Genomic DNA, 55,087 nt, shown 5'->3' on the forward strand with positions numbered 1-55,087 from the left:
GGCGACGATGTCGACCCGGTCGAGAAACACGGCCTTTACCGCAGTCTGCCATGGCCAGACGCTGAGCGGATAATAGCTCAACGGCGTATAGTCCGCGTTGAGCACCAGCGCGGGACAGCCATCGGGATGGCGGAGGCGATCGGGATGGTACATGAAGTCCCCCTCGCGTAAACGTCGCCGCCGATATGATCGGCAACGATGACGCGGACATGACAGCACGGGCGATGGCCCCAAGTCAAACCGGGGCGGTCGTGACCCGCTTCGCGCCCAGTCCCACCGGGGCACTCCATGCCGGCCATGCGCTGGCCGCGATCGAATCGCACGACCGCGCGCGGGCGGCGGGCGGGCGGTGGCTGCTCCGGATCGAGGATATCGATGGCGGGCGCAGCCGGCCCGAACATGTCGCGGGTATATTGGCCGATCTGAAATGGCTGGGGCTGTACTGGGACGGGGAGGTGGTGTTCCAGTCGGCGCGGATGGCGCTGTATCGCGCGGCGCTCGACGGCTTGCGGGAGCGGGGGCTGGTCTATCCGTGTTTCTGCACCCGCGCGGATATCGCGCGCGAGGTGGCGGCGAGTGCGTCGGCGCCGCATGGGGTGGACGGGGTCGTCTATCCGGGGACGTGCCGTGCGATCCCGGCGGACGTCGCCGCCGCGCGGCTGGGTGATCCGCATGCGTGGCGGATCGACATGGCGCGGGCGGTGGCGCTGGCGGGGCCGCTCGAGTGGGTCGACGAACTGGCGGGGCGGGTCCGCGCCGATCCGCTGGCACAGGGCGACGTGGTGCTGGCGCGCAAGGATGCGGGGACCAGCTATCATCTGGCGGTGACGGTCGACGACGCGGCGCAGGACGTAACGCATGTCGTGCGCGGAATCGACCTGTTCGCGGCGACGCATGTTCATCGGCTGTTGCAGGCGCTGCTCGACCTGCCGGTGCCGGTGTGGCGGCATCATCCGCTGTTGCTGGGGCCGGACGGGCGGCGGCTGGCCAAGCGCAACGGTGCGCCGACGCTGGCGGCGTTGCGGAAGGAAGGGGTGGACGGACAGAGGTTGGCCGACGATCTGCGGGCCGGGCGACTTCCCATTGGATTCGCGCTCGCAAATGCTTAGCTTCGCTCCATGAACACGTTCCTGGTCCTGTTGCTGATCGCGGCGATGATCGCGGTCGTCGTCGCGCTGGTGCGCGGCATCGTGTCCTTCCTGGCCGAAGGAACCGCCGCCGCGCGCGGCGAGGGGCCGAGCGAACAGGCGCTGAAATCGAACAAGATGATGCAGGCGCGCGTGCTGTTTCAGGCGATCGCGATCCTGATCGTCGTCGTGATCCTGTTCATGGCCGGGCGCACCTGACGCAGTGGTCAAGCTGAACAAGATCTACACGCGGACCGGCGATGCCGGCACCACCGGGCTGGTCGACGGATCGCGCGTCGCCAAGGATGCGGCGGTGATGCAGGCGATCGGCGATGTCGACGAGGCCAATTCGGCGCTGGGTGTCGCCGTGGTGGCGCTGGGCGATACCGCAGATACGACGCTGCTGCGGCGGGTGCAGAACGACCTGTTCGATTATGGCGCGGACCTTGCGACCCCGCCGACGATCGAGGGCGCGCTGCGGATCGTGCCGGCGCAGGTGACGGCGCTGGAGGAAGCGATCGACCGGATGAATGCCGATCTGTCGCCGCTGACCAGCTTCATCCTGCCGGGCGGGACGGCGGCGGGCGCGGCGCTGCATCTGGCGCGGGCGATCGTCCGCCGCGCCGAACGGTCGGTGGTGCACGCTTCGTACGAGGCGGACCTTAATCATAATTTATTAGCCTATATCAATCGGTTGTCCGATTTTCTGTTCGTATACGCCCGCTGGGTGAACCAAAGCGGCGGCGGAGACGTTTTGTGGGTGCCAGGCGGGGTTCGCCAGCCGGCATAGGAGCACCCCATGCGAGCGACACCGGTCAACCTGCCCGACCAGGCGCTCGCCACCCGATATGTCAAGGTTCGTGCGCTGACCGACGCGCTTGCCGCGCCGCTGTCCGATGCCGACGCGACCGTCCAATCGATGGACGATGCCTCCCCCGCCAAATGGCATCTGGCGCATACGACCTGGTTCTTCGAAACCTTCGTGCTGCGCGACCATGTCGCCGGCTATACGCTGCATGACGAACGCTTCCCGTTCCTGTTCAACAGCTATTACGAGGCTGAGGGCCGCCGCCATGCGCGCGGGCGGCGCGGCATGGTGACGCGACCCAGCCTCGACGAGGTGCGCGGCTATCGTGCGGCGGTCGATGCCGCGCTGCTGGCGGCGCTGCCCGACCTGTCCGACGACGTACAGCAACTGGTGTGGCTCGGCTGCAATCACGAGGAACAGCATCAGGAACTGCTGCTGACCGATATCCTCCATCATTTCAGTGAAAACCCGCTCGAACCGGCGATGTTCGCGCCCGAGCCGAAGCGCCCGGTGGCGGTGCCACCGCCGACCGGCTGGATCGAGCATGGCGGCGGCATCGTCCAGGTCGGCCATGCCGGCGACGGCTTTGCCTTCGACTGCGAGGGGCCGCGCCACGACGTGCTCCTCCACCCGCATGCCATCGCCGACCGCACCGTCACCAACGGCGAATGGGCGGCGTTCATCGCCGATGGCGGGTATCGCGAGGCCCGACTGTGGCTGGCCGATGGCTGGGCATGGGTGCAGGCCAACCGGATCGCGGCGCCGCTTTATTGGGAACGACAGGGCGAGGTGTGGACCCGCTTCGGGTTGGACGGGCGGCGCGCGATCGATCCCGCCGCGCCGGTCACCCATGTCAGCTTCTTCGAGGCCGATGCCTATGCTAGCTGGGCGGGCGCGCGGCTGCCGACCGAGTTCGAATGGGAGGCGGCCGCTGCGTCGCACGACCCGGCCGGCGGCAATCAGCTCGACCATGCCCATGCCGTCGAACCGCGTCCGTCGACCGGCGGTCCGGCCTTTTTCGGCGATGTGTGGCAATGGACCGGCAGCGCGTACCGCCCCTATCCGCGCTTCCGTGCCGTCGAGGGCGCGGTCGGCGAATATAATGGCAAGTTCATGAGCGGACAATTCGTGTTGCGTGGCAGTTCCTGCGCCACGCCGCGCGGCCATGCGCGCGCCTGCTACCGCAATTTCTTCTACCCCCATCAGCGCTGGCAATTCACCGGCGTCCGCCTTGCAAAGGACCTGTGATGCTGCGTAGCGACGACGTGCCGATGGCGACCCGTGCCGATCCCGCTTTCCGCGCCGATGTGTTGGCCGGACTGGCATTGCCGCAAAAGGCGATCCCGGCGCGCTGGTTCTATGACCGCAAGGGGTCGGAACTGTTCGAGGACATTACCCGGCTGCCCGAATATTATCCGACGCGGGCGGAAACGGCGATCCTGAAGACGATCTGCCCCGAACTGGTCGGCGCGGTCGGCGACGGCGTCGCGGTGGTCGAATTCGGATCGGGATCGTCGGTCAAGACGCCCATCCTGCTCAACTGCATCGAACCGGCCGCCTATGTGCCGATCGATATCTCGGGCGATTTCCTGCGGTCGTCGGCAGCGGCGCTGGCCGGGCAGTTTCCCGGCCTCCCGGTGCTGCCGGTTGAGGCCGACTTCATGCATCCAGTGCCGTTGCCGGACGAGGTCGCGGACCTGCCGAAGCTGGGGTTCTTTCCGGGGTCGACGATCGGCAACATGGAGCCGCTGGCGGCCGGCACGCTGCTGCGCGCGATGCGCGACTGGCTGGGCGAGGGGGCGATGCTGCTGATCGGCATCGACCGGATCAAGGACCGGGACACGCTGGTCGCCGCCTATGACGATGCGGCGGGGGTGACGGCGGCGTTCAACCTGAACCTGCTCGACCGGATCAACCGCGAACTGGCGGGCGACGTGCCGGTCGAGGCGTTCGCGCACGAGGCACGGTGGAACGACGATGCCGCACGGATCGAGATGCATTTGCGCGCGACGCGCGACGTGACCTTCTCGGTCGACGGGCGACCGTTCGCGATGCAGGCGGGCGAGACGATCCACACCGAAAACAGTCATAAATATGGCGACCGCGATGCACGGCTGCTGCTACGCAGCGGCGGATGGACGCCGAAACAACAATGGTGCGGGGACGATGGCGCGTTCTGCGTGATCCTCGCCGAAGCGCAGGGACTGCCGATCGCGCCGTGATCCGGCTGTTCGCTGGCATTTTGGCGCTGCTCGTGGTGGTTGCGCCGGCAACCGCGCGCGACCTGACGGTGATGAGCTTGAACATCCGCATGCCATCGCCCGACGACGGCGCAAATCTTTGGCAATTGCGGCGCGATCTGACCGTGGCGACGATCCGGCGGGCGAACCCTGACGTGATCGGCAGCCAGGAATTGTTCAAGCGACAGGGCGATGACGTGGTCGCGCGCCTGCCCAAATATCGCTGGATCGGGGTCGGGCGCAGCGGTGCCGAGCGTGCCGATGACGAGCATATGGGCATCTTCTACCGCAGCGATCGGCTGACGGTGGAGCGTTGGGGCAATTTCTGGCTGTCGGACACGCCCGAGGTTCCGGGCAGCATCAGTTGGGGCCACCCCCTGCCGCGCATGGTGACCTGGGCGGTGTTTCGTGAGCGGGACGGAAAGCGGTTCGCGATGTTCAACACGCATTTGCCCTATCGCGCAGAGGACGAGGCGGCGCGGGAGCAGGGGGCGGCACTGCTGGCGGCCAGGATCCCTGCGATCGCGGGCGAACTGCCGGTCGTGGTGACCGGGGATTTCAATACCGTGCCGGAGAGTCCGACCTATCGGCGGATGGCGCAGGGGTTGCGCGATGCGTGGGTTGTCGCACCGGTGCGGACCGGGCCGGAGGCGACGTTCCATGGCTTTACCGGCAAGCCCGATCGCCGGATCGACTGGGTGTTCGTGAAGGGGTTCGCGGTGCAGCGCGCGGCGACGGTCGATACGCGGCGGGGCGATGTGTTTCCCTCGGATCATTATCCGGTGGTGGTCAGGCTCCGCCGGTAATCAGCGAACCAGCCGCGCGGCCCAGGTTCGGATATAGTCGATATTGCCGCGGCATTCGGTCATGTCGCGCTGTTCGATCAGGCGAAAGCGTTTGCCGTCCCACGCATAGCGTTGGGTCGTGCCGCAATCGGCAAGGCCGCGACCGCGCGCGTCGGCGGTGAGAATGCCGTCGGCGAAACCGGCGTTGAACACCAGCGGCAGGTCGCCCGGCGCATCGCCGGCCGGGGGCGCATCGAAAGTTGCCGGGACCGCTTCGCCGCGTTCGATGACGAACAGGGCCGACAGGACGTTATAGGCGCCGACGGCGCAGGGTACGATCGCCAGGGTTCGGCTGCCGAGCGGCTTGGTGGTGACCTCGGGCAGGTCGTCGGTATCGCACGTCGCGGTTTCGCGCATCCGGGTGACGAGCAGCGGGTCGAGCAGCGCCGCCTCTCCGCGGATCACGGGCGCGCGGACGATGGGCAGGGCGGGCGCGGGGCGGGTGTCGGGGCGCTTGCCCAGCGCGACGAGCGCGCCGGTCGTGCCGTCGCGGCCCTGCTGCGCATCGATCCAGCGCAAGGCGGCGGCGGCGCCCTTGAGCGAAAGGGTGGTGACGGGGTTGCCGCCGGCGTCGGCGATGGTGATCGTCCGGCCGTTCGCGAGGCTGCGCGTGACGGCCAAAGCGGGTTCAGCCGAGAGTTCGGTCCAGTCGCCGTGCGGCTTGCCGCCGCGGGCGACGGCTTCGCCATCGACGGCGAAGGTCAGCGGCAGCGAGGGGGCTGGTCCACGCAGGTGGAGGGTAACGCCCGTGTCGGGGCCGGCGGCGCGTTCGATCGACAGGGTGAGCGCCGGCGGTTCGCCGTCGTCGGGGACCAGTGACCCGGCCTGACAGGTCGCGCCATTGTCACAGCCTGCCGCCCAGTCGCCGAAGGTCTTGAGCGGCAACGGCTTGGGCGGTGTCGCGCTGTCGGTGAGCGGTGCAGGCGATGTGGTGGCGGACGGCGTCGGTTCGGGTGCGGGCGCTTCGGCGTTGCAGGCGGGGAGCAGCAGCGGCAGGGCGAGGGGCAGGAAACGGCGCATGGGGGTGCGATACCGGCATGGACGGCTGACCGAAAGCCGCTATTCCCGCGTTCAGGCCGCGAAGGCGCAACGAGAGGACCTTTGGTATGAAGACGATTGGCGTGATCGGCGCGGGTCAGATGGGGGCGGGGATCGCCCAGGTATCGGCGCAGGCGGGCTATCGGGTGCTGCTGTCGGACGTGTCGGTCGAGCGGGCACAGGCGGGCAAGGACGGTATCGCCAAGCAGCTGGCGCGCGCGGTGAGCAAGGAGAAGATTGCGCAAGGTGATGCCGATGCCGCGCTGGGGCAGATCGAGCCGGTCGGCGACCTGGCGGCGATGGGGCCGTGCGATCTGGTGATCGAGGCGGCGACCGAGCGGGAGGCGGTCAAGCGGCAGATCTTCGAAAGCGTCGGCAAGGCGCTGTCGGATACGGCGATTTTGGCCAGCAATACCTCGTCGATCCCGATCACCCGGCTGGCGCAGGCCGCGCCCGATCCGGCGCGGTTCATGGGGGTGCATTTCTTCAACCCGGTGCCGGTGATGGGCCTGATCGAGCTGATCCGCGGGCTTGCCACCAGCGACGCGACGGTCGCGGCGGTCGAGGCGTTCGGGCAGAGTCTGAACAAGCGGATCGTCCATGCCAATGACGCGCCGGGGTTCATCGTCAACCGTGTGCTGATGCCGATGCTGAACGAGGCGTGCTTCGCGCTGGGCGAGGGCGTGGCGACGATCGCCGATATCGATGCGGCGTGTCAGCTGGGGCTGAACCACCCGATGGGGCCGTTTACGCTGGCCGACTTCATCGGGCTCGACACCTGTCTCGAAATCACGCGGGTGCTGTTCGAGGGGACGGGGGACCCCAAGTTCCGGCCGGCGCCGCTGCTGGTCAAATATGTCGAGGCCGGCTGGTACGGGCGCAAGGTCAAGCGCGGCTTCTACGACTATTCGGGCGAGGAGCCGGTGCCCACGCGGTAAAGGATGGGCGGGGGAGGCGGTGCGTCTCCCCCGGTTCGGACCTTAGATGAAGGTCGCGGCGGTCGCGCGGTAGATGGCGGGCAGGATAATGCTCTGCGTGATGCCGAGCAGGATCAGCACCACGAACGGCGCGAAATCGAGCGCACCGAAATCGGGCAGGATCCGCCGCACCGGCCGATAGATCGGTTCGGTCACCGTCATCAACGCGCGATAGAGCGAACGGACGAAGTCGTTATGGGTGTTGATGACGTTGAACGAGATCAGGATCGACAGGATCGCCTGCACGATGATGATCCACCACAGGACGTTCAGCAGCACCTGAATGATATCGAGCAGGACGTTCAACGCATGGGGCCTTTCGCGAATGGTTCTCGACTATAGGGACGCGCGGGTCCGGCTCCAAGCCTTTGCGGTCGGATCGCGTGTCAGGCGTGGACCAGCGTGCCTGCACCCTGTTCGGTAAAGATTTCGAGCAGCATCCCGTGCGGCACGCGGCCGTCGAGGATCACCGCCGCATCGACGCCCTGTGCGACCGCATTCACGCAGGTCTCAACCTTCGGGATCATGCCGCCCTTGATCGTGCCGTCGGCCTTCAGTTCGGCGATGCGCTCCGGATTGAGGTCGGTCAGCAACTCGCCGGTCTTGTCGAGTACGCCCGCGACGTCGGTCAGCAGGAAGAAGCGCGATGCGCCCATCGCCCCGGCGATCGACCCGGCCATGGTGTCGGCGTTGATGTTGTACGTCTCGCCATCTGCGCCCAGCGCGACGGGGGCCACGACCGGAATGAAGCCGTCGCGCGCGAGGCTGTGGAGGATGGTCGGGTCGACCGCGACCGGCGTGCCGACGAAGCCCAGATCGACATGGCGTTCGATCCCCTGGCTGCGGTCGGGTTCGCTGCGCCCGACCTTTTCGGCGGTGACGAGGCGCGCGTCCTTGCCCGAAATGCCGACCGCCTTGCCGCCCGCCGCTGCGATCCAGGCGACGATTTCCTTGTTGATCTTGCCCGCCAGCACCATTTCGGCGACCTCGGCCGTCGCGGCGTCGGTGACGCGCAGGCCATCGACGAAGCGCGATTCGACGCCGAGGCGCTTGAGCATCGCGCCGATCTGCGGACCGCCGCCATGGACGACGACCGGGTTGATGCCGACCTGTTTCAGCAGCACCACGTCCTCGGCAAAGTCGCGCGCCAGTTCGGGATCGCCCATCGCGTGGCCGCCATATTTCACCACGAAGGTGCGACCGGCATAGCGTTGCAGATAGGGCAGCGCCTCGGTCAGCGTTTCCGCCTTGGCGAGCATCTTCGGATCGGGAGCGTTGGTCATGACCGCGCCTTTAGCGTCAGGCACGCGGCGTGGGTAGAGTGCTGTTACCGCGTGCCGTCCAGCCGGCGACCCAGGCCGACGAAGGCATAGATCAGCGGCGGGACCAGCACGATCGACAGCACGACCTTGGCAAGCATCTGACCGACGACCAGCTGCCCGATCGGGAATACGCCGTAGAAGGCGACCGAGATGAAGATCAGCGTGTCGACGATCTGCGACAGGACGCTGGCGATCGCCGCGCGCAGCCACAGCAGCTTGCCCTGTCCACGCTTCAGCCAGCCGAAGATGGTGACGTTCAGCGTCTGCGACACGCCATAGGCGACGATGCCCGCCATCCAGATGCGCAGGTTGGAGCGCATGATGAGGTCGAAGGCGGCGAGCCGGTCGGCCTCCATGCTGGCGGCGGCGGGCAGTTCGAGGACGATCGCGACCAGCAGCATCGAGGCGAGCAGCGGCAGGAAGCCGAACCACACCAGATGCTTGGCGCGCCCCGCGCCGTAGAGTTCGGCGACCGCGCTCGACACCACGACCAGCAGCAGGAAGGCGAAGATGCCCGCTTCGACCGCCAGCGGGCCGATCGCCACCTGTTTGTTGCCGAGCACGCCGGCGATGCAGACCATGCCGCCATAGAAGATCGAGAAGATGAACAGCGCGCGCGGGATGGTGATCGTCGCGGGTGCAGGCTGGGCAGGTGTCGTCATGGCCCTTGCTAGTCCCGAAAACCGCCGATGGCAAAAGCGTTTGTCGCCGCTGGCCCCCGCGCCCCCGCCATGGCATATCGCGACGGTTTGGGGCCGTCCGGGCGGGCGGCGGGGCAGGGTAGTTCGCTTAACAATGACACGTTTCCTCATCGGCATCGCCGGCATCGTCGTGATTCTCGGCATCGCCTTTGCGTTATCGACCAACCGCCGCGCGATCCGGCCGCGCGTCGTCGGTGCGGCCTTCGCGTTGCAGGCGGGGATCGCGGTGCTGGTGCTCTACACGCCATGGGGGAAGGGCGTGCTGGGCTTCCTGTCGGGCGGGGTCGCGAACCTCCTGTCCTATGCCAACGCCGGCACGTCGTTCCTGTTCGGGCCGCTGGCCCGGCCGGAGATCGGCGGGACCAGCTTCGCCATCGCCGCGCTGCCGGTCATCATCTTCTTCGCGTCGCTGGTGTCGATCCTCTATTATCTGGGCATCATGCAGCTGGTGGTGCGCTGGATCGGCGGCGGCATCGAAAAGGTGATCGGCGTCAGCAAGGTCGAATCGCTGTGCGCCGCCGCGAACATCTTCGTCGGGCAGAGCGAATCGCCGCTGGTCATCCGCCCCTATCTGAGCGGGCTGACCCCGGCGCAGCTGTTCACGGTGATGACCAGCGGCATGGCGGGCGTGGCGGGCACGATCCTTGCGGCCTATGCATCGATGGGCATCCGCATCGATTTCCTGCTGGCGGCCAGCTTCATGGCGGCGCCGGGCGGCATATTGATGGCCAAGATCATCATGCCCGACACGCCCGAGCCGGCGGCGGGCGAGCTGCCGCTCGGCGACGACCGCGAGGCGGAGGCGATTGCGCTGGCCGAGGCGACGCATGACGAGGAACGCCCGGCCAACATCATCATGGCGGCGGCACAGGGCGCGCAGACCGGCGTCAAGCTGGCGGTGGCGGTCGGCGCGATGGTGCTGGCGTTCGTCGCGCTGGTGGCGCTGGCCAACGGGCTGCTGGGCGGCATCGGCAATTGGTTCGGAATCGCCGATCTCAGCTTCCAGCGGCTGCTCGGCTATGTCTTCGCGCCGGTCATGTTCCTGCTGAACGTGCCGTGGAGCGAGGCGGGGATCGCCGGCGGGCTGTTCGGGCAGAAGGTCGTGCTGAACGAATTCGTCGCCTATATCTCGCTTGGCGAGGCGGGCGGGCAATTGTCGAGCCGGACGGTCGCGATCATCACCTTTGCGCTGTGCGGTTTCGCCAATTTCTCGTCGATCGCGATCCAGATGGCGGTGACCGGCAGCCTCGCCCCCAACCAGCGGCCGATGATCGCCAAGCTCGGCATCCGCGCGCTGGTCGCCGGCAGTCTTGCCAATCTGATGTCGGCGGCGCTGGCGGGGTTGCTACTGGCCTGAAAACCGGCCGGTCCCGCTGCACGTCAACTCTCTGTTTACGGTGTTCCGGATACGGTCGTGCGATCGTGCCGGACGCGGCATGGGGGTTGAGTGGCGAGGGCGACGATGGACAGCGGACTGATCGATCAGCGGGCACTGGCGCAGGCCAGAGCGGAACTCGGCGCGAATTTCGTCCGCATCCTCGGCTATTTCCGCGAGGACGGGCTGAAGTCGCTGCTGGCGATCGAAAAGGCGATGCGCGAACAGAATGCGGTGGCGATGGTCCTGCCGGCGCATACGCTGAAGGGCGAATCGCGGCAGTTCGGCGCGGACACGCTGGCCGATATTGCCGAGGGGATCGAGCTGATCGCCCGCAAATGCGTCGAGACGCGCGACGAGCCGACCGAGGCGCTGGAGCATGTCGCGCGGCTGCGCCCGACCTTCAACGCGACGCTGGCGCTGCTCGACCGCGACAGCAACCCGCTGGCGCAGCGCAAGGCGAACGGATTCGGCAAGCGGCCGGTGGCGCTTTAGCGGCGTTTTCACTCACCGTTGGGGTCAGGCGGGCCGGCCGCGACACTGTGCGACCGGCCGCCCGAATTACAGCCCGTGCTTGTCGTATTCCGACTTGGCGTTGAGCTGGATATAGTTCTGGATACCCATCCGCTCGATCATCTCGAACTGGGTTTCGAGCGTGTCGACATGCTCTTCCTCGTTCATCAGGATTTCCGCGAACAGATCGCGGCTGACGAAATCGCGGATGCTCTCGCAATAGGCGACGGCTTCGCGCAGCTGGGCGACGGCCTCGACCTCGATCGCTAGATCGGCCTTCAGGATTTCCTCGACCGTTTCACCGACGCGCAGGCGGCCGAGCAGCTGGAAATTGGGCAGACCGTCAAGGAACAGGATGCGCTCCGCCAGACGGTCGGCGTGCTTCATCTCGTCGATCGATTCATGACGTTCGAACTGGGCGAGCTTGTAGACGCCCCAATGGTCGAGCAGGCGATAGTGCAGCCAATATTGGTTGACTGCGGTCAGCTCGTTCTTGAGCGCCTCGTTGAGGAATTCGATGACCTTGGCGTCGCCCTTCACGTCGTTCGTCCTTATGCTGTGATGGACGGGGCTTACGCTGTTTGGCGCGACAGGGACAGCATCAAAATGGCTGATTTCCGCGGGTTTGCCGCGGTGCGAACGCTACGCAGGCGCGCGTTCGGCATCGATAATGGCTCGCGCGAACGGGACGCACTGACCACATTTTGCCTGACAGCCGAGCGCCCGATACGCCTGGCAGGCGCTGTTCGCGCCACCGCGCGCGGCCTCCCGCACATCGCGTTCCCGAATGGCATTACAGACGCATACGACCATGTTCGACCCTCGCTCCGTTGGGTCGATGCATAGTGGTAGTGAAAATCGTTCGCAACAATTATTGCGTGTCATTCGCATCAATTCGTCGCGTTCGCACGGGCGACGTGTTGCGCATCGGCTGCCATTGCCGGCGGGCCAGCGACCGCCACAGCCATTCGAACGGGCCGTAGCGATAGCGCGCCAGCCACCAGGGCGACCATAACGGCATCGCGGCGCACATGGCGACGACGGGCAGGTAGAGCGAGGCGCGCGACCAATGGCCGAACTGGCCGAAGCCCCAGCCGTAGAAGATGCAGCACATGACGATGCTGGTCGCGAGATAGTTGCTGAGCGCCATCCGCCCGGCGGCGGCGAAGTGGCGGGCGATCGGGCCGTTCTTCGCCGCCAGCAACAGGATCGTCGCCGCCCAGCCAGGGATCATGATCGCGCGGAACGGGGTGGCGAGCGCGATTGGGCCGGCGACGATGGCGAACAGGTCGAGATTGCGCGTGCTGATCCACAGGGCGATCGCACCATAGCCGATCAACCCAAGCCCCATGCCGCCGACCGCCCAGCGCCACAGCCGGCGGCGCGGCCAGCGACCGTCGAGCATGCCACTGCGGAGCGCCGCCATGCCGAACAGCATATAGGCGAGCGTTTCGAAGCCGATGATGAGGGTGTCGCTGAGAATATCCGGGATCTGCGCGATGTTGTCGGCGAGGATTGCGCCATAGCCGCTGCGGAACAGTGCCAGTTCCCGGGCGATGATCGCGGGGGCGGGGATGCCGAACGCGTTCTGGAAGTCGCGCAGGCCGCGTGCGGCATCGGCGCCGTCGCCGGCCTGCATCGCCAGATAGGATAGCGGGATCGATCCCATCAGCAGCGCGTCGATCGCCGCGCAGGCGATGCCGAAGGTCAGGAGCCTGCCGACGCTCAGGTGGCGGAAGGCAAAGGCGACCGATCCGACCAGCGCATAATGGGCGAGGATGTCGCCGCGCCACAGCAGCGCGGCATGGGCGAGGCCGAGCACGAACAGCCAGAACATGCGGGCATAATGCACCGCTGCCGGATCGCGGCCGCCGACCTCCGCCCGGTCAACGACCAGCAGCAGCGACGCGCCGAACAGGAAAGAGAACAGCCCGCGCATCTTGCCGTCGAACAAGATCAGGACGGTATAATAGGCGAAGCGATCCGCGGGGCCGTCGAGGCCATAGGCGCGTGGGCTGACATAGGCCGCCTCGGGCAGCGCGAACGACAGGATGTTGAGGAACAGGATGCCCATGACCGCGACCCCGCGGACCGTATCGATCGTCGCGATACGGCCCGGCGGCGCCGGTTCAGGCGAGGGCAGCGTCAGTGACGGCATTGTTGCGGGTTCGGGATGCCCCCGGCATCCCGAAGATCATGCCGGGGGCATGATCGACCCGCAACTATGCCGTCACTCCCATCAGCGCGGGGAAGAAGCCTTCATGCGCGCGGCGCAGATCGTCGAGCGCGACGGCGAAATCGCCATCGGTCAGTTCGAAAATGATGCGGCTGCCGATCGTGCGGCCGATCGGTTCGGCATCGACCCCGGCCTTTTCCGCGCCCTGCAGGAATTCGAGCAGCGCATGGTCGTGGACGGTGACGATATAGATACCCTGATCTTCGGCGAAGAGCGAGCGGGCGATGTCGTCGAACGGCAGCTTGCGGTCGAGGATCGCGCCGACATTGCCGGCCAGCGCCATTTCGGCGACGGTCACCGCGATGCCGCCGTCCGATACGTCGTGACAGGCGGTGATCTTCCCCGACAGGATCGCCTGGCGGATATAGCCGCCGGTGCTGCGTTCGGCGTCGAGATCGACCGGCGGCGGCGGGCCTTCCTCGCGGCCGTGGAGTTCGCGCAGCCACAGCGACTGGCCAAGCGAGCCGGTGCGGTCGCCGACGCGCAGGATGATGTCGCCGGTCTGCTTGAACGCGATCGTCGCCGACTTTTCCCAATCGGCGAGCAGGCCGACGCCGCCGATCGCCGGGGTCGGCAGGATCGCCGAACCGCCGCCGGTCGCCTTCGATTCATTGTAGAGCGAGACGTTGCCCGACACGATCGGGAAATCGAGCGCGCGGCACGCCTCGCTCATGCCGTCGAGGCAGCCGACGATCTGGCCCATGATCTCGGGCCGCTGCGGGTTGGCGAAGTTCAGGCAGTTGGTGACCGCCAGCGGCGTCGCGCCGACCGCAGTCAGGTTGCGATAGGCTTCTGCAATCGCCTGCTTTCCGCCCTCGACCGGATCGGCGAAGCAATAGCGCGGCGTGCAGTCGGTGGTCATCGCCAACGCCTTACTCGTGCCATGCACCCGCACCACCGCCGCATCGCCGCCGGGGCGCTGCACCGTGTTCGCGCCGACCATGTGGTCGTACTGCTCCCAGATCCAGCGGCGGCTCGCGATGTCTGGCGACGCCATCAGCTTCAGCAGGTCGGCGGCCGGATCAGTGCAGACGGGGACGTCGGTCAGTTCGGCCGGCTTGGGCGTGGGTATGTGCGGCCGGTCGTAGAGCGGGGCTTCGTCGGCGAGTGGAGCGAGGGGAATGTCGGCAACGACATCGCCCTGCCATTTCAGCACCATGCGGCCGGTGTCGGTGACGTGGCCGATGACCGCGAAGTCGAGTTCCCATTTGTCGAAGATCGCCTTGGCGAAATCCTCGCGGCCGGGCTTGAGCACCATGAGCATCCGCTCCTGGCTTTCCGACAGCATCATCTCGTACGGGGTCATGCCGCGCTCGCGCTGCGGCACGTCGTCCATGACCAGTTCGATGCCGACGCCGCCCTTCGACGCCATTTCGACCGAGGAGGAGGTGAGGCCGGCGGCGCCCATGTCCTGGATCGCGACGATCGCGTCGGAGGCCATGAGTTCGAGGCACGCCTCGATCAGCAGCTTCTCGGTGAAGGGGTCGCCGACCTGTACGGTCGGGCGCTTTTCCTCCGCATCCTCGCCGAAATCGGCCGAGGCCATGGTCGCGCCATGGATGCCGTCGCGGCCGGTCTTCGAGCCCACATAAACGATCGGATTGCCGACGCCCGAGGCCGCCGAATAGAAGATCTTGGTCGTTTCGGCGATGCCGACGGTCATCGCGTTGACGAGGATGTTGCCGTCATAGGCGGGGTGGAAATTGACCTCGCCGCCGACCGTCGGCACGCCGACGCAATTGCCATAGCCGCCGATGCCGTGCACCACGCCCGCGATCAGGTGGCGCATCTTCGGGTGATCGGGCCGGCCGAAGCGCAGCGCGTTCAGGTTCGCGATCGGCCGCGCGCCCATGGTGAACACGTCGCGCAGAATGCCGCCCACGCCCGTCGCCGCGCCCTGATAGGGTTCGATATAGGACGGGTGGTTGTGGCTCTCCATCTTGAAGATCGCCGCCTGGCCGTCGCCGATGTCGATCACGCCGGCATTCTCACCCGGACCGCAAATGACCTGCCGCCCGGTGGTCGGCAGCTTCTTGAGGTGGATGCGGCTGGACTTGTAGCTGCAATGTTCCGACCACATCACCGAGAAGATGCCGAGTTCGGTCAGGTTCGGCTCGCGCCCCATCGCGTGCAGGACGCGCTCATATTCTTCGGGGCTCAGGCCGTGTTCGGCGACGATCTCGGGCGTGATCTGGGTCATGGGCGTGCCTCTAGCGCGCGGGCGCGGGTGGTGCCAGCCGGTTTGTGATCGTTGCCGGGGCGTTTCCGGCGGGTCTGCTGCGTTGCAAAATAGGTACAGTTGCGGAACAAATATGGCCGCGCCGGTTTAAATCGCTTCGATTAACCCTTTCCCTGTGGGAACCTTGCATAGCGCTAGGCGTCGGTGACCCGCGTCGCCGGTCGCTGGCGTAGCAGGGCGTCATGCCGAGCAAGGGAGAATTTGAATGGTTTCGAAGTTTCTGACGGCAATCGCCGCAACCGCGCTGGTCGCGGCTCCGGTCGCCGCCAATGCCGCATCGAACGCGCAGGCGCTGTCGGTCGCCAAGTCGGTCCGTGCGTCGGCTCCGGCCAAGGGCCAGAAGCTGGCCGGCGGCGGCATCGTGTTCGCGCTGCTGGCAGCGGCGATCGTCGCGGGCGGCGTCATCATCGCCACCGACGACGATTCGGACAGCAACTAAGTCCGATCAGGGGCGGGGGCCGGTTCGGTTCCCGCCTCGATTTACGGCGCTGCCCGGGTTGGCTGCGCCCAGCGTTTCCGAAGTTTTGCGGTCGTCCCGCGAGATTGGTCGATCGGCCATCGCCCGGCCTTGCAACGTCACCCGAGCGAACGCCGGGGTCTCGCGGGGCTCCCGCCCCGCGCTTTTACTAAAAGACACCAGTCTTCGCCGGGATGCCGGTTGGCGAGGGTTCAGTCCCCCCGCTTCTTCCAGGCCTGCCACAGCATCATACCGATCAGCGTGCCGCCGGCAACGGTGCCGCCGACCGCGACCGCGGTCATTACCGGGGACAGCGTATTGTCGGCGCGGTGGAGATGCGGGCGGTGCTTCCGCAGTTTCTTGAGCAATGGGGTACGCTGCGACAGCGCTTCGAACATCTCGCCCGGCCCTTCGGGGTCGAGGATCTTGTTGTCGGCCAGCCATTCGGTGACCGCGCCGAGGTCAGGGACTTCGTAGGGACGCAGCGAGCGGCCGTCGCCCCGCAGTTCTTCGATCGTAGCGATCAGCGAGTTGGTGCGGGTAAGCGTCGTCTGCACCTCTTCGCACGTCACGTCGAGATGCTCGGCGAGCAGCGAATCGCGGATGCCGGCGATGGTGCGGCGTTCGTCGGCGTTGACGTGGCGGGTGGCATCGACCGTCACGTCGCATTCGGTGTCGAGCCGCAGCGAGCGGTTGTTGAAATTGGACGAGCCAACGCGCAGCAGCTGGTCGTCGATCACCGTCACCTTGGCATGGACATAGATGGCGGTGCCGCCGGCGGTGAAGGGGTGGTAGAGGCGCAGCCGGTCGTGGCGGTCGCGTTCCTTCAGCGCCTGGAACAGCCGGGCGCGGGCCGAATCCATCGCGACGGGTTCGAGCCAGCCCTCGGCGGTGGTCGGGTTGACGATCACGACTTCCGGGCCGTCGGCTTCCTCCAGCCGCCGCGCGATCGCCTCGGCGACCTTGCGCGAGGCAAAATACTGGCTTTCGGCGTAGATGAAGCGTTCGGCGCGTGCGATCAGGTCGAGATAGAGCGTCTCGATCTCATGCACCGGTTCCTGCTCGGCCATTTCCGGGATGGTGCGGGCGATGGCGACGTCGATTTCGGTGAAATCGGCCTTCAGCCCGGTCGGCCAGCAGTCGCCGGTCCCGGTCGGGGCAGGCAGATCGTCACCGCCCGAGACCGCCCAGCGACGACGGCACATGTCGCCGAGTGCTGCCGCGACCGGCCCTTCGAGCGCGGTAGTGACGTCGTGCCACGGTTGATAGGGGGTGCCGTCGGGTTCGATCCGGCGGGGATCGTCATCGCGGTGCTCGCGCGTGTCCCAACGATCGACGGTCATGTCGATGCCCCCGCAAAAGGCGACGTCGTCGTCGATCACCACGACCTTTTGATGATGCGAGCCGGCAATGGGATGATGGCCGTCGAGGCGCAGATGCACCTGCGGATCGGCGATCCATTTGGCGATGCGCACCAGCGTTCGGCCATGGAACAGCGTCTTGATCGCGCCAGTGTCCCAGCGCAGGATATGGACCTGCAGCCCCGGCGTGCGGCGGACCAGCCAGCTGATGAATTCGCCGACCTTTTCAGGGCCTTCGCTGTCGGGATCGGTCTTGAACCGGATGCGCGCGTCGAAGTCCCAGCCGATCAGCAGGATCTGCTTCTTCGCCTTCAGCATCGCGTCGCGGGCGTGGGTAAAATAATTGTCGGCGTCGACCAGCACGGTCGCGCGGGTCGCGCGCTCGATCCGCCAGCAGTTGCGACCCGGTTCGAGCGGAGGGGTGTGACGCGCCATAGACGTGCAATGGCAGGGTATCGTTACGGTTCCAAGCGATTGCGGTGGGTTAAGGTCGGTTTGGCAGGCCAAAGTTCACAAAGTTCACACTCGTGCGCGGTTTGTAGCGTGGGTGGCGTGTGCCGGGGGTGGAGGCGGCGATGGGAAAGAGCAGGCGCGAGGTTGGCAGGGAGGGGGCGTGTAGGAAAGGGGGCGCCATTTGCGAAAGGTCGCTGCCTGTCCCAACCCTTCCGTGCCCCCGCGAAGGCGGGGGTCCAGGGCCAAGCCAAACACAGGCTTGCGCATCTGACCCGGGGTCCCCGCCTTCGCGGGGGCACGGTGTAGCGGGCTTTCACGAGGTCTCGCGGAGGCTAGGGTTCGGTTGGCAGGTGTTCTCAACGATGTACGAACGTCCCCCCCAGCTGGGCCGCTGCCTTCGCCAGGGCACGGCGGAGGGACGGCATGATGTGCTAGCCGGGCGGCGATGGCCCTGCTTCAAAGAATGTCGTGGACCCGTTCGGGCGGGCGGGCGATCAGGGTGCCCTTGGCGGTTTCGACGATCGGGCGTTCGATCAGGATGGGGTGCTGCGCCATCGCGTCCAGGATCGCGGCGTCATCGGCGGTCTTGAGCGGTTTGGCTTCGGTCTCGCCGGTGCGCAGCGCGTCGCGGGGAGTGAGGTTGGCGCGGGTCAGCAGCGCGGCCAGTTCTTCGCGGGTCGGCGGCGTTTTGAGATATTCGACGATCGACACGTCGGCGCCGGCTTGCGTGAGCAGGGCGAGGGCTGCGCGGGACTTGGAGCAGCGGGGGTTGTGATAGATCGTGGCCTTCATTCGCAAATCCTCCCCGGCACGGGGAGGGGGACCGCTCGCGACAGCGAGGGGTGGAGGGGGTTGGCCTGCTCCACCGACGCTGCGTTCGGGGCGATCCCCCTCCACCATCCTGCGGATGGTCCCCCTCCCCGCGGGGAGGGGAGGATTTTTAGGTCAGTCGTTCTTGGCGAGCCATTCTTCCAGCCACTTGATCGTATAGTCGCCGGTTTGGAATTCTGGGTCGTCGAGCAGCGCCTGATGCAGCGGGATGGTGGTCTTCATCCCCTCGATCACGAATTCCTCCAGCGCGCGGCGCAGGCGCATCAGGCAGCGTTCGCGGGTGGTGCCGTAGACGATCAGCTTGGCGATCATGCTGTCGTAATAGGGTGGCACCTTGTAGCCGGCATACAGGCCGCTATCGACGCGGACGTGCATGCCGCCGGGCGCGTGGAAATGCTTCACCGTGCCGGGCGACGGCGCGAAGGTGCGCGGGTCCTCGGCATTGATGCGGCATTCGATCGCGTGGCCGGTGAAGCGGATCTGCTCCTGCCGACAGGTCAGGCCATGCCCTTCGGCGACGCGGATCTGTTCGCGGACGAGGTCGAGGCCGGTGATCATCTCGGTCACCGGATGTTCGACCTGCAAACGGGTGTTCATTTCGATGAAATAGAACTCGCCGTCTTCCCACAGGAATTCGATGGTGCCGGCGCCGCGATAGCCCATATCGGCCATCGCCTTGGCACAGATGCCGCCGATCCGTTCCCGATCGGCCTGGCTGAGCACGGGGGAGGGGGCTTCCTCCAGTACCTTCTGGTGGCGGCGCTGGAGCGAGCAGTCGCGCTCGCCCAGATGGATGGCATGGCCGTTGCCGTCGCCGAAGACCTGGATCTCGATGTGGCGCGGGTTGCCGAGATATTTTTCGAGGTACACCGTGGCGTCGCCGAACGCGGCCTTTGCCTCGCTGCCGGCTTGCTGCATCAGCGTTTCGAGTTCGTCCTCGGAATGGCACACCTTCATGCCGCGGCCGCCGCCGCCCGACGCCGCCTTGATGATGACAGGATAGCCAGCCTTGGCCGCGATCGCCTTCGCCTCGGCGATGTCGCTGATCGCGCCGTCGCTGCCAGGGACGAGCGGCAGGCCGAGCGCACCCGCGGTGCGCTTCGCCTCGATCTTGTCGCCCATCGTGCGGATATGTTCCGGTTTCGGCCCGACGAAGATCAGGTTGTGCAGCTCGACGATCTCGGCGAACTTGGCGTTTTCCGACAGGAAGCCATAACCCGGATGGATCGCGTCGGCGCCGCTGATCTCGGCCGCGGAAATGATGTTGGGGATGTTGAGGTAGCTGTCGGTCGCCGCCGGCGGGCCGATGCAGATCGCTTCGTCGGCAAGGCGGACGTGCATCGCGTCGGCATCGGCGGTCGAATGGACCGCGACCGTCTTGATCCCCATTTCATGGCACGCGCGGTGGATGCGGAGCGCGATCTCCCCGCGGTTGGCGATCAGCAGTTTCTTGATTTCGGGCATGTTATTCCACGACCACCAGCGGCTGGTCGAATTCGACCGGCTGGCCGTTCGACACGAGGATCTGCGTCACGGTGCCGGCGGCGGGGGCGACGATCGGGTTCATGACCTTCATCGCCTCGACGATCACCAGCGTGTCGCCGGCCGCGACCTTCTGTCCGACGGCGATGAACGGCTTGGCTTCGGGATTGGCGGCGAGATACACCGTGCCGACCATCGGCGAGGTGACCGGCGGCGCGCTGCTCACCGGAGCGGCGGCGGCGCCGGCCTCGATCGTGGTGGTCGCGGCACTGGCGAGCTGCGGCGGGGGGGCATAGGCCGGCGCGGGTGCATAGGTCGCCGCCGCCTGTACCGGGGCGGGCTTGCGCACCACGCGGACCTTGCGCGCGCCGTCCTCGACCTCGACCTCGGTCAGCTGGGTTTCATCGAGCACCTGCGCCAGCGCGCGGACGAGGTCGATGTCGACGCGCATCGCGTGGCTGGTGAACGGCGTTCCTTCGCCCTGATTGTCGTCTGCCATGGTAACCCCCAATGGATTTTCTAATTATAAAAAACCGCGCCCTTGTCAGATGCGGGCGGCCGCTTCAAGCGCGACCAGATAGGAAAGCGCACCGAACCCCGCCACACTGCCGCGTGCGGCGCGGCCGACGAAGCTGGTGTGGCGAAATTCCTCGCGCGTATGCGGATTGGACAGATGGACCTCGATCACCGGGGTCTTCACCGCCTTGATCGCGTCGTGGAGCGCGATCGATGTGTGGGTATACGCGCCGGCATTGAGCAGTACCGCCTTCGCCCCATCCGCCTGCGCTTCGTGGAGCCAGTCGACCAGATGGCCTTCATGGTTCGACTGGCGCAGGTCGATCTGCAACCCGAGTTCGCGGGCGCGATCCTCCAGCATTCCGGCAATGTCGTCGAGCGTGTCCGACCCGTAGATTTCCGGCTCGCGCAGGCCGAGCAGGTTCAGGTTCGGGCCGTTGAGGACGAAGACGGTAGCGGTCAAAGGAGGCAGGCTTTCGGTTGCGGGCGCGTGGCGGCGGACCCTATATGCGGCGCACCATAGCCGGACCGGGTGCCCGAAGTCGAGACGAGGGCGCCCCGACAGGAGACGACATGCATAGCGACGGCACGATCACCATCACGGTCAATGGCGAGCATATGCGCGTCCGCGACGGCATCACGCTGGCCGAACTGGCGGCGCAGATCGGGCTGGTGCCGGAAAAGGTCGCGGTCGAGCGCAATCTGGAGGTCGTGCCACGCTCGACGCTGGCCGACGTCAAGGTGGAGGATGGCGACGAGCTGGAGATCGTGCACTTCGTCGGCGGCGGCGACCATATTGCGCTAAACGACGCCGATACGTGGAGCGTGGCCGGCCGCACTTTCCGCTCGCGGTTGATCGTCGGCACCGGCAAGTACAAGGATTTCGAACAGAATGCCGCCGCGGTCGCGGCATCGGGCGCGGAGATCGTGACCGTCGCGGTGCGTCGCGTAAACGTGAGCGATCCCAAGGCGCCGATGCTGACCGACTATATCGACCCGAGAAAGATCACCTACCTGCCGAACACCGCCGGTTGCTTCGATGCCGACAGCGCGATCCGCACGCTGCGGCTGGCGCGCGAGGCGGGCGGCTGGGATTTGGTCAAGCTGGAGGTGCTGGGGGAGGCGCGGACGCTGTACCCCGACATGGTCGAGACGCTGCGCGCGACCGAGGTGCTGGCCAAGGAAGGGTTCCTGCCGATGGTCTATTGCGTCGACGATCCGATCGCGGCCAAGCGGCTGGAGGATGCGGGCGCGGTCGCGATCATGCCGCTGGGCGCGCCGATCGGCTCCGGCCTCGGCATCCAGAACCTCGTCACCATCCGCCTGATCGTGGAAGGGGCGAAGGTGCCGGTGCTGGTCGATGCGGGCGTGGGCCAGGCGAGCGACGCGGCGGTGGCGATGGAGCTGGGCTGTGACGGGGTGCTGATGAACACCGCCATCGCCGAGGCGAAGGACCCGATCCTGATGGCGCGTGCCATGAAGGCGGCGGTCGAGGCCGGACGGATGGGATACCTAGCGGGGCGGATGCAGCGGCGGCGCTATGCCGATCCGTCGAGCCCGCTGGCCGGTCTGATATGAATTAAGTTTAATGGAACCGCCGGGTGCGGCTGCGCTTTGTATGGAGGCAATCCAGCGAGGGACACCTCGCCAACCCACAGGAGTCTTTCATGGGTGAATTCACCGACAAGCTCGCCGCCGCCGGCAACAAGGTCGCCGGAAACGTCAAGGAAGCCGTGGGCAAGGCGACCGACAACGATCGGCTGGTAGCCGAAGGCGAGGCGCAGCAGGCCAAGGGCACCGGGCAGGACGTCAAGGGCAGCGTCAAGGGCGCGCTCGGCGACAAGATCTGAGGTTAGGGCACCGCGTACCGCCGGGTAGTTGGCGGATGGTGCCGAAGGGCCGCTCCGGGAAACCGGGGCGGCCTTTTCCGTTGATATGCGGCGCGTGCGTTGCGACCCGACCGGCGGCGCGATAGGGTCGGCGATGGCCAGAGCAGACCGACTTGCCCGTACCGACACGCTGCGCAGAGAGCGCGAGGCCGACTATCGTGCGGCGTTGATCGCGGCACTGACGGCGGCGGCAGCGGGCAGGCAGGGGCTGTTCGATCACAATGCCGATCGCCGTACCCGTGCGGCGATTGCGCCGGTGATCGAGGAACTGGCTCGCATTGGGGAGGATGTCGATGCGATGCGCGTCCAACTGGCGATGCCGCCCTTCGGGTTGCATGCGGAGTTTCTGCGATCGCGCGGGCCGGTCGGGCCGCAGGCGGTCGGGGAGCGCAAACAGGCGCAGGCTTGGCTGGAGCGGTTGGGAACGTCTGAGGACTGACGGCTCGCCCTTTCCCTTCCCTGATCAGGGGGGGGAGCGACCGGCTGATCCATCGGACCCTAACGCTGACGGATCGCAGTGATCGTCGTGCTGTGGGTTATGATTTCGATCTCGGTCTTGCAATGGAGCAGGCGGACGCCGGTCTGCGCCAGCGCGCGGTCGAGGGCAGGGGCGAATTGCTCGGTCGTCTCGACTGTTTCGGCCCAGCCGCCATAGGCGCGGGCGAGGGCGGCGAAGTCGGGATTGGCGAGCGCGGTGCCGCTCAGGCGCGCAGGATATTCGCGTTCCTGGTGCATGCGGATCGTGCCGTAGCCACCATTGTCGACGAGGATGACGAGCAGATTGGCGCCGTGCTGGACGGCGGTGGCCAGTTCCTGTCCGTTCATCAGGAAATCGCCGTCGCCGGCGACCGCAACCGCAAGTTTGGTCGGTTCGCGTAGGGCCGCGGCGACGGCGGCGGGGACGCCATAGCCCATCGCGCCGCAGGTCGGCGCAAGCTGCGTCCCGGTCCGGCCATAATGCCAGTAGCGGTGCCACCAGCCTGAGAAATTGCCGGCGCCGTTGCAGATGATCGTGTCGTGGCCGGACAGCCGCTCGCGCATCGCCGCGACGCATTGGCCGAGGTCGAGCGTGACGTCGCGTGGGGCGGGGGTGGACCATGCCAGCCATTCGGCATGGGCTTCCTGCCCTGCCGGCAAGGGGTTGGCCGGCGGTTCGGCTCGGGTCAGCATGTCGGCGAAGGCGAACGGGTCGGCGGCGACGGCGAGGTCGGCGCGGTAGACGCGGTCGAGCTCGGCCGGGTCGGGGTGGATGTGGATCAGCGTCTGGTCGGGATGGTCGGGGGTGACCAGCGTATAGCCGTCGGTGGTCGCTTCGCCGAGGCGCGCGCCGACGACCAGCAGCAGGTCGGCGGATTTGATGCGCTGGACGAGCTTCGGCGAGGGGCCGTAGCCGAGGTTGCCGGCCCATGCCGCGCTGTCGTTGGCGATGGCGTCCTGTCGCCGGAAGGCACCGGCGACGGGGATGCCCCAGCGTTCGGCGAAGTTGGCGAAGGTTACACCTGTCGAGGTATCCCAGCCGGCCCCGCCGACGATCGCCACGGGGGAGCGGGCGGTGCGCAGGGCGGTCAAAACCGCGTCGAAGTTGACAGGGTCGAGCACCGTTTCGAGTTTCGCGAGCGGCGGGCGGTCGACCGCCACCGCTTCCTCGACCAGCATGTCCTCGGGCAGGGCGATCACCACCGGACCCGGCCGGCCCGAGGTGGCGGTGCGCCATGCGCGGGCGACGTATTCGGGGATGCGCGTCGGATCGTCGATGCGCAGCACCCGCTTGGCGAGCGGTGCAAACATCGTCAGGAAATCGACCTCCTGAAAGCCTTCGCGGTCGCGCATCCCGCGATCGACATCGCCGATGAACAGCAACATCGGAATCGAATCCTGCATCGCGACATGCACGCCGATCGAGGCGTTGGTGGCACCCGGCCCGCGCGTGACGAAGGCGATGCCCGGCCGCCCGGTCAGCGCGGCATCGGCGCAGGCCATGAAGCCGACCCCGCCCTCCTGCCGGCAGGTGACCAGATCGATCGCCGGCGTGTCGTGCAGCGCGTCGAGCACCGCGAGGAAACTTTCGCCGGGGACGTGAAAGATACGGTCGCAGCCATGAGTGAGAAGGGCGTCGACGAGGATGCGGCCGCCGGAACGTGAAGTTGTCATGCCCCCACGCTATCGCGGGGCGTGCAGCGACGCCAGAGCGGTGCGAAGTTGAAGGTCGGTTCACCTTCTTGACCGGCCCGACCGAGCCTGCGACATCGGCGACGCGATCAGTTGGGAGAGACGGGCGTGAACAAGCTGTACCCGAATGCCGAAGCGGCGCTGGAGGGATTGCTCCACGACGGGATGACGATCTGCGCGGGCGGGTTCGGCCTGTGCGGCATTCCCGAACGGCTGATCGACGCGATCGAAGCGTCGGGCGTGCAGAAGCTGACCATCGCCAGCAACAATGCCGGGATCGACGGACAGGGCCTCGGCAAGCTGCTGCGCAGCCGGCAGGTCGCCAAGATGATCTCGAGCTATGTCGGCGAGAACAAGGAGTTCGAGCGGCAATATCTGTCGGGCGAGCTGGAGGTCGAATTCTGTCCGCAGGGGACGCTGGCCGAACGCTGCCGCGCCGGCGGGGCGGGCATCCCGGGTTTCTATACCAAGACCGGGGTCGGCACGCTGATCGCCGAAGGGAAAGAGGTGAAGCAGTTCGACGGCGAGGACTATATCCTCGAACGCGGTATCCGCGCCGATCTGTCGATCATCAAGGGGTGGAAGGCCGATGAGGCCGGCAATCTGATCTTCCGCAAGACCGCGCGCAACTTCAACCAGCCGATGGCGACCGCCGCCAATTTCTGCGTGGCGGAGGTCGAGGAAGTGGTGCCGGTCGGCAGCCTCGATCCCGATGCGATCCACCTGCCGGGGATTTACGTGAAGCGGATGATCGTCGGTGCGCCGTACGACAAGCAGATCGAGTTCCGCACGGTGCGGGAGCGGGTTTGATGCGGCGGCCTTCCCGTGTCCCCGCGCGGGCGGGGACCCAGGGTTGCTGGTCACCGCGGTCTGCGATCGTGGCTCTGGATCCCCGCCTGCGCGGGGATACGGGCGTGGCCGGTGGGTTGGCACGTGCGCTGACCCTCGGCACCGCCGCCTTCGCCCTGTCGGGGTGCGTCGTGGCGGTGGGCAATCAGTCCGCCGCGCCGGTCGCGCCGGCGACGGTGGCGGGTGTGCCGGCGGGGATGCAGTATCTCTATGGGTCGGGCGAGGCGGGGGCGGCGAGTAGGCAGGCCTATGCCGGGCTGGTCCGCTATGTGAACCAGTATCTGCGCGACCGCACGACGCTGCGCCGGATGCCGTTGCAGGCGGTGCTGGCGCCGAACGCGACCTTGGCGCAACCGGCGCAACTGCCGTGCACCGGCAAGCCCGCCGTCGTGTTCGACGTGGACGAAACGGTGCTGCTCAACACCGGCTATGAATATGCCGATGCGCGCGGCGGGCTTGGTTATGACGCGGCGCGCTGGGAACGGTGGGAGCGGTCGGACGGGCGTGCGACACGGGCCGTGCCGGGGGCGGTCGAGGGGCTGGCGGCACTGCGCGCGGCGGGCGTGACCGTGGTGTTCAACACCAACCGAAATGCCGCGACCGCCGAATATACCGAAGCGGTGCTCAACCGCGCGGGACTCGGCCCCGCCAAACATGGCGAGACGCTGTTCCTGAAGGGCGATGCGCCGGGCGGGTCGGGCAAGGATGCGCGCCGCGCGTTGATCGCGTCGAAATTCTGCGTCGTGGCGCTGGTCGGCGATCAGCTCGGCGACTTCAGCGATTTGTTCAATGCCGGTCTGAAGCCTGCCGAACGGCGGGCGGCGGCGGATGCGCCGGCCGTCGCCAATCTGTGGGGCAATGGCTGGTTCGTGCTGCCCAACCCGGTCTATGGCACTGCGCTGGCCGGCGATTTCGACGATGTGTTTCCCAATGATCTGCGCTGGAGCGATCCCGGCGCGCGCAAGGAGTAACCGATGGCCTGGACCCGCGACGAAATGGCGGCGCGTGCCGCGCGCGAGCTGAAGGACGGATTCTACGTCAATCTCGGCATCGGCATCCCGACGTTGGTGGCGAACCATATCCCGGACGGCGTCGAGGTGACGTTGCAGTCGGAAAACGGGATGCTGGGCATCGGACCGTTTCCCTATGCCGGGGAGGAGGACCCCGACCTGATCAACGCCGGCAAGCAGACGATCAGCGAGTTGCCGCAGTCGGTGTATTTCAGCAGCGCCGACAGCTTCGCGATGATCCGCGGCGGGCATATCGACCTGACCGTGCTGGGCGCGATGGAGGTGTCGGAAGGCGGTGACATCGCCAACTGGATGATCCCGGGCAAGATGGTGAAGGGCATGGGCGGGGCGATGGACCTGGTTGCCGGGGTCAAGAAGATCATCGTCGTGATGGAGCACACGTCCAAGAACGGCGATCCGAAGTTCATCCCCGAATGCACCCTGCCGCTGACCGGGCGGAATGTAGTGGACATGATCGTCACCGATCTGGCGGTGTTCCAGCGGGCGGACCATGACAGCCCGTTCCGGCTGGTCGAGTGCGCTCCGGGGGTTTCGGCGGAAGAGGTTCGGGCGAAGACTACGGCTCGGTTCGAAGAGTAGGTTTCGGGTTCACGCGAAGGCGCGAAGTCGGGAAGAGGAAAGTGAATTTCGCGTAGAGGCGCAGAGAGGTTCGGAACGCTGCGAGCGCGGCTTGTCCGGCGAAGCCTTTCTTCCTGCTGCCACGAGCGTGAGGGACGCTGACGCGGCGGACGATCGCAACAGACGCAACCCCTTTGCGCCTTCGCGTGAACCAGAAATCTACTGCGATGCCGTTTCCGGCATCTTCCACCACAGCAGCGCGAACCCGACCGCTGCGATCGCCGCCAGCAGCAGGAACGCCGCGTTATAGCCGCCCTGCACGATCATGACGCCGGCCAGCGTCGTGCTGAGTGCGCCGCCGAGTCCCTGTACGGTCGCGACCGCGCCTTGCGCGACGTTGAAGCGGCCGGTGCCGCGCATGATCGCGGCGACCACGACCGGGAGCAGCGCGCCGAAGATGCCTGCGCCGATGCCGTCGAGCAGTTGCACGCCGAGCAGCCATGCCGGTGCGTCGGCGAAAGTGTAGAGCACCCCGCGCGCAATCAGTACGGCCATGCCGACCAGCAGGATCGGGCGATGGCCCCAGCGATCGGCATTGCGACCGACGATAATCGCGACCGGCACCATCACCAGCTGCGCGCCGACGATGCAGGCGGCGACCAGCGAGGTGGCGGCACCAGCACCGACTTCACGCCCCAGCAACTGCCCGACCGAGGGCAGCATTGCCGCATTGGCGAGGTGGAACAGGAAGCACGCCCCGGCGAAGACGGCGAGGGCGGGGGAGGCTTTGAACGTCTGGAGCAGGGTCGGCGGCGGGGTGCAGGGTTCCTCGCCATCGGTGCAACCGCGGGCGATGTCGTGGTCGATCGCCTTGTCGTCGACCGACAGGATCGCGACGATGCTGCATGCGGCAAGCGCAGCCATCAGGTAGAAGACGACCTGCGGCCCGAACTTCCACGCCAGCGCCCCGGCGAGCGCGGCGGAGACGGCGTTGCCGCCATGGTTAAAGGCTTCGTTGCGGCCGACGCGGCGGGTAAAGGCGCGCGGACCGACGATGCCGAGCGTAATCGCGGCGATGCCGGGGGCGAAGATCGCGCCGGCGACGGCGGCGAGCGACTGGGTGACGGCGACGGCGGTGAAGCCCGACACGATCGGCAGCGACAGCGAGGCGAGGGTGACGACCAAGGCGGCGGCGACCAGCAACGCGCGCTTCGCCCGGCTCTTGTCAACCAGCGCGCCCGCCGGGGTCGTTGCCAGCAGCCCGGCGATGCCGGCAATGGTCATGACCATCCCGGCGGTCGCCTCGTCCCAGCCATAGGTCGGACCGCGCACCGCCACCAGATAAATGGCGAGATAGGGGCCGAGCCCGTCGCGGACATCGGCGAGGAACGCATTCATCCAGTCGAGCGCGCGGGTATTGCGCGGGGAAACGGGCCGTTCGGAAGTTCGCTCGCGCATCGCCCGTGTCCGTATATGGTGTATGAGCGCGGCGAACGCGGGGGCGGGGCAAAGGCTCCCGCGCCACGTGAACGTAATATAATGTCGCGGACCCTTCCCGCCGCGCGCATTTTCGGTTAACGCCGCGCGATGACCAAGCCCGCCCGCACGCTGTATGAAAAGATCTGGGACGACCATGTCGTCGAACGCCGCGACGACGGTACCTGCCTGATCTATATCGACCGGCATCTCGTCCATGAAGTCACCAGTCCGCAGGCGTTCGCCGGACTGCGCGCCGCCGGGCGCGGCGTGCGGCGGCCCGACCTGACGCTGGCGGTGCCCGACCATAATCTGCCGACGACGCCGCGGGTGGATGCGCAAGGCAAGCGCCTGCCGATCGCCGATCCGGCGAGCGCCAGCCAGCTGGCGGCGCTGGAGAAGAACGCGCCCGATTTCGGCATCCGCTATATCGACGCGACCGCTGCGCAGCAGGGAATCGTCCATGTCGTCGGGCCGGAGCAGGGCTTTACCCTGCCGGGGACGACGTTGGTGTGCGGCGACAGCCATACCAGCGCGCACGGGGCGCTGGGCGCGCTGGCGTTCGGAATCGGCACCAGCGAGGTCGAGCATGTGTTGGCCACGCAGACGCTGTTGCTGCAGCAGTCGAAGACGATGGAAATCCGCGTCGACGGGACGCTGGGATACGGCGTGTCGGCCAAGGACGTCGTGCTGGCGATCATCGGCAAGATCGGTGCGGCGGGCGGCACCGGCTATGTCGTCGAATATACCGGCGAGGTCATTCGCGGCCTGTCGATCGAGGGGCGGCTGACGATCAGCAACATGTCGATCGAGGGTGGGGCGCGCGCCGGGCTGATCGCGCCCGACGAGACGACCTTCGCCTATCTGAAGGGGCGGCCGATGGCACCGACTGGCGCCGATTGGGACCGCGCGGTCGACTATTGGCGGACGCTGCCGACAGATTCGGATGCGCGGTACGACCGCGTCGTGCAACTGCATGCGAGTGACATCGCGCCATCGCTGACCTGGGGCACCAGCCCCGAGGATGTCGTGCCGATCACCGGCGTGGTGCCGTCGCCCGACAGCTTCGAAGATGCCAGCAAGCGCATCGCCGCGCAGAAGTCGCTCGATTACATGGGCCTTACGCCGGGCACGCGGATGCAAGATGTGGCCGTAAGCTATATCTTCATTGGCAGCTGCACCAACAGCCGGATCGAGGATCTGCGCGCGGCGGCCAGCGTCGTGAAGGGGCGGCATGTCGCCGACGGGATCAAGCAGGCGCTGGTCGTGCCGGGGTCGGGGCTGGTCAAGCGCCAGGCCGAGGCCGAGGGGCTCGACCGCATCTTTACCGAGGCGGGCTTCGAATGGCGGGAACCCGGCTGTTCGATGTGCCTGGCGATGAACCCCGACAAGGTGCCGCCGGGCGAACGCTGTGCTTCCACCAGCAACCGCAATTTCGTAGGGCGTCAGGGACCGGGCGCACGGACGCATTTGTTGTCCCCGGCGATGGCGGCGGCGGCGGCGGTGACCGGGCGGCTGGCCGATGTCCGCGAACTGGTGACGGAGTAAGGCGTAATGAAGAAGGTGTTGATGGCGCTGATCGCGGGCGCGGTGCTGAGCGGGGTCGCGGCGGCCTATGCGTCGAGCGTGCGGCCGGCGGTGGCCAAGCCGGTCGTGCCGCGTAGCGGGGCATAGGATGGAGCCGATCACGCAGGTCGACGGGCGCGCCTATCCATGGGGCGCCAAGAATATCGACACCGACATCATCATCCCGGCGCACTGGCTGAAGACCACGACGCGCGAGGGGCTGGGCAAGGGTGCGTTCGAGAGCGTGCGCGCCGAGCCCGGCAATATCTTCGACGATCCGCGCTATGCCGGTAGCCCGATCCTGATCGCGGGCGAGAATTTTGGCTGTGGCTCCAGCCGCGAACATGCCGCGTGGGCGCTGGGCGACATGGGCGTGAAGGCGGTGATCGCGCCGAGCTTTTCGGACATTTTCTCCGGCAACGCGATCAAGAATGGGATCGTCACCGTCGTGCTGCCGCAGGCGGCGGTCGACCGGCTGGTCGAGGTGGCGAAGGATCAGCCGATCGCGGTCGATCTGGAGACGATGACCGTCACCACCTCCTATCAGGATCGCTTTACCTTCGACCTCGACCCTTTTCGTCGACAGTGCCTGATGGAAGGGCTGGACGAGATCGGCATGACGCTGGCACAAGATACCGCGATTTCGAAATATGAGTCCGGCGTGGCCAATGCCCGACCGTGGCTCAATGGGAGAAGCGGTGATGCGGGCGTTGCTGTCGAAGGAGCCGGGCGGGCCTGAAACGCTATCGATCGGGGAATTGCCCGATCCGGTGGCGGGCAAGGGGCAGGTGGTCGTCGCCGTCCGCGCCTGTGCCGTCAACTATCCCGACGTGCTGATTATCGAGGATCGCTACCAATTCCGCCCGCCGCGGCCGTTCGCGCCGGGCGGCGAGGTGGCGGGTGTGATCGAGAGCGTCGGCGAAGGCGTCGCGGGCTGGGCGGTCGGCGATCGGGTGATCGCGGTCACCGGCCATGGCGGGATGGTCGAAAAACTGGCGCTGCCGGCCGCCGCGCTCCACCGCCTGCCACCGAACCGCAGTTTCGAAGACGGCGCGGCGCTGCTGCTGACCTATGCGACGGCGATCCATGCGCTGGTCGATCGCGGGCGGATCGCGGCAGGGCAGACGCTGCTGGTGCTGGGCGCCGCCGGCGGGGTCGGGCTGGCGACGATCGAACTGGGCAAGGCGTTCGGCGCGCGGGTCGTGGCGGCGGTGTCTTCGCAGGAGAAGGCGGACGCGGCGCGGAGGGCGGGGGCGGATGACGTCGTCGTCTATCCGTACGCGCCGCTCGACAAGGATGCGTCGAAGGCGCTGGCGAATGCGTTCAAGGGGGCGGTCGGGCCGGCGGGCGCGGACATCGTGTTCGATCCGGTGGGCGGCGACTATGCCGAACCGGCGCTGCGCAGCGTCGGGTGGGAAGGACGCTATCTGGTCGTCGGGTTCCCGGCGGGCATACCGAAGCTGCCGCTCAACCTGACCCTGCTCAAGAGTTGCGACGTGTGCGGCGTGTTCTGGGGCGCGTTCGCGATGCGCGATCCGGCGGCGAATGCGGCGCATGTGGCAACGCTGTTCCGGCTGTGGGACGAAGGGGCGATCGCGCCGAAGGTGACGGGCGTGTTTCCGCTGGAGCGCGGCGGGGAGGCGATCGCGGCGCTGGCAGCGCGTCGGGTCGTCGGGAAGTTGGTGGTGGTGCCGTAGATTTGGGTTCACGCGGAGGCGCGACGAAGAAGGTGCCTTCGCGTGAACCCTGTTCCTCCCAGGCCGAAACGCGTCGCCGTTGCGCGGAACCCGCGCTCGCCCTATCTCGCGAGGGAGGGACCATTAGGGGATTGCCATGACGACGTTCGACGACCGGGAGCGCGCTTTCGAAGCCAAATTCGCCCGTGACGGGGAAATGGCGTTCCGCGTGACCGCGCGGCGCAACAAGCTGCTGGGCCATTGGGCCGCCGAACGCATGGAACTCACCCCCGCCGAAACCGATGCCTATGCCACGTCGGTGGTGCAGGCCGATTTCGAGGAAGTCGGCGACGAGGACGTGATCCGCAAGCTGCTGTCCGATCTGGCCGCCGCCGGCGTTGATTGCAGCGAGGCCGATGTCCGTCAGGCGCTGGCCGATTGCGAGGTCGAGGCGCGCCGCCAGCTGCTGGGCAGCCTGTAATGCCGATGGAGGCACAGGCGATCGAGGCGCTGATCGTCGCTGCGATCCCCGATGCGGTGGTCGAGATCACCGATCTGGCGGGCGATGGCGATCATTATGCCGCGCGAGTGGTGGCGGAGAGTTTCCGCGGCAAACCCCGCATCGCGCAGCAGCGCGCGGTCTATGCGGCGCTCGGCGGACGGATGGGCGGCGAGCTTCACGCATTGCAACTGACGACCGGCGTCCCCACTCCACAGGCATGAACCGCCCGCTGGGCGAACGATCAAGGATATGACGATGACCGACGATACCCATGCCCGCATCGACGCGGTGGTGAAGAACAACCCGGTGGTGCTGTTCATGAAGGGCAGCCCGTTGTTCCCGCAATGCGGCTTTTCGAGCCGGGCGGTGGCGATCCTGAACCACCTGAACACCCAGTTCGAAAGCGTCGACGTGCTGCAGGATCAGGGCATCCGCCAGGGCATCAAGGCCTATTCGGACTGGCCGACTATCCCGCAGCTGTACGTCAATGGCGAGTTCGTCGGCGGATCGGACATCATGATGGAGATGTACGAAAGCGGCGAGCTGGCTGAATTGTTGGGTGGCGATAAGGCGGCGTAAGGCGGCGGTCGAAAGCCTGCATTGTGCCCGAACCGCATCGTGCCCCCGCGGAGGCGGGGCCCTAGGGCCAAGCAGGACGACGGTTTGCGCCTGTAACCCTGGGCCCCCGCCGGCGCGGGGGTACGGGCGGGTATGGGGTAGGCAGACGATTTTCGCAGTTGCCTCGACTTCGCTCAGGTGACCCAAACGAAAGACAGGCCCGGCCGCAGGCGATGCGGCCGGGCCTTCTCGTGTCGGTCCGCTTTACAGTCCGGCGCGGTCGCGTTCGACCATGCGTTCGATCGGCATGTCGCCGATCGGACCCGGCGACTGGTCGCGCGACTGGTGGGCGAAGAGCCAGCGTCCGGCAAGTCCGGCGACGACAGCCCCGGCCAGCGGTGCGAGCCAGAACAGCCATAGCTGCGACAGCGCCCAGCCACCGACGAACAGCGCCGGACCGGTGCTGCGCGCCGGATTGACCGAGGTGTTGGTCACTGGAATCGAGATCAGGTGGATGAGCGTGAGCGCGAGGCCGATCGCCAGCGGGGCGAAGGGCGCGGGCGAGCGCGCGTCGGTCGCGCCGATGATCACCAGCAGGAAGCCCGCGGTCAGCAACGCCTCGATCACGAAGGCGCTGGTCACGCTGTAATTCCCCGGCGAATGTGCGCCATAGCCATTGGCGGCAAAACCGCTTCCCACGAGATCGAAGCCCGGTTGCCCGGCCGCGATCAGCGCGATCACGGCGGCGCCGAGCGTGGCGCCGATCAGCTGCGCGACGATGTAGAGCGGCAGGTCACGCGCGGGGAAGCGCCCGGCGACGGCGAGGCCGACGCTGACCGCCGGATTGAAATGGCCGCCGGATATAAAACCGACCGCAAAGGCCATGGTGAACACGGTCAGGCCAAAGGCAAGCGAGACGCCGAGCAGTCCGATCGATCCGGGGACGCTCGCCCCCGCGGCAAGGACGGCGGCGCCGCAGCCGCCGACCACCAGCCAGAAGGTGCCGAAGGTTTCGGCGGCCAGCCGGCGGGCGGTGGCGATGGGACGGGGACGGATGCCGATAGGGTCGGCCATGGCAGATGCCCTTCGTTGCGATCGTTGCGATGACGGCCAGGGTACGGGGTGCCGGTGCGACACCCCGCCGGCCCGCGGTTATTTGCCGCGCAGCGTGTTGATGAGCGCGATGCCGAGCACGCCGCCAAGGGCCGCCGAGGCGAACGGGCGTTCGCGGACGAACTGGCGGACATAGTCGATGACCGGGCGGATCGTCTCTTCGACCGCGTCCTTCGCCTCGCCATAGGTCTGCTGCACCTTGCCGCCGAGCTGATCGGCCTTGCCTTCGCTCTGCAGCGTCTTGTCGCCGGTAGCGGCGCCGATGCCTTCCTTCAGCTTGCCGCCGAGGTCGGTTGCGGTTCCGGTCAGGGTATCGGTGTTCATATGTCGTCTCCTTGCTTGAAGAGGTTGGAATAGTCCGGGCGTTCGTCGGCCGCCGCCGGATCGGTAGGGCGCACGGTGTCGCGCGGTGCCTTCTCATCGCGGTCGAGCAGCCGGGCGACGGCGCGCCGGGCGGGTTCGCGTCCGCCGAGACCGAAGGCGAGGGCGAAGGCGACCGCGACCGCACCGAACAACAGGCCGAACGCCATGTTGATGATGTCATCGGCCAGACCCATGAAGCGCAGGCCGATCGCGGCGCCCAGCACGATGATCGCGACCCGCACGACCGGGGCGGCGGCACGCGCACCACCGTCGCCGCTGCGTTCGATCGCATGCGCGATCAGCCGGGCGATGACGACCGCAGCGAAGATGATGACCGACCCGAACACGACCTGTCCGAACAGCGTCAGCACTTCGGCCATGATCTGCGAGCCATAGTCGAAGCTGAGTTGGCGGAACGCCTCCATCAGCCCGAAGATCAGCACGGCGATAAAGACGCCGTTGCCGACCAGCTTCGACGGGCGGAAGCCGGCGGTGGTGCCAGCGGCGTCGCTGGTCGCCTGCTGCCACAGGCCGGTCGCGCCGATCGCACGGTCGAAGCCGGTGGTGCCGAGGAACTGGGTCAGCAGCCGCGCGGCGAACTTGCCGATCGCATAGGCGACGGCGAGGATCAGCGCGGCGGCGATGACGTGCGGGATCGCGTCGAGGATGATGCGCAGCATCGCGGTCGCCGGCTGCGAGATCGCGGCAATGTTCAGCGTGTCGAGTGCGGCGATCGCGACCGGGATGATGATGAGCGCGAACACGATCGCGCCGAGCGTGCGGGCGAGCATCGCCGGATCGGCGGGCGCCGTATCGCCGAGGCGTGACGACAGCCGTTCGACATGGCTGGCGGTGACGACCGCCTCCACTGCCTTGCGCGCGACCTTCGCCAGGACATAGCCGAGAAAGAAGATCAGGCTGGCGCCGATGATGTGCGGCACCGCCTGTCCGAAGCCGCGGAGCATGTCGCCGAGCGGGCCGGTCGCGCCGGTCAGGCCCAGCGGCTGCACGGCGAGGAACAGCGCGATCAGCAGCACGACCCAATAGGCAGCGTCGCCGACCTGCGCACCGATGCTGTCGGGATGGCGTTCGCCATAGCCGGGTTCATTGGCATGACGCGCGAGCGGGGTGCGGTTCACCAGCTTGGCGACCCCCCATTTGATCCCGCGTGCGATCAGCCAGCCGATGCCGAGGATGATGAGCGCGGCAAGGATGCGCGGGCCCCATTGTTCGACGTAGAAGAGCAGTTGCGAACCGAATTCGCGGCCGTGCGACACGACGGTGCCGCCCGCATATGTGACGTCGTTCATGACGATTTCCTGTGCTGAAGGGCGTCAGAGCGCCGGCGGATTGGTGAGGATGCCGCAGCCGGCAGCGGCGCGCGCGACCTCCAGTGGGACCTTCGGATCCTTGACCGCGCTTGCCGCGCGGACGAAATCGCCGACGGTCAACCGGCCGGGGCTGGTGTCGCCTTCGCGCGCGGCACGTGCGGCGCGCCCGAGTTGCTGCAACTGGCCCAAGGACAGATTGGCCTCCAGCCGGTCGCCAACGCATTGCGACTGGGTAGGCTGAAATCCATAGCCTTCGAGCGACGATGCGATCTTTGCCGAAGGGTTGATACAACCCGACAGCGCAAATCCCATCGCCGTGGTGGCCACGACAATGCTTCCGATCCGCATGATATTTCCCCTATTTAGACGGGATTAACCATGCGGAACCTGGAAATATCCTAGGTATATATGCACCAACCTACCAAGTACTTTGCCAAAAGCGGCGCAAACCTGCCGTTTATCGGGCCGGCGGGGTGGCTATTGGTGTGGGGGGACCCGGGTGGGCGGACCGGCGGGGGTGCCGGTCCGCCCGAATTGAAGCGCGAACGCATCGGGTATCCTCGACAATGCAGGGCGCGTGCCAGTTCCGGAAAGTGCGGGTTTTGGCGGGGGATCGCAGTTAACCGGCGTTCACCAACCGTGCGATGTGTAAGCCGTCCCGACAGGTTGGATGCGTGATGTAAATTACACTTGTAAACGTAACGACCACGGGTGTAGTCATCGTCCATGGCCGAACGAATCAGCGATGCCGAGCATGCCGTGATGGAAGTGCTCTGGGACAAGAACCCGCTCACCGCGCAGGAGGTGGTCGAACGCGTCGCCCCGACGCGCGACTGGAGCGCGAATACCGTCAAGACGCTGCTCGGCCGGCTGCTCGCCAAGGAAGTGATCGGCGCGGAGGAGGATGGGCGGCGCTACCGCTATCGCCCGCTGGTCGCGCGCGAGGAATATGTCGCCGGGGAATCGCAGAAGTTCATCGATCGTCTGTTCGGTGGCAGCCTGACCCCGCTGGTCGCGCATCTGGCCGAACGCGACCAGTTGAGCGCGCGTGAAATCGACGAGATCGAGGCTCTGTTAAAGGCGCTGAAACAATGATCGGATGGGCGGTAGAGACGATCGCGGCGGCGACGCTGCTGATGCTGCTGGTGCTGATGTTGCGCGGCCCCGTCGCAAGGCGGTTCGGTCCGCAGGCGGCCTATGCGCTATGGGCGCTGCCGGCGCTGCGCATGATCCTGCCGCCCATTCCCGATGCATGGCGCCCGGTCGACATCGCGCCGATCGGTGCCGCGACCGAACCGGGCGTCATCATGCTGGGCGTGCCGGTCGCCGAAGTGCCGGCGCTGCCGCAGGGGTGGGGCATGGCCGACGTCCCGCTGGCGGTGATGGCGCTGTGGCTGCTGGGCGCGGTCGCGTTCGTGACGTGGCATATCGTCCAGCATCAGCGCTTTTGTGCAAAGGTGCTGGCGTCGGGGCGGGCGAAGGGTCTGGCGGGCGGGCACGTCAAGATGATCGAATCGCGCCATGCCGCCGGGCCGCTCGCCTTTGGCGTGGTGCGTCGCTACGTCGCGATGCCGGTCGATTTCCGCGAACGCTATGACGAGCGCGAACAGGCTTTGGCGCTGGCGCATGAACTGGGTCACCATGCACGCGGCGACCTGCTTGCTAACTGGTTCGCGCTGGTCGTGCTCGGCTGCCACTGGTTCAATCCGGTCGCATGGCGCGCGTTCCGGGCGTTCCGCGCCGATCAGGAGATGGCGTGCGATGCGATGGTGCTGGCCCGCGCCACGCCCGGCGTCCGCCACGCCTATGCCACCGCCATCGTCAAGTCTGCGCATGGACAGGGGCTGTCGGCCGCCTGCCACCTGCACGGCGTCCATGAACTCAAAGGGAGGCTTATCATGTTGTCCAAGCACCGGGTGATGTCGCCCATGACGAAGCGCGTCGCCGGGGGCGCGACGCTGGCGCTGGCCGTGCTGGGCCTGGGGATCACCGCGTCGGGGACGCAGGCGGCCGAGACGCTGCGCGGCAAGGTCGAGGATGCGACGGGCGTCGAGATCGCATCGGTCGAGGCGAAGGCGGCGGCGGTGCTGGCGCCGGTCGCGGCGATCGTGCCGGCCCAGGCGGCGACGCTGCCCGTGGTGCCGGCCGAACCGGCCAAGCCCGCACCGTTGCCGCAACCGGCGGTGCCGGCGACCGCGCCGAAAGTGCCGATGCCCGTTACCGTCGTGATGCCGCCGATGCCCGGCTTGACGGCAAAGCTGGCCGCACCGGGCGACGGGAAGGTCCGCAAGATCGTCGTCCAGCGCTACGATGGCGAGGGCAAGCTGATCGGGCAGAGCGTCAGTAACGTTCCCGAGGTGAATGTCGTCAGCGGCAATTGCGGTCCGGGCAGCCAGACCAGCATCACTCGCAACGACGGCGGCAAGCAGGTCACGACCATCTGTTCCGACCGTATCCGCATCATCACCCGGCAGGCCGCCGCCCGCGCCCATGACGGCGCCCGGCTGGCAGCGCTGGGGGCGGCGGCAGCGGCGCGCAGCGAGGCGGCGGCAGCACGCGGCGAAGCGCAGGCGGCACAGGGCCGCATCTATGCCCGCCAGGGGATGCAGACTGCGATCGCCAGCCTGCGCTCCACCCGCGCATCGATCGCAGCCAATAAGGACATGCCCGAAGCGGGTCGTCGCAGCGCCCTTGCCGGCATCGACGAAAGCATTCGCGAACTTGAGGCCGAGCTCGATAGCGAGGACTGATCCGGGATCCACGGACGTTCTGCCCCGTTCGTCCGTGGCAGGGCCGGTCGGCTTCGTGCCGGCCGGTCCGCTTGTATCCGACGCCGCCAGCGGCCATCTCCCGTCCCGATGGCAGACTATCCAACCGGCATCGCCCAGCCGCTCGAACCGCTGGTGACCCGCGTGCTGGCGCGCAATGCCTCCCCCTACACCCATAGCGGTACGCAGAGCTTCGTTGTCGGGGGCAAGGGCGCGGTGGCGGTGATCGATCCGGGGCCGGTCGACGACGTGCATCTGGATGCGATCCTCGCCGCGGTCGCCGAGCGCGAGGTCGCGGCGATCCTGTGCACCCATACCCACCGCGACCACAGTCCGGGCGCGGCACCGCTGGCGGAGCGGACCGGGGCCGCGATCATCGGTTGTGCGCCGCTGACGATGGATGACGAAGGGCCGCGATCGGACGCGGCGTTTGACGTTGATTACCGGCCCGACCGGGTGCTGGCCGATGGCGAAGCGGTGGCGGGCGATGGCTGGACGCTGGTCGCGGTGGCGACGCCGGGCCACACGTCGAACCATCTGGCCTTCGCACTGCCCGAGAGCGGCGCGCTGTTCAGCGGCGACCATGTCATGGGCTGGTCGACGACGATCGTGTCGCCGCCCGATGGCGACATGGGCGATTACATGGCCAGCCTGTCCAAGCTGCTCGATCGCGACGACCGGGTCTATTACCCGGCACATGGCGATACAGTCGAAAACCCGCAGCGACTGGTGCGCAGCATGCTCGGTCATCGCAAGCAGCGTGAGGGGCAGATTGCGCGCGCCATCGAACGTGGCGTGCATGACGTGCCGGCGATGGTCTCGGCCATGTATGTCGGGCTGGCAGCGGGGCTGGTGGGCGCGGCGCGGCGATCGGTGCTGGCGCATCTGATCGACATGGAACGGCGCGGGATCGTGCGGCAGGAGGCGGACACATGGCATCGCGGGTAAGGCCGCAGGCGGTGCGGCTGGCGGCGGCGGTGGTCGTGCTACTGGCGCTCGCTGGCGGATGGCTGCTGTGGCAGCGCTATGAGGAAAGGTACACCGTCACCACGGAGCCCGACAGCGGACAGGCGGTGACGCGGATCATCACCGCGCGGCTATCCGGCGCGAGCGCGCTGAAGGTCGCATCGCTGTCGGGCACATTGCAGGCGACGGCCAGCGACGTGCGCGGCTTCGGCTGGCTGCGGTCGGATCAGGTGGTCAAGATGCCCTATTCGGTCGACTATTTTGTCGATGTCGGCGGTATCGGCGAGGGGCAGCTGAGCTGGTCAGCGGATACGCGGACCTTGGTGGTCGATGCGCCCGACGTGACGGTGGCCCGGCCGAATATCGATGAGGCGGCGCGCACGCTGGTGCAGACCAATGGCGTCTATGTCACGCGCGAGGCGGCGGCGGCGTTGTCGCAGCGCGTATCGGCCGTGGCACAGGCGCGGGCCGAGCGGGAGGCGCACAGTCCCGAACGGCTGGCGCAGGCGCGTGAAATGGCACGCGCCGGGCTGGCGCGGCTGCTTGCGGCCCCGCTGGCCGCGGCAGGTGAGGGGGATGTGCGGGTCGTCGTGACCTTTCCGGCCGAGCGGGGGCGCCGCGATGGTGAGCGCTGGGACGTTTCGACGCCGCCCGCCGAGGTGCTCGGCAATCGGCGGTGACAAGGGGCGGGCGGCCCGCTAGGGGGCGGTTTGCAGAAACCCGTTCGTGCTGAGTAGGGGCTGAGCGAAGTCGAAGACCCGTATCGAAGTACGCTTGGCAGCCCTTCGATACGCCGTTTCGACAGGCTCAACGGCTACTCAGGGCGAACGGATGGTTTGGTGATCCGAACGGGTTGCCGTAGGAGACGATGATGAACGCGCGCACCGAATTGCCCACCGGCACTGATTTGCTGGCCGAGATCGACCGGCTGCGCGGTGAGCGCAACGCCGTCATCCTCGGCCATTATTACCAGAAGCCCGAGATCCAGGACCTTGCCGATTTCGTCGGCGACAGCCTCGACCTCAGTCGGAAGGCGGCGGCGACCGATGCCGATGTCATCGCGTTTTGCGGCGTGCGCTTCATGGCGGAGACGGCGAAGATCCTGTCGCCCGACAAGACGGTGATCCTGCCCGACATGGACGCCGGCTGTTCGCTGGAGGATAGCTGCCCGCCCGAACAGTTCGCGGCGTTCCGCGCGCAGCATCCCGACCATATCGCGCTCACCTACATCAACTGTTCGACCGAGGTGAAGGCGCTGTCCGACATCATCGTGACGTCGTCGTCGGCCGAAAAGATCCTGGCGCAGCTGCCCGCCGATCAGAAGGTCATCTTCGGCCCCGACCGCAATCTGGGCGGGTATCTGATGCGCAAGACCGGGCGCGACATGTTGTTGTGGCCGGGGGTGTGCATCGTGCACGAGGCGTTCAGCGAAACCGAGTTGCTGAAGCTGAAGGCGCAGCATCCCGGCGCGCCGGTTGCGGCGCACCCCGAATGCCCGGCGATCATCCTCGACCATGCCGATTATGTCGGGTCGACCAGCGGGATCCTCGATTATGCCAAAGCGATGGCCGGCGACACGCTGATCGTCGCGACCGAACCGCATATCATCCACCAGATGGAAAAGGCGGTCCCGGAAAAGACGTTCATCGGCGCGCCGGGGGCGGACGGGAACTGCAACTGCAATATCTGCCCGTACATGGCGCTTAACACGCTCGAAAAGCTGTACATTGCGCTGCGCGACCTGTCGCCGCGGATCGAGATCGAGGAAGGGTTGCGCCAGCGGGCCAAGGTGTCGCTCGACCGGATGCTGGCGATGGCGAGCGGTACGGTGGGGCTGGGCGACCTGGGACCGTTGCGGGCGGGGTAAGCCTGTAGTGCGCGGGCGCGGGGTTACGCCCGAGCCCGTGTTGGCAGGTCGTCGCGCATGGGCAGCGGGCGCTGCCCCAGCCAGTGGGCAAGCCCGCCCCGGCGCAGCCCGGTGATCGTACCGAGGAGCACCAGCAGCGCGGCGACGACCACGCCGATCGCGACCAGCGCGGAACGCTGCCCGCCTGACGCCCAGATCGCCGATAATGCCCAGAAGAACACCAGTGCATAAGGCGGGCAACCGCGTCCGGCGACCAGCGCCGCCGCGGCGATCACCCCGCCCAGCACCACGATCGCCGCGGCGACGACGGGCGTCTCCCCGCCGAAATACACGCCGTGCGCACGCAGCGTCGCGGCGATGTTGACGATCGAGGCGACGGTCAGCCAGCTCGCCAATGCGGTCAGCGGCAGGACCGCACACCAGCGCTCACCGGTGGTGAAGCCCATCGGCGAGGTCGACAGGATGCGGTAGCTTTTGAGCAGGCACAGCAGCGTGAACAGGATGATCGCGACCGACGGCACGCCCAGCCCCGCGACCTGGGTATAGGCCGCCCAAAGCGCATTACCGAAGAATGCCCCGGCGGCGGGGCCGCGCAGCCGGGCGAGCAGCGGATTGTCGCGCTGCGACGGTAATGCCTGATAGATCGCGAACACCAGCGCCCCGGTATAGAGCGCGCCCCAGATCGCGAACGCCCATCCCGCCGGGGTAACCAGCGTCCGGACGGCATTCGACTGCGCACCGATGGTGCGCCCGAAGCCGATCATCGGCAGGAACGGAGTCAGGATTTGCGCCACGGCGCAGACCAGCGGAAGCGCGCGCGACGTCGAAACTACGTCGGCGCTATCGGGGGAAGCCGTCGTCATGGCGTGCAAACTCGCAACCGCAAATTAAGTTGCCAAGTGCTACTTGCGGATAAGTTCCCAAAACAGGACGATTTTAGGACCTGATCCACTCGCGTGGAAGCGGCACCGGCCCGCTCCCCCACCCGATCACCCATTCAGGATACGCTGTGGGTGGTCGGGTGGGGGAGTGGGCCGGCGCCGCCCTGATCCGGCTTTGCCGGATCAGACTTAAGGTCCGCGGCGCCCTGCCGATCGCTCGCCGAAGCGGGCGTAGAGCGTCGGCAGCACGAACAGCGTCAACAGTGTGGCGGAGAGCAGCCCGCCGATGACGACCGTCGCCAGCGGCTTCTGCACCTCCGCCCCCGCACCCGACCCCAGCGCCATCGGCACGAAGCCGAGGCTGGCGACCAACGCGGTCATCGCGACGGGGCGTAGGCGTAGCATCGCCCCGGTCCGCGCCGCTTCCGCCCGCGCCATGCGACCGGCGACCAGTTGCTGGATCGAGCTGACCATGACCAGCCCGTTGAGCACTGCGATCCCCGACAGCGCGATGAAGCCGACCGCTGCCGACACCGAAAAGTCGATGCCGCGCGCGTAGAGCAGCAACACCCCGCCGACCATCGCGAACGGCACGCCGGTAAACACGATCGCCGCATCGCGCACCGATCGGAGCGCGCCGTAGAGCAGCAACAGGATCAGCACGAAACAGGCCGGTACGACCAGCTTCAGCCGGGCGGTGGCGGAGGCGAGGTTCTCGAACTGCCCGCCCCAGACCAGATAGCTGCCCGAGGGCAGGCGGACCTTCGCCGCGATTGCTGCCTGTGCATCGCCGACGACCGAGGCGACATCGCGCCCGCGGACATTGGCCTGCACCACGACGCGGCGCTTGCCGTTTTCGCGGCTGATCTGGTTCGGGCCGTCGACGACGCGGATCTCGGCGACGCTGGAGAGCGGTACGCTGCCCCCGCCCGCGATCGGCACCGGCACGCGTTGCAGCAGTTGCAGGTCGGCGCGCTGGGTGTCGGACAGGCGGATGACGATCGGTACCCGCCGGTCGCCTTCGAAGATCACGCCCGAGGGTCGCCCTCCGATGGTGGCGGTGATGACGTCCTGCACGTCCTGTGCGGTGACGCCGCGCTGCGCCATCGCCATGCGATCGACGCGGATGTCGAGCATCGGCAGGCCGGTCGTCTGTTCGACCTTCACGTCCGCCGCGCCCCTGGTCTGACGCAGTACGGCGGCGATCTGTTCGGCGGTACGGTTCATCGCGTCGAAATCGTCGCCGAAGACCTTCACCGCGATATCGCCGCGCACGCCCGCGATCAGTTCGTTGAAGCGCATCTGGATGGGCTGGGTGATCTCATAGGCGTTGCCGGGAATCTTCGAGAGGTCGTGCTCGATCCGCTCGACCAGTTCCGCCTTGGGCAGGCGCGGGTTCGGCCATTCGGACCGGGGTTTGAGGATGACGAACATATCGGTGGCGTTGGGCGGCATCGGGTCCGACGCCAGTTCGGCGGTGCCGGTCTTCGAATAGACGAAGCGCACCTCGGGTTGGCGCGACATGAGGCGTTCGATCGGGACCTGCATCGCCTGGCTCTGCTGGACCGAGGTAGCTGGGATGCGCAGCGCCTGGATCAGCAGGTCGCCTTCGTCGAGTTGCGGCAGGAACACTTGTCCGAGCCCAGCAAAGGCGAGCAGCGCGACGATCAGGCTGGCGATGCCCGCGCCGATGGTCAGCGACGGGCGTTTCATGGCGCGGTCAAGGCCGGGTTCGTAGCGGCGTTTCAGCCACGACACGATCCGCCCGTCCTTCTCCTCAATCCGCCGCGACAGCAGGAGCGCGATCATGGCGGGGACGAAGGTCAGCGACAGGACGAAGGCGAAGGCGAGCGCGATGATGACGGTCAGTGCCATCGGCACGAAGGTCCGCCCCTCGACCCCCGACAGGGTGAGCAAGGGAACGTAGACGAGGATGATGATCGCCTGTCCATAGACCGAGGGCCGGATCATCTCGCGCGCCGCCGCCGTAACGGTTTCGAGGCGTTCGTCGGTGGTCAGCAATCGTCCTTCGCCATGTTGCCGGTCGGCAAGGCGGCGCATCGCGTTCTCGACGATGATGACCGCACCGTCGACGATCAGCCCGAAATCGAGCGCGCCCAGACTCATTAGATTGGCCGACACCCCGGCATGCAACATGCCGAAACCGGTCAGCAGCATCGTGATCGGGATGATCAGCGCCGCGATCACCGCCGCGCGAAAATTGCCGAGCAGCAGGAACAGCACGACGATGACCAGTACTGCGCCTTCAGACAGGTTCTTGGCGACGGTGGCGATGGTCGCGTTGACCAGCGCGGTCCGGTCAAGCACCGGCTGCACCACCACGTCGGGCGGCAGCGAGGCGTTGATCGACTGGAGCTTGTCGGCGACCGCCGTCGCAACGGTCCGACTGTTCTCGCCGATGCGCATGATCGCGGTGCCGACAACGACTTCGGTGCCGTTTTCGGAGGCCGACCCCATCCGCACCGCCTGACCGGTGCGCACGGTCGCGACCTGATCGAGCGTGATCGGCACGCCTTCGCGAGTGGCGATGACCATGCGCGACAAATCGGCGGCGCTGCGCACCAGCGCGTCGGAGCGCACCGCCAGCCCCTCGCCACTGCGATCGACGAAGCCGCCGCCGACGCTGCTGTTGTTGCGTTCCAGCGCGGTGCCGAGTTCGGTCAGCGTCAGGTTGAGCGCCGCCAGCCGCTGGATATCGGGGACGACGAGGAACTGCTTGGCATAGCCGCCGATCGAATCGACCCCGGCCAGCCCCGGCACGGTCTTGAGCAGCGGGGTGACGATCCAGTCCTGCGCGGTGCGCAGATAGGTCGCCTTGTCCTCTTCGCTGACCAGCCGTTCGCCCTCGGGCGTGATATAGCTGCCATCGGGCTGCTGGCCGGGCTCGCCGGGCTTGTGCACGTCGTCGGCGCGGTGCTGCAGCCGGACGGTGTACATATAGACTTCGCCCAGACCGGTGGCGATCGGTCCCATTTCCGGCGTGACGCCGGGGGGCAGGCTTTCCTGCACCCCCTGCAACCGTTCGCCGACCTGTTGCCGCGCGAAATAGATGTCGGTCGATTCAGCGAAGACGGCGGTGATCTGCGCAAAGCCGTTGCGGCTGAGCGAGCGGGTATATTCGAGGCCGGGCGTGCCGGCGAGCGCGGTCTCGATCGGGAACGAGACCTGTTTCTCGACCAGTTCGGGCGAGAGGGCGGGGGCGCGGACGTTGATCTGCACCTGGTTGTTGGTGATGTCGGGCACGGCGTCGATCGGCAGGCGATAGAGCGACCATGCGCCGATGGCGGTGGCGATCAGGGTCAGCAACAGCACCAGCCAGCGCTGCGCGACCGACCACGATACGATGCGGGCGATCATCGATCAGTGGTCCGCATGGGTGGCTTCACCCTTGCCGAGTTCGGCCTTGAGCGTGAAGCTGCCGGTGGTGGCGATCTGTTCGTTGCCCGACAGCCCCTTGTGCACGACCACCGCGCCGCCCGATGCCGTGCCGAGTTCGACCGGAACCGCCCTGAACCCGGTCGGCGTGCGGACGAACACGACCGACCGGTTCTCGACCGTCTGGACGGCGGTGGTCGGCACGCGGATCGCGCCGGTGCCTTCGCTGCCGGTCAGGCGGATCGCGGCGGTTACCGGCTCGCCGACCCGCCACTGGCCACCGCGATTGTCGAGCGTGGCGATGGCGGGGACGAGGCGGGTTTCGGCGTCGAGCGCGGGCGAGACGAAGCGGACGCGCGCGGTCGTCTCGCGACCCGGCGCGGTGACGGTGACGACATTGCCTGGCGCGATGCGGCCGGCATCCTCGGGCTTCAGGCTGAGCGTCAGCGCGACGCGTGACAGGTCGGCGACGCGGAACAGTTCGGCATCCGCAGCGATGGTCTGGCCCAGCACCACCGGGCGGGTGATGATCCGCCCGCCGATGGGCGAAACCACGCTGATGCGGTTGAGGCTGCCGCCGCCGCCGCCGGTCGCGGCCATCATGCTTTGCGCCTGGGTGAGCGCGATGCGTGCCTCGGTCGCGGCGGTGCGTGCGGCGACGAGGTCCTGTTCGGGCGAGACCTGTTGCGAAAACAGTCGCTGCTCGCGGGCGAGATTGGTGTTGGCGAGCGCGAGGCGGGCGCGGGCGGCCTGTACCTCGCCCTTGATCTGCGCGGCCTCACGGCTTTCGATGACGGCGAGGGTCTGACCCCGCGCGACCCCTTCGCCGAGATTGCGGTTGAGCGCGACGATCCGCCCGCCGATCGCGGCGGAAACGACCTGCGTCGCCTGCGGATCGCCCTCGACGATCGCCGGGATATCGATCGTCGCTGCGCCGTCATTGGTCGGGCGGCCGAGTTCGACGCCGGCGAGCGCAATCTGTTCGGCGGTCAGCGTGACGGCTTCCTCGTCATGCTCGCCGCCATGGTCCTCGCCATGCTCGGCCTCGGCGGTTTCGTTGGTCGGCGCGTCGGCCGCGTTGCAGGCGGACAGCAACAGGGCGAGCGCGAGGGTGGTGCGCAGGGTCATCACGGTTTCTCCGCAAGCGGCGCAGCGGCGGTCAGCCGATCCAACTGCGCGCGGGCATTCTGATAGTCGGCAAGCGCGTCGATCGCGGCGAGCCGGGTTTCGGCGAGGGTACGTTCGACGTCGAGCAATTCGATCTGGCCGAACTTGCCCTCGCGATAGCCGATGCGGGCGATGCGCGCGGCCTCCTGCGCGGCGGCGAGGGCCGGGCCGGCGGCGGTGCGCGCGGTGGTCGCGGCATTGGCGGCCTGGACCTGCGCATCGGTGATCGCCTGCGCCACGTCGAGTGCGGTGACGCGGGCCTGCGCCGCGGCACGGGTGCGTTCGGCGCTGGCCTGCGCGATCGCGGCACGGCCCCGGTCGAACAGGGGGATCGGCAGCGACAGCGCGACGACGGCGGCGGTGTCGTTGGTCGCTTCCAGCCGCCGGATCGCCGGCCCGACATTCAGGTCGGGGATGCGTGCGGCACGGGCGAGGCGGACGCCGGCATCGGCAACGGCGATATCGACTTGCGCCGCCGCCAGTGCCAGCGTGCCGTCGGCAGTGACCGGCGCGGCGGGGCCTTGGGCATCGGGGGGCAGGCGATCCAGCAGCCCGTCTTCGAGGGCACCGATGACCGGCTGCCCGGTACGCCGCGCCAGATTGGTGCGTGCCGCCGCCGCCAGCCGCTCGGCGCGTTCGATGCCGGCCTCGGCATTGAGGCGCGCGACCTCCGCCCGCTGACGTTCGAGCGGCGACGCGCGACCGGCCTCGACCCGGATCGTCGCGACGCGCAGCGCTTCGGTGGCGATGCGCGCCTGTTCGCGTGCGGTCGCGACGCGGCGGTCGGCGGCGAGCGCGCCGACATAGAGCTGCGTGATCTGCAGCCGCAGGTCGGCGGCGATCACCGCCGCTTCGATCCGGGTGCGCGACAGCTGCGCCCCGGCAACCGCGCCGCGCGCACCGCGCTTGCCGCCGAGTTCAATGGGTATGGCGATGCCCAGCGTCGTCTCGGCGCTGCGCAGTCCCTGATAGGCGCCCGATCCGACGATATTTTCGATCTGCGCCTGCACCTGCGGATTGGGGCGCAGCGCAGCGACGGCCTGTGCCTGTTCGGCGGCGTCGATCGCGGCGGTGGCGGCATCGATCGCCGGCGCGGACCCGCCGCCTATGCGTAGCGCCTGTTCGAGCGTGTAGACCGGCCCCGGATCGGGCACGGTTTGCGCCATGGCCGGACCGGCGCACGACGCCGCGGCCAGAGCGACCGCGAACCAGATTTGCATGATAGAGAATTCCCGACGAACTGCATCAGGCCGGTCGGAACCGGCCGGCGGCGTTCGTCAGGCGGCAGGCGGTCGCAGCCCCGGATCGATGCCGCGCGATCGTTGCCCACGATCCTGCGCCAGCGTGGCCGGATTGGCCATCGCTGGCGACAACAGCGTCAGCGCCCCCCGCTGCGGCATGCTGAAGGTACCGGCATGGCAGTTGCCGTGGTGGTGCAGCGCCGCCTTGTCGCTGTCGCCGCCATCGGGGGCGGTGTCGGCATCGTCATGGACCGGACCCGAACATTCGACGGTCGCCGGCCCGGCCGATTCGCGCGCATGCACCGTGGTCGCCAGCACCAGCGACGACAGCAACAGGATCAGCAACAAGGACCAAGCTCGGGTCAGCACGAGCCCGATACTATCGTATCCGCGAGGGAAAGTCATCACAGGACTGGACGATCAGGAAAGATATGTTATCACATTTCACATGCTACAAACGTTCGAACGCAGACGGTCCGCGCCACCCGCCCATGCCTGTACGACAGCAGACGGGCAGGGGATCGACGCCATCCTCGCCGAACCAGTCAACCTCGCCATCTGGCAGCGCGACGATGCTCCGGTGGTCGACTCGGGTGATCTCGACGCAGTGGCAGATGTTGCGCTCATCGTCCCGGCTGGAGCACGCTCGGCGATACCGGACGCACTGATAGCGGCGGGCTATGACGATGCGCTGGCGGCGCTGCTCGGGCACGATATCGCCGACCTCGCCGCGCGCTTCGCGGCGCTGCTGGCGCTCGACCGGGTGGCGATCCGGCTGGAGGTGGTCGAGACCGATGCGTGTCGCCGCTTCCACGCCGATTATGTCGCGGTGCGGCTGATCTGCACTTATGCCGGGCCGGGAACGCAGTGGCTGGCGAACGACGATGCCATGGCGCTCGCGGCAGGGGTCGAGCCGACGACGATCCGTTCGATCCCGACCGGCGACGTCGCGCTGTTCAAGGGGCACGACCGGTCCGACACGCCGATCGTCCACCGCTCGCCGCCGATCGCCGGCACGGGTACCCGGCGGCTGGTGCTGGTGATCGACCCGGCGCGCACCGATCAGCCGGCGGCGGCGATCGGTTCCGCTGCGACGGGCGCGAAGCCGGCGAGATAGGGGTGCGCCAGCACGCGGCGGGCATTGCGCTCGCCGATCGCCGTGTCGTTGACGAGGCGGCTGCCCGCCACCGCGCGATATTGCGCGACACAGGCATCGATCCGGGCGAAGCGCGCCCCGGCCGCCCCGGCGCGGGTGTAGAAATCCCAGTCGTTGCAATTGTGGAAGCTGGGATCGAACCCGCCGACCCGTTCCACCATCGCGCGGCGGACCACCGACCAGCTCGGCCCGATCACGCCTCCGCTGGCCAGCCCGGAGCGGATGCAGTCGCCGTCCCAACCGCATTCGGGATCGGTCGGATCCGCATCGCCCTCTACCCGCGCGAAATGGCCCACGATGATGTCGTTGGCGGTGCTGGTCGCCTTCCCGAGCAACGCCCGTGCCGCACCGGGCAGCCAGACATCGTCGCTGTCGAGAAACGCGATCCAATCGGCGGTGGCGACCGCCGCGCCGCTGTTGCGCGCCTGCGACGCGCCGACATTGCGCGGCAGGATCATCGCGACGACGCGCGGGTCGGCGGCGGCGAGGGCGCGGATGACGGCGGCGCTGTCGTCGCTCGACCCGTCATCGACCACGATCACCCGCTCGGGTGCCGGCACCTGCGCCAGCACGCTCGCCACCGCATCGGCGACGACGTGCGCGCGGTTATGGCACGGGATGACGACGTCGTACGACGCGACGAACGGATCGGCGGATTGCAGCATTCCCGCCCCATGCCAGAACCGCGCCCACGATCAAGCGCCGGAACCGTACCCGCTCATCGCCCGCCGCCGTACCGCAGCCTGGCACCTGCATAGAAATACCGCCCGACCGGCGAGATCGGCACGTTGGTCTCGAACCCGATATCGGGTCGCTGGTCGCCCAGATTGTTGACGCCGCCATAGAAGGAGAAATCGTCGTTGACCGCGACCTGCGCCTGAACGTCGTGGCTCCACAATTCCTTGTACAGAAAATAGCGCGGGTCGACGAGGCTAGGGTTGCTGTCGGTATCGATCCGGGCGAAGCGGCGGACGCCGTTCTGCCAGCGCAGATTATAGCTGAGCGTCAACACGCCGCTGTTCCACGTCGGCGAGAAGGCCAGCGTGTAGCGCGGGCGGAAGGGTTGATCGACATTGTTCTCGGTCACCGCGCCCGGCGTCGCCACCTGTTCGAGCCGGTCAAGATAGCCGCCGACCAGCCGCAGGTCGAAATCACCCGCCGATGCGGTCGAGAAGCGATAGGTCAGGTTCAGTTCGGCGCCCGCGGTGCGGAAGGCGGCGACGTTTTGCGGCTGGACGATGAAGCCGTTGATGAAGCCGCTGCCGGCGCGGCGGGTGATCGACCCGCAATAGGCATTGTCGAGGTTCGGCTGATCGACGCACAGTTGCGCGATGGTATTGGCGTCGGGGGTATTGATCGCATCGCGCAGATCGATGTCGTACCAGTCGAGCGCGATCGACAGGCCCGGCACGAAATCGGGACGCAGGACGAGGCCGGCGGTCCAGGTGCGCGCGACTTCGGGGCGCAAATTGCGATTGCCCTCCTGCGTGCCCGGAATGAAGATCGTCGCATCGGGATTGTTGGCGGCGGTGAAGTTCGCGAAATCGCCACCGGCGGCGGCGATCAGCGTCCGGCAATTCTCGGCGCGGAACGACGTGCCGAGGCTGCGATTGGCGACATAGCAGGGGTCGGAGAAGAAATTGCTGGTGCCGGTCTGCGGGCGGAAGATCTCGCCGATATTGGGCGCGCGCACCGATCGACCATAGGATCCCCGGATGCTGATCGCCGCGATCGGCGCATAGATCGCGTTGAACTGATAGGCGCGGGTCGATCCGATCGTCGAATAATCCGACCACCGCCCGGCGGCCCCCACCGACAGCAGATGCGCGAAGGGGACCTCCTTCAACAGCGGGGCATTGACCTCGCCAAATGCTTCCCAGACGTCGAAGCTGCCGTCGGACGGGGTCGGGATGATATATTCGTCATATTGGTAGAAGGCGTTGTCGATCAGCGCCTGTGCCGGGCGGAAGCGGCTCGATTCGCGGCGATATTCGCCACCGGCGGCAAAGGCGACCGGGCCGCCGGGCAGTTCGAAGAACTGGCCGAAATCGCCGGTCAGCGATGCGGTCGCGACATGTTGTTCGATGCGCGCGTTGCTGACCGGGTTGCTCAGATAATAGCCGAACGAGCGGCCATCGACGGTGTTGCCGCCAAAGGTGTTGACCGGCACGCACCCCGCCGCTCGCGCCTCGGCCGAACGGCAGACGATCGCGCCGCTGCCGTCGCGTACCGCATCCAGCGCGTTCAGGAATTGGGTGTTGAGCCGGTCGTTGAGCTTGGTCGCGCGCACATCGGTGCGGCCATAGGTGTAGGAGACGTCGTAGCTGGCATGCTCGGTCAGCCGCCCGCTGATATCGACGACGCCGCGCCACGTCCGCCGCCGGTCGCGCTCGCCACGGCGGGGAATGTCGAAATTGTTGCGGCTGATATCGACCGAGGTGAGGCCGGCGGCGCGCGCCGCGGTCAGGATCGATGTCGGGATGAACGGATTGTCGAGCGCGATGGTCGCCGGATAATTGCCGCCATAGCCGCTGAAGCTGGTCACCTCGCTCTGGACGAACTTGCCCTCCACCGACAGCTTGAACGCGTCGGAAACATCAAAATGGGCGAGCGCGTTGACGGCGTGGCGTTCGGTGCGCGGCAGGATGTCGCCGATATAGCCTGCGACCGGCGTATCGTCGCCGCCGATCGAATAGCCGTCATTCTGCAGGAACCGGCCGGGGGTATAGAGTGCGCCATCGCCGCGAAACACCTGATCGCCGATCACGACATAGCCCTGGTTCGATCCATAGGGATAGCGCAGGTCGGTGACCGGGCCGATCTTGTAGCTGCCCGCGCGGGTCGGGTCGTAGCCGTCGAGATTTACGAAATATTGCCGCTGGGCGAGGGTCAGATAGTCGCGATCGTCGTTCGCCAGTGGATCGTCGGCATTATATTCATAGGCGAGGGTCAGGTTGCCGCGCCCGTCGGCGAAGTTGCGCCCGGCGATCACCGAGGCAAAGCGGTTGCCGGCATCGCCGCGCTCCGAAATGCCCGCCTGTGCGCGCGCGGCGATCCCGTCGAAATCGCGACGCAGTACGAAATTGACGACGCCCGACACGCCATCGGCGCCATAGATGGCGGAGGCGGCGCCGGTCAGCACGTCGACCCGTTCGATCAGGTCGGTCGGGATCGCGTTGATGTCGACGGCGGCGGTGTCGGGCTGTCCGGCGACATGGCGGCGCCCATTGACCAGCACCAGCGTCCGGTTGGGGCCGAGGCCGCGCAGGTCGAGCAGGTTCAGCCCGACCTGTCCCAGCGCGCCATCGGCCTGGTTGCGGCCGGCGGTGCGCGTGCTGTCGAGCGAGTTGGTCAGCGCGGGGACGCGTTGCAGGAAGCTGGTGACATTGGTGGTACCCGACTGGCGCAGTTCCTCCGCCCCCAGCGACACGACCGGGTTGGGCGCGGCATAATCGGGGCGGGCGATGCGCGATCCGGTGACGACGATTTCGCTGCCCTCGTCGCTTGCGGGCGGCGTTTCGGGCGCGGTCTGGGCGTGCGCCGACGCAGCGGCGAACAGCGCCGCTCCGGCGAGCAGGCGACGGCGGATGGTGATCGGCATGATTTTGGTTCCCCCGACCGGCGCGCCCCGTGGACGTCGTTTCTGGTCGAACGGCAAAACGGTCAGTGTTTCGAAAGGGTTCGGCTGTGTACGCGGCGGACCATGAAAAGTGCCGTTTCTACCGGTGTTTAGGGTCCGGCTCGCTGGCGCGGGGCGCCACGATCCGGCATCGTCGCGCGGTGCAGAGCCGGAACGAACAAGGCGGGCCGACCCGCAGGGCCATGCTCGGCATGCTGCCCGCGCTGGCGATCGGGGCCTGTGCGCGACCGACCGGCGTTGCGCCGCTGCGCGTCTGGGCGATGAGCTATGAAGGCGACTATTCCCCGCATCTGATGCCGGGCTTTACCGCCGCCACCGGCATTCCGGTCGAGGTGCAGTCGCTGCCCTCCACCGCGTCGCACGAAAAGCTGCTGACGGCGCATGCCGGGGGGGCGTTGCCCGACGTGCTGATGTTGTTCAACAGCTGGATCCGTGAATTCGCGATGATCCGCGCGGTCGCGCCGGTGCCGTCGCCCGCGCTGACCGCCGGGCTGTTCCCCGGTATCCGCGATGCGCTGCGCATCGATGGCCGCGACTATGCGGTGCCATGGTCGGTCGCGCCGCAGGTCCAATATTATCGCACCGATATCGTGCGTGAGGCGGGCTATGCGACGCCGCCGCTCGACTGGGCGGGGTGGCTGACGATGGCGCGGGCGATCAAGCGGCGGCGGCCCGACAACTATGTCTTCCTGATGCTGCTCAACTGGCCGGGCGCGCTGCTGACGATGATGACGCAGGCGGGTGCGACGATGCTGCGCGACCAGGCGACACGCGGCAATTTCCGGTCCGAACCGGTGCGCGCCGCCTTTGCCTATTACGCCAATCTGTTTGCCGAGGGGCTGGCTCCGCGCGCGGCATCGACCGAGGTACAGGACCCGCTGGCCGCCTTCGCGCAAGGCTATTTCGCGATTTGGCCGAGCTCGCCGACGACGCTGCTCGACCTGCGCCGCCGCGCCGCGGACATTCCGCCCGATCGCTGGGCGACGGCGCGGCTGGCCGGGCCGGACGGGCCGGGACCGGTATCGGGCGACAGCGCCAGCCTGTGCGTGTCGACCACGACCGATCGCCCGGCCGAAGCATGGGCGCTGGTCCGGCACATGACGTCGCGCGACAGCGAACTGACGTTTCAGCGGATGATCGGCAATCTGCCCGCGCGACTGGACGCATGGGATTCGCCGCAACTGGCGCTGCCGGTGCTGCGCGCGTTCCGCGAACAGATGGCGCAACCCGCACCGATCCCGCCGGTCGTCGAATGGGAACGCATCCAGGGCGAGATCCAGCTGGCCGCCGAACGGGTGGTGCGCGGGCTGCAGACGATCGGGCAGGCGCTGACCGCGCTCGACGAGCGCGTCGACCAGCTGCTGGCGAAGCGGCGCGCGCTGGTCGATGCGGGGCGGATCGCATGACCCGCCAGTCGCGCGCCGCATGGCTCTTCACCCTGCCGGTGCTGACCATCATCCTGATCGTGCTGGTGATCCCCACGATCGCGGCGCTGGTGCTGTCGGTCACCGACTATTCGGTCTATGCGCTGGCCGATCCCGCCAATCTGCATTTCGTCGGCATCGACAATTTCGTCGAACTGCTGGCGACGCCGCTGTTCTGGCGATCGCTGAAGAATACGCTGATCTTTGCGGTGCTGGGCGTGCCGATGGCGATCGGCACGTCGCTGTTGGCGGCGCTGCTCCTCAACGACGCGACGGTGCGGTGGAAGCCATTGTGGCGCGTCGCGCTGTTCGCACCCTATGTCACCAGCGTGGTCGCGACCGCCGTCGTGTGGCGGTTCCTGTTCAACGAACGCTTCGGCCTGCTTAATCGGGGGCTGGCGCTGATCGGCATCCCGCCCGTCGACTGGCTGGGGAACCCGAACAGTTCGATCCCCGCTATCCTGATCTTCGTGACGTGGAAGATCTTCGGCTACAACATGATCGTGTTCACCGCCGCGCTGTCGGCGGTACCGCAGGATTTGATGGAGGCGGCGCGGCTCGACGGGGCGGGGCGGTGGCTGCGCTTTCGCCACGTAACCCTGCCGGCGATCGGGCCGACGCTGCTGCTGGCGGCGGTGATGAGCGTCGCCGGGTTCCTGCAGATTTTCTCCGAACCCTATGTGATGACGCTGGGCGGACCGGCGCAGAGCACGATCACGGTGCTGTATTTCATGTTCGAGGAAGGGTTCAAATGGTGGAACCTGGGACAGGCGAGCGCGGTCGCCTTCGTCCTGTTCGTCATGATCCTGCTGATCACCTGGGTCCAGACCCGTATCGGCCGGCGCAACGAATGGCTGTAGGGAAGCTGCGCGCGCTCGTCGCCAATGCCGCGGTCGTCGCGCTGGTCGCGCTGACGGTCGCGCCGCTCGTCTATATGGTGATCGTGTCGTTCATGCCGCGTGGAGAATCGGGCACGTTG

Annotated in this window: 58 protein-coding genes (2 of these 58 only partly in view); 31 read left to right on the top strand and 27 right to left on the bottom strand. The window is 67.3% G+C overall.

The window, feature by feature from the left end; all coding sequences use genetic code 11:
- Window positions 1-153, bottom strand: partial view of an HNH endonuclease gene (locus ACTHQV_RS00240; protein ID WP_440487770.1) — the beginning only. 414 nt of this gene lie to the left of the window's left edge; only the first 153 of its 567 coding nucleotides appear in the window; it begins with the start codon at window positions 151-153; its stop codon lies beyond the left edge, outside the window.
- Between the two features lie 71 nt (window positions 154-224).
- Here ACTHQV_RS00240 and gluQRS point away from each other — a divergent pair, with 71 nt between their 5' ends.
- The 6 genes from gluQRS to ACTHQV_RS00270 are packed head-to-tail and all read left to right on the top strand — an operon-like array spanning window position 225 to window position 4,981.
- On the top strand, window positions 225-1,109 hold the full coding sequence (gluQRS, locus tag ACTHQV_RS00245) for a tRNA glutamyl-Q(34) synthetase GluQRS (protein WP_440487772.1): 885 nt from the start codon (window positions 225-227) through the stop codon (window positions 1,107-1,109).
- Between the two features lie 9 nt (window positions 1,110-1,118).
- On the top strand, window positions 1,119-1,346 hold the full coding sequence (locus ACTHQV_RS00250) for a twin transmembrane helix small protein (RefSeq protein WP_056453332.1): 228 nt from the start codon (window positions 1,119-1,121) through the stop codon (window positions 1,344-1,346).
- Window positions 1,347-1,350: 4 nt separating this feature from the next.
- Entirely contained in the window at window positions 1,351-1,917 is a 567-nt protein-coding gene (locus ACTHQV_RS00255) for a cob(I)yrinic acid a,c-diamide adenosyltransferase (protein WP_440487773.1), read from the top strand.
- Between the two features lie 9 nt (window positions 1,918-1,926).
- Entirely contained in the window at window positions 1,927-3,183 is a 1,257-nt protein-coding gene (gene egtB, locus ACTHQV_RS00260; RefSeq protein WP_440487775.1) for an ergothioneine biosynthesis protein EgtB, read from the top strand.
- Window positions 3,183-4,157, top strand: a complete 975-nt coding sequence (gene egtD / locus ACTHQV_RS00265) for an L-histidine N(alpha)-methyltransferase (protein ID WP_440487776.1) — start codon at window positions 3,183-3,185, stop codon at window positions 4,155-4,157. The genes egtB and egtD overlap by 1 nt, the downstream gene beginning before the upstream one ends.
- A complete protein-coding gene (locus ACTHQV_RS00270) occupies window positions 4,154-4,981 on the top strand; it encodes an endonuclease/exonuclease/phosphatase family protein (protein WP_440487778.1) in 828 nt (275 codons plus the stop codon). Before egtD ends, ACTHQV_RS00270 begins: the two co-directional genes overlap by 4 nt.
- Here the strand turns inward: ACTHQV_RS00270 and ACTHQV_RS00275 are convergent, their stop codons facing one another.
- Complete coding sequence (locus ACTHQV_RS00275) at window positions 4,982-6,040, bottom strand: DUF1176 domain-containing protein (RefSeq protein WP_440487779.1); 1,059 nt, start codon at window positions 6,038-6,040, stop codon at window positions 4,982-4,984.
- An 86-nt stretch (window positions 6,041-6,126) separates the two neighbouring features.
- Here ACTHQV_RS00275 and ACTHQV_RS00280 point away from each other — a divergent pair, with 86 nt between their 5' ends.
- Window positions 6,127-6,996, top strand: coding sequence for a 3-hydroxyacyl-CoA dehydrogenase NAD-binding domain-containing protein (locus ACTHQV_RS00280; RefSeq protein WP_056453347.1), 870 nt, complete (start codon window positions 6,127-6,129; stop codon window positions 6,994-6,996).
- A gap of 42 nt (window positions 6,997-7,038) precedes the next feature.
- Here the strand turns inward: ACTHQV_RS00280 and ACTHQV_RS00285 are convergent, their stop codons facing one another.
- The 3 genes from ACTHQV_RS00285 to ACTHQV_RS00295 form a co-directional block, all read right to left on the bottom strand.
- Window positions 7,039-7,341, bottom strand: coding sequence for a YggT family protein (locus ACTHQV_RS00285; RefSeq protein WP_082458115.1), 303 nt, complete (start codon window positions 7,339-7,341; stop codon window positions 7,039-7,041).
- Between the two features lie 80 nt (window positions 7,342-7,421).
- Window positions 7,422-8,318 carry an acetylglutamate kinase gene (gene argB / locus ACTHQV_RS00290; RefSeq protein WP_440487781.1) on the bottom strand — a complete coding sequence of 299 codons (897 nt, stop codon included), beginning with the start codon at window positions 8,316-8,318 and terminating at the stop codon, window positions 7,422-7,424.
- A 44-nt stretch (window positions 8,319-8,362) separates the two neighbouring features.
- The gene (locus ACTHQV_RS00295; protein ID WP_440487783.1) at window positions 8,363-9,019 is read right to left on the bottom strand and encodes a queuosine precursor transporter; all 657 of its coding nucleotides are present in this window, start codon (window positions 9,017-9,019) and stop codon (window positions 8,363-8,365) included.
- A gap of 133 nt (window positions 9,020-9,152) precedes the next feature.
- On the opposite strand from ACTHQV_RS00295, the gene ACTHQV_RS00300 reads away from it, so the two are divergent.
- Both ACTHQV_RS00300 and ACTHQV_RS00305 read left to right on the top strand, forming a co-directional pair.
- Window positions 9,153-10,415, top strand: coding sequence for a NupC/NupG family nucleoside CNT transporter (locus tag ACTHQV_RS00300; protein ID WP_440487785.1), 1,263 nt, complete (start codon window positions 9,153-9,155; stop codon window positions 10,413-10,415).
- A gap of 105 nt (window positions 10,416-10,520) precedes the next feature.
- Complete coding sequence (locus ACTHQV_RS00305; protein ID WP_440488294.1) at window positions 10,521-10,928, top strand: Hpt domain-containing protein; 408 nt, start codon at window positions 10,521-10,523, stop codon at window positions 10,926-10,928.
- A 66-nt stretch (window positions 10,929-10,994) separates the two neighbouring features.
- On the opposite strand, the gene bfr is transcribed toward ACTHQV_RS00305, so the two are convergent.
- The 4 genes from bfr to purL form a co-directional block, all read right to left on the bottom strand.
- A complete protein-coding gene (bfr, locus tag ACTHQV_RS00310; protein WP_056453358.1) occupies window positions 10,995-11,486 on the bottom strand; it encodes a bacterioferritin in 492 nt (163 codons plus the stop codon).
- 102 nt (window positions 11,487-11,588) lie between these two features.
- Window positions 11,589-11,759: a (2Fe-2S)-binding protein gene (locus ACTHQV_RS00315; protein WP_440487786.1), complete on the bottom strand. Its 171-nt coding sequence runs from the start codon at window positions 11,757-11,759 to the stop codon at window positions 11,589-11,591.
- A gap of 58 nt (window positions 11,760-11,817) precedes the next feature.
- Window positions 11,818-13,104, bottom strand: a complete 1,287-nt coding sequence (locus ACTHQV_RS00320; RefSeq protein WP_440487787.1) for a DUF418 domain-containing protein — start codon at window positions 13,102-13,104, stop codon at window positions 11,818-11,820.
- A gap of 64 nt (window positions 13,105-13,168) precedes the next feature.
- On the bottom strand, window positions 13,169-15,382 hold the full coding sequence (purL, locus tag ACTHQV_RS00325) for a phosphoribosylformylglycinamidine synthase subunit PurL (protein ID WP_440487788.1): 2,214 nt from the start codon (window positions 15,380-15,382) through the stop codon (window positions 13,169-13,171).
- 244 nt (window positions 15,383-15,626) lie between these two features.
- Between purL and ACTHQV_RS00330 the strand changes: the two genes are divergently transcribed.
- A complete protein-coding gene (locus ACTHQV_RS00330; protein WP_440487790.1) occupies window positions 15,627-15,860 on the top strand; it encodes a hypothetical protein in 234 nt (77 codons plus the stop codon).
- Window positions 15,861-16,090: 230 nt separating this feature from the next.
- On the opposite strand, the gene ACTHQV_RS00335 is transcribed toward ACTHQV_RS00330, so the two are convergent.
- The 5 genes from ACTHQV_RS00335 to aroQ form a co-directional block, all read right to left on the bottom strand.
- Entirely contained in the window at window positions 16,091-17,674 is a 1,584-nt protein-coding gene (locus ACTHQV_RS00335; RefSeq protein ID WP_440487791.1) for a phospholipase D-like domain-containing protein, read from the bottom strand.
- Between the two features lie 474 nt (window positions 17,675-18,148).
- Entirely contained in the window at window positions 18,149-18,484 is a 336-nt protein-coding gene (arsC, locus tag ACTHQV_RS00340) for an arsenate reductase (glutaredoxin) (RefSeq protein WP_440487793.1), read from the bottom strand.
- A 153-nt stretch (window positions 18,485-18,637) separates the two neighbouring features.
- Window positions 18,638-19,987 (bottom strand): acetyl-CoA carboxylase biotin carboxylase subunit, encoded by a 1,350-nt coding sequence (accC, locus tag ACTHQV_RS00345; protein WP_440487795.1) that lies wholly within the window; start codon window positions 19,985-19,987, stop codon window positions 18,638-18,640.
- Window position 19,988: 1 nt separating this feature from the next.
- Window positions 19,989-20,504 (bottom strand): acetyl-CoA carboxylase biotin carboxyl carrier protein, encoded by a 516-nt coding sequence (gene accB / locus ACTHQV_RS00350; protein ID WP_440487797.1) that lies wholly within the window; start codon window positions 20,502-20,504, stop codon window positions 19,989-19,991.
- A 45-nt stretch (window positions 20,505-20,549) separates the two neighbouring features.
- Window positions 20,550-20,984, bottom strand: a complete 435-nt coding sequence (aroQ, locus tag ACTHQV_RS00355) for a type II 3-dehydroquinate dehydratase (RefSeq protein ID WP_440487799.1) — start codon at window positions 20,982-20,984, stop codon at window positions 20,550-20,552.
- A 110-nt stretch (window positions 20,985-21,094) separates the two neighbouring features.
- On the opposite strand from aroQ, the gene thiS reads away from it, so the two are divergent.
- The 3 genes from thiS to ACTHQV_RS00370 all read left to right on the top strand — a co-directional run bounded on the left by thiS (window position 21,095) and on the right by ACTHQV_RS00370 (window position 22,849).
- Window positions 21,095-22,099 carry a sulfur carrier protein ThiS gene (gene thiS / locus ACTHQV_RS00360; protein WP_440487800.1) on the top strand — a complete coding sequence of 335 codons (1,005 nt, stop codon included), beginning with the start codon at window positions 21,095-21,097 and terminating at the stop codon, window positions 22,097-22,099.
- An 89-nt stretch (window positions 22,100-22,188) separates the two neighbouring features.
- Window positions 22,189-22,371: a CsbD family protein gene (locus ACTHQV_RS00365; RefSeq protein WP_440487801.1), complete on the top strand. Its 183-nt coding sequence runs from the start codon at window positions 22,189-22,191 to the stop codon at window positions 22,369-22,371.
- 133 nt (window positions 22,372-22,504) lie between these two features.
- Entirely contained in the window at window positions 22,505-22,849 is a 345-nt protein-coding gene (locus ACTHQV_RS00370) for a hypothetical protein (RefSeq protein WP_440487802.1), read from the top strand.
- 59 nt (window positions 22,850-22,908) lie between these two features.
- Here the strand turns inward: ACTHQV_RS00370 and ACTHQV_RS00375 are convergent, their stop codons facing one another.
- Complete coding sequence (locus ACTHQV_RS00375; protein WP_440487803.1) at window positions 22,909-24,561, bottom strand: thiamine pyrophosphate-binding protein; 1,653 nt, start codon at window positions 24,559-24,561, stop codon at window positions 22,909-22,911.
- Between the two features lie 126 nt (window positions 24,562-24,687).
- Here ACTHQV_RS00375 and ACTHQV_RS00380 point away from each other — a divergent pair, with 126 nt between their 5' ends.
- From ACTHQV_RS00380 to ACTHQV_RS00390, 3 genes are all read left to right on the top strand, one after another.
- A complete protein-coding gene (locus tag ACTHQV_RS00380; RefSeq protein ID WP_440487804.1) occupies window positions 24,688-25,389 on the top strand; it encodes a CoA transferase subunit A in 702 nt (233 codons plus the stop codon).
- A gap of 104 nt (window positions 25,390-25,493) precedes the next feature.
- Entirely contained in the window at window positions 25,494-26,399 is a 906-nt protein-coding gene (locus ACTHQV_RS00385) for a 5'-nucleotidase, lipoprotein e(P4) family (protein ID WP_440487805.1), read from the top strand.
- A 3-nt stretch (window positions 26,400-26,402) separates the two neighbouring features.
- Complete coding sequence (locus ACTHQV_RS00390; RefSeq protein ID WP_440487806.1) at window positions 26,403-27,038, top strand: CoA transferase subunit B; 636 nt, start codon at window positions 26,403-26,405, stop codon at window positions 27,036-27,038.
- A 198-nt stretch (window positions 27,039-27,236) separates the two neighbouring features.
- Here the strand turns inward: ACTHQV_RS00390 and ACTHQV_RS00395 are convergent, their stop codons facing one another.
- Window positions 27,237-28,475, bottom strand: a complete 1,239-nt coding sequence (locus ACTHQV_RS00395) for an MFS transporter (protein ID WP_440487807.1) — start codon at window positions 28,473-28,475, stop codon at window positions 27,237-27,239.
- Between the two features lie 129 nt (window positions 28,476-28,604).
- On the opposite strand from ACTHQV_RS00395, the gene leuC reads away from it, so the two are divergent.
- The 6 genes from leuC to grxD all read left to right on the top strand — a co-directional run bounded on the left by leuC (window position 28,605) and on the right by grxD (window position 32,816).
- Window positions 28,605-30,041 (top strand): 3-isopropylmalate dehydratase large subunit, encoded by a 1,437-nt coding sequence (gene leuC / locus ACTHQV_RS00400; protein WP_440487808.1) that lies wholly within the window; start codon window positions 28,605-28,607, stop codon window positions 30,039-30,041.
- A gap of 127 nt (window positions 30,042-30,168) precedes the next feature.
- The gene (gene leuD, locus ACTHQV_RS00405) at window positions 30,169-30,798 is read left to right on the top strand and encodes a 3-isopropylmalate dehydratase small subunit (RefSeq protein ID WP_440487809.1); all 630 of its coding nucleotides are present in this window, start codon (window positions 30,169-30,171) and stop codon (window positions 30,796-30,798) included.
- Window positions 30,761-31,756, top strand: coding sequence for an NADPH:quinone oxidoreductase family protein (locus tag ACTHQV_RS00410; protein ID WP_440488295.1), 996 nt, complete (start codon window positions 30,761-30,763; stop codon window positions 31,754-31,756). The genes leuD and ACTHQV_RS00410 overlap by 38 nt, the downstream gene beginning before the upstream one ends.
- A gap of 136 nt (window positions 31,757-31,892) precedes the next feature.
- Complete coding sequence (locus ACTHQV_RS00415) at window positions 31,893-32,216, top strand: DUF1476 domain-containing protein (protein ID WP_242116921.1); 324 nt, start codon at window positions 31,893-31,895, stop codon at window positions 32,214-32,216.
- Entirely contained in the window at window positions 32,216-32,458 is a 243-nt protein-coding gene (locus ACTHQV_RS00420) for a BolA/IbaG family iron-sulfur metabolism protein (protein ID WP_440487811.1), read from the top strand. The genes ACTHQV_RS00415 and ACTHQV_RS00420 overlap by 1 nt, the downstream gene beginning before the upstream one ends.
- Window positions 32,459-32,492: 34 nt before the next feature.
- Window positions 32,493-32,816 (top strand): Grx4 family monothiol glutaredoxin, encoded by a 324-nt coding sequence (grxD, locus tag ACTHQV_RS00425; protein ID WP_440487812.1) that lies wholly within the window; start codon window positions 32,493-32,495, stop codon window positions 32,814-32,816.
- Window positions 32,817-33,059: 243 nt separating this feature from the next.
- Here the strand turns inward: grxD and aqpZ are convergent, their stop codons facing one another.
- The 4 genes from aqpZ to ACTHQV_RS00445 all read right to left on the bottom strand — a co-directional run bounded on the left by aqpZ (window position 33,060) and on the right by ACTHQV_RS00445 (window position 35,950).
- Entirely contained in the window at window positions 33,060-33,869 is an 810-nt protein-coding gene (gene aqpZ, locus ACTHQV_RS00430; protein ID WP_440487813.1) for an aquaporin Z, read from the bottom strand.
- 78 nt (window positions 33,870-33,947) lie between these two features.
- Window positions 33,948-34,232: a CsbD family protein gene (locus tag ACTHQV_RS00435; RefSeq protein WP_440487815.1), complete on the bottom strand. Its 285-nt coding sequence runs from the start codon at window positions 34,230-34,232 to the stop codon at window positions 33,948-33,950.
- On the bottom strand, window positions 34,229-35,581 hold the full coding sequence (locus ACTHQV_RS00440) for a mechanosensitive ion channel (RefSeq protein WP_440487816.1): 1,353 nt from the start codon (window positions 35,579-35,581) through the stop codon (window positions 34,229-34,231). The genes ACTHQV_RS00435 and ACTHQV_RS00440 overlap by 4 nt, the downstream gene beginning before the upstream one ends.
- A 24-nt stretch (window positions 35,582-35,605) precedes the next feature.
- On the bottom strand, window positions 35,606-35,950 hold the full coding sequence (locus ACTHQV_RS00445; protein ID WP_440487817.1) for a hypothetical protein: 345 nt from the start codon (window positions 35,948-35,950) through the stop codon (window positions 35,606-35,608).
- Between the two features lie 378 nt (window positions 35,951-36,328).
- Here ACTHQV_RS00445 and ACTHQV_RS00450 point away from each other — a divergent pair, with 378 nt between their 5' ends.
- From ACTHQV_RS00450 to nadA, 5 genes are all read left to right on the top strand, one after another.
- Window positions 36,329-36,697, top strand: coding sequence for a BlaI/MecI/CopY family transcriptional regulator (locus ACTHQV_RS00450; RefSeq protein ID WP_440487818.1), 369 nt, complete (start codon window positions 36,329-36,331; stop codon window positions 36,695-36,697).
- Complete coding sequence (locus tag ACTHQV_RS00455; RefSeq protein WP_440487819.1) at window positions 36,694-38,352, top strand: M56 family metallopeptidase; 1,659 nt, start codon at window positions 36,694-36,696, stop codon at window positions 38,350-38,352. Before ACTHQV_RS00450 ends, ACTHQV_RS00455 begins: the two co-directional genes overlap by 4 nt.
- Window positions 38,353-38,460: 108 nt before the next feature.
- Window positions 38,461-39,318, top strand: coding sequence for an MBL fold metallo-hydrolase (locus ACTHQV_RS00460; RefSeq protein ID WP_440487820.1), 858 nt, complete (start codon window positions 38,461-38,463; stop codon window positions 39,316-39,318).
- Window positions 39,303-40,016: a DUF4230 domain-containing protein gene (locus ACTHQV_RS00465; protein ID WP_440487821.1), complete on the top strand. Its 714-nt coding sequence runs from the start codon at window positions 39,303-39,305 to the stop codon at window positions 40,014-40,016. Before ACTHQV_RS00460 ends, ACTHQV_RS00465 begins: the two co-directional genes overlap by 16 nt.
- A 191-nt stretch (window positions 40,017-40,207) precedes the next feature.
- Window positions 40,208-41,203, top strand: a complete 996-nt coding sequence (gene nadA, locus ACTHQV_RS00470) for a quinolinate synthase NadA (protein ID WP_440487822.1) — start codon at window positions 40,208-40,210, stop codon at window positions 41,201-41,203.
- A gap of 23 nt (window positions 41,204-41,226) precedes the next feature.
- On the opposite strand, the gene ACTHQV_RS00475 is transcribed toward nadA, so the two are convergent.
- The 5 genes from ACTHQV_RS00475 to ACTHQV_RS00495 form a co-directional block, all read right to left on the bottom strand.
- Complete coding sequence (locus ACTHQV_RS00475) at window positions 41,227-42,066, bottom strand: hypothetical protein (RefSeq protein WP_440487823.1); 840 nt, start codon at window positions 42,064-42,066, stop codon at window positions 41,227-41,229.
- A 207-nt stretch (window positions 42,067-42,273) separates the two neighbouring features.
- Window positions 42,274-45,462, bottom strand: coding sequence for an efflux RND transporter permease subunit (locus tag ACTHQV_RS00480; protein ID WP_440487824.1), 3,189 nt, complete (start codon window positions 45,460-45,462; stop codon window positions 42,274-42,276).
- A 3-nt stretch (window positions 45,463-45,465) separates the two neighbouring features.
- A complete protein-coding gene (locus tag ACTHQV_RS00485) occupies window positions 45,466-46,608 on the bottom strand; it encodes an efflux RND transporter periplasmic adaptor subunit (protein ID WP_440487825.1) in 1,143 nt (380 codons plus the stop codon).
- Entirely contained in the window at window positions 46,608-47,867 is a 1,260-nt protein-coding gene (locus tag ACTHQV_RS00490; RefSeq protein WP_440487827.1) for a TolC family protein, read from the bottom strand. The genes ACTHQV_RS00485 and ACTHQV_RS00490 overlap by 1 nt, the downstream gene beginning before the upstream one ends.
- Window positions 47,868-47,924: 57 nt before the next feature.
- Entirely contained in the window at window positions 47,925-48,257 is a 333-nt protein-coding gene (locus tag ACTHQV_RS00495; RefSeq protein WP_440487829.1) for a hypothetical protein, read from the bottom strand.
- Window positions 48,258-48,336: 79 nt separating this feature from the next.
- Between ACTHQV_RS00495 and ACTHQV_RS00500 the strand changes: the two genes are divergently transcribed.
- The gene (locus tag ACTHQV_RS00500; protein ID WP_440487830.1) at window positions 48,337-49,005 is read left to right on the top strand and encodes a DUF1826 domain-containing protein; all 669 of its coding nucleotides are present in this window, start codon (window positions 48,337-48,339) and stop codon (window positions 49,003-49,005) included.
- Here the strand turns inward: ACTHQV_RS00500 and ACTHQV_RS00505 are convergent.
- On the bottom strand, window positions 48,951-49,709 hold the full coding sequence (locus ACTHQV_RS00505; RefSeq protein WP_440487832.1) for a glycosyltransferase family 2 protein: 759 nt from the start codon (window positions 49,707-49,709) through the stop codon (window positions 48,951-48,953). The genes ACTHQV_RS00500 and ACTHQV_RS00505 overlap by 55 nt on opposite strands.
- Window positions 49,710-49,762: 53 nt before the next feature.
- Entirely contained in the window at window positions 49,763-52,645 is a 2,883-nt protein-coding gene (locus ACTHQV_RS00510) for a TonB-dependent receptor plug domain-containing protein (protein ID WP_440487833.1), read from the bottom strand.
- Between the two features lie 221 nt (window positions 52,646-52,866).
- On the opposite strand from ACTHQV_RS00510, the gene ACTHQV_RS00515 reads away from it, so the two are divergent.
- The 3 genes in view from ACTHQV_RS00515 to ACTHQV_RS00525 are tightly spaced (each overlapping or abutting the next) and all read left to right on the top strand, a layout consistent with a single transcriptional unit that may run on beyond the window.
- Complete coding sequence (locus ACTHQV_RS00515) at window positions 52,867-54,090, top strand: extracellular solute-binding protein (RefSeq protein ID WP_440487834.1); 1,224 nt, start codon at window positions 52,867-52,869, stop codon at window positions 54,088-54,090.
- Window positions 54,087-54,968, top strand: a complete 882-nt coding sequence (locus tag ACTHQV_RS00520) for a carbohydrate ABC transporter permease (RefSeq protein ID WP_440487835.1) — start codon at window positions 54,087-54,089, stop codon at window positions 54,966-54,968. Before ACTHQV_RS00515 ends, ACTHQV_RS00520 begins: the two co-directional genes overlap by 4 nt.
- Window positions 54,959-55,087 carry the 5' end (the start) of a carbohydrate ABC transporter permease gene (locus ACTHQV_RS00525; RefSeq protein WP_440487837.1) on the top strand. It continues 723 nt past the right edge of the window, so 129 of the gene's 852 nt are visible here — the first part of the coding sequence; its start codon is at window positions 54,959-54,961; the stop codon falls past the right edge of the window. The genes ACTHQV_RS00520 and ACTHQV_RS00525 overlap by 10 nt, the downstream gene beginning before the upstream one ends.

This window comes from Sphingomonas sp. SAFR-052, assembly GCF_051965015.1.
Lineage (GTDB): Bacteria > Pseudomonadota > Alphaproteobacteria > Sphingomonadales > Sphingomonadaceae > Sphingomonas.

Coding starts and splice junctions, on each gene's coding strand:
- ACTHQV_RS00515 (WP_440487834.1), top strand. CDS start 52,867: ATGCTCGGCATGCTGCCCGCGCTGGCGATCGGGGCCTGTGCGCGACCG.
- ACTHQV_RS00250 (WP_056453332.1), top strand. CDS start 1,119: ATGAACACGTTCCTGGTCCTGTTGCTGATCGCGGCGATGATCGCGGTC.
- ACTHQV_RS00485 (WP_440487825.1), bottom strand. CDS start 46,608: ATGACCCTGCGCACCACCCTCGCGCTCGCCCTGTTGCTGTCCGCCTGC.
- ACTHQV_RS00450 (WP_440487818.1), top strand. CDS start 36,329: ATGGCCGAACGAATCAGCGATGCCGAGCATGCCGTGATGGAAGTGCTC.
- aqpZ (WP_440487813.1), bottom strand. CDS start 33,869: ATGGCCGACCCTATCGGCATCCGTCCCCGTCCCATCGCCACCGCCCGC.
- ACTHQV_RS00440 (WP_440487816.1), bottom strand. CDS start 35,581: ATGAACGACGTCACATATGCGGGCGGCACCGTCGTGTCGCACGGCCGC.
- ACTHQV_RS00435 (WP_440487815.1), bottom strand. CDS start 34,232: ATGAACACCGATACCCTGACCGGAACCGCAACCGACCTCGGCGGCAAG.
- thiS (WP_440487800.1), top strand. CDS start 21,095: ATGCATAGCGACGGCACGATCACCATCACGGTCAATGGCGAGCATATG.
- ACTHQV_RS00375 (WP_440487803.1), bottom strand. CDS start 24,561: ATGACAACTTCACGTTCCGGCGGCCGCATCCTCGTCGACGCCCTTCTC.
- egtB (WP_440487775.1), top strand. CDS start 1,927: ATGCGAGCGACACCGGTCAACCTGCCCGACCAGGCGCTCGCCACCCGA.
- ACTHQV_RS00275 (WP_440487779.1), bottom strand. CDS start 6,040: ATGCGCCGTTTCCTGCCCCTCGCCCTGCCGCTGCTGCTCCCCGCCTGC.
- ACTHQV_RS00280 (WP_056453347.1), top strand. CDS start 6,127: ATGAAGACGATTGGCGTGATCGGCGCGGGTCAGATGGGGGCGGGGATC.
- leuD (WP_440487809.1), top strand. CDS start 30,169: ATGGAGCCGATCACGCAGGTCGACGGGCGCGCCTATCCATGGGGCGCC.
- ACTHQV_RS00500 (WP_440487830.1), top strand. CDS start 48,337: ATGCTACAAACGTTCGAACGCAGACGGTCCGCGCCACCCGCCCATGCC.
- arsC (WP_440487793.1), bottom strand. CDS start 18,484: ATGAAGGCCACGATCTATCACAACCCCCGCTGCTCCAAGTCCCGCGCA.
- ACTHQV_RS00410 (WP_440488295.1), top strand. CDS start 30,761: ATGCGGGCGTTGCTGTCGAAGGAGCCGGGCGGGCCTGAAACGCTATCG.
- ACTHQV_RS00455 (WP_440487819.1), top strand. CDS start 36,694: ATGATCGGATGGGCGGTAGAGACGATCGCGGCGGCGACGCTGCTGATG.
- ACTHQV_RS00490 (WP_440487827.1), bottom strand. CDS start 47,867: ATGCAAATCTGGTTCGCGGTCGCTCTGGCCGCGGCGTCGTGCGCCGGT.
- leuC (WP_440487808.1), top strand. CDS start 28,605: ATGACCAAGCCCGCCCGCACGCTGTATGAAAAGATCTGGGACGACCAT.
- ACTHQV_RS00320 (WP_440487787.1), bottom strand. CDS start 13,104: ATGCCGTCACTGACGCTGCCCTCGCCTGAACCGGCGCCGCCGGGCCGT.
- gluQRS (WP_440487772.1), top strand. CDS start 225: ATGGCCCCAAGTCAAACCGGGGCGGTCGTGACCCGCTTCGCGCCCAGT.
- ACTHQV_RS00315 (WP_440487786.1), bottom strand. CDS start 11,759: ATGGTCGTATGCGTCTGTAATGCCATTCGGGAACGCGATGTGCGGGAG.
- egtD (WP_440487776.1), top strand. CDS start 3,183: ATGCTGCGTAGCGACGACGTGCCGATGGCGACCCGTGCCGATCCCGCT.
- ACTHQV_RS00330 (WP_440487790.1), top strand. CDS start 15,627: ATGGTTTCGAAGTTTCTGACGGCAATCGCCGCAACCGCGCTGGTCGCG.
- ACTHQV_RS00305 (WP_440488294.1), top strand. CDS start 10,521: ATGGACAGCGGACTGATCGATCAGCGGGCACTGGCGCAGGCCAGAGCG.
- ACTHQV_RS00505 (WP_440487832.1), bottom strand. CDS start 49,709: ATGCTGCAATCCGCCGATCCGTTCGTCGCGTCGTACGACGTCGTCATC.
- ACTHQV_RS00335 (WP_440487791.1), bottom strand. CDS start 17,674: ATGGCGCGTCACACCCCTCCGCTCGAACCGGGTCGCAACTGCTGGCGG.
- ACTHQV_RS00480 (WP_440487824.1), bottom strand. CDS start 45,462: ATGATCGCCCGCATCGTATCGTGGTCGGTCGCGCAGCGCTGGCTGGTG.
- ACTHQV_RS00475 (WP_440487823.1), bottom strand. CDS start 42,066: ATGACGACGGCTTCCCCCGATAGCGCCGACGTAGTTTCGACGTCGCGC.
- accC (WP_440487795.1), bottom strand. CDS start 19,987: ATGCCCGAAATCAAGAAACTGCTGATCGCCAACCGCGGGGAGATCGCG.
- accB (WP_440487797.1), bottom strand. CDS start 20,504: ATGGCAGACGACAATCAGGGCGAAGGAACGCCGTTCACCAGCCACGCG.
- ACTHQV_RS00420 (WP_440487811.1), top strand. CDS start 32,216: ATGCCGATGGAGGCACAGGCGATCGAGGCGCTGATCGTCGCTGCGATC.
- ACTHQV_RS00520 (WP_440487835.1), top strand. CDS start 54,087: ATGACCCGCCAGTCGCGCGCCGCATGGCTCTTCACCCTGCCGGTGCTG.
- argB (WP_440487781.1), bottom strand. CDS start 8,318: ATGACCAACGCTCCCGATCCGAAGATGCTCGCCAAGGCGGAAACGCTG.
- grxD (WP_440487812.1), top strand. CDS start 32,493: ATGACCGACGATACCCATGCCCGCATCGACGCGGTGGTGAAGAACAAC.
- nadA (WP_440487822.1), top strand. CDS start 40,208: ATGAACGCGCGCACCGAATTGCCCACCGGCACTGATTTGCTGGCCGAG.
- ACTHQV_RS00390 (WP_440487806.1), top strand. CDS start 26,403: ATGGCCTGGACCCGCGACGAAATGGCGGCGCGTGCCGCGCGCGAGCTG.
- ACTHQV_RS00300 (WP_440487785.1), top strand. CDS start 9,153: ATGACACGTTTCCTCATCGGCATCGCCGGCATCGTCGTGATTCTCGGC.
- ACTHQV_RS00465 (WP_440487821.1), top strand. CDS start 39,303: ATGGCATCGCGGGTAAGGCCGCAGGCGGTGCGGCTGGCGGCGGCGGTG.
- ACTHQV_RS00365 (WP_440487801.1), top strand. CDS start 22,189: ATGGGTGAATTCACCGACAAGCTCGCCGCCGCCGGCAACAAGGTCGCC.
- ACTHQV_RS00395 (WP_440487807.1), bottom strand. CDS start 28,475: ATGCGCGAGCGAACTTCCGAACGGCCCGTTTCCCCGCGCAATACCCGC.
- ACTHQV_RS00445 (WP_440487817.1), bottom strand. CDS start 35,950: ATGCGGATCGGAAGCATTGTCGTGGCCACCACGGCGATGGGATTTGCG.
- ACTHQV_RS00510 (WP_440487833.1), bottom strand. CDS start 52,645: ATGCCGATCACCATCCGCCGTCGCCTGCTCGCCGGAGCGGCGCTGTTC.
- ACTHQV_RS00415 (WP_242116921.1), top strand. CDS start 31,893: ATGACGACGTTCGACGACCGGGAGCGCGCTTTCGAAGCCAAATTCGCC.
- purL (WP_440487788.1), bottom strand. CDS start 15,382: ATGACCCAGATCACGCCCGAGATCGTCGCCGAACACGGCCTGAGCCCC.
- ACTHQV_RS00370 (WP_440487802.1), top strand. CDS start 22,505: ATGGCCAGAGCAGACCGACTTGCCCGTACCGACACGCTGCGCAGAGAG.
- ACTHQV_RS00295 (WP_440487783.1), bottom strand. CDS start 9,019: ATGACGACACCTGCCCAGCCTGCACCCGCGACGATCACCATCCCGCGC.
- ACTHQV_RS00460 (WP_440487820.1), top strand. CDS start 38,461: ATGGCAGACTATCCAACCGGCATCGCCCAGCCGCTCGAACCGCTGGTG.